This window comes from Mesorhizobium sp. WSM4848, assembly GCF_055811375.1.
In genome coordinates, this window is the sequence record NZ_JBVVPX010000018.1 from 57,672 (window position 1) to 114,535 (window position 56,864).

The following is a 56,864-nucleotide window of genomic DNA, read 5'->3' on the forward strand; positions in this document are numbered from 1 at the left end:
GCCGGTGGCGGCGAACGGATCGTCCTCGGCCCTCCTGTCCCGGCCTTCGATGGCTTCGACGCGCTCGGCGCCCGGATCGAGCTGCTGCCTGTCGGCGGAATCGATGGTCACGGCACGGGAATTGATTGGGTCCTGGTCCGTCTCGGCCGTATCCGTGTCATCCGTCGTGGCCGTCATCGCGGTGGCGGCTTGCGTCTCGGCGGCCTCTTCTTGATCGGCTGCGCCCTGCGTTACGCTTGATGGCCGGGGCGGCGGGACGGGAGCGGGGGATTCCGCAAACGGATCGTCGGTTGCTTCCGGCGGATCAAAAATGCTGCCGATCGTTGGCGCCGTGTCGTCCTGTACGGCGCCCTGGCTGGCCGGCTGATAGGCGGGCGTCGGCGCAGTGCTCTGGCTGGTTGCGCCAGCCTGCGCCGTCTGTTCCTGGGCGATGCTCAATTGCCTGGTTTTGCGCTGCTGGTCGTCCAGAATCGCCGATTCCGAAACCTCGCCGCGCAGCTCGGTTACCTGGGCATAGGGCTGCGCAGGCCGCAGCAAGGCGAAGACGCTGGTCGCCAGCAGCAAGGCGCAGACCGCCTTGCCGTTTCGTCTTTTTTTCTTTTCAGGCTGGGCCCCGGACATCGCTACCACTGCTTGCGCGGCGCAGGCACGCCATACTTACCGAACCGTAAACGGGGATGGTTAACGCAGGGTTGAGGCGGCGGTCGATCGAAGCCCATGGATGGCTACCGGATGGCAATTCCGTTGGACAGGCGCGCGGCAAAGCGCTAATCGCATCAGCCATGCATGCGGGATCCCCAGACAAGAAGCGGCTCGATGGGCAAGCTTCGATCGCCTCGGCGCTTAGAACGGTAGCGACCGAGCAGGCCGGTGTCGCGGCGCTGGCGGCCGCGCTCGAAAACGGATTGACCGAACCGTTCGCGCGCGCCGTCGATATGGTGTCGCATATCGCCGGCCGCGTCATCGTCACCGGCGTCGGCAAGAGCGGCCATATCGGCTCAAAGATCGCGGCGACGCTCGCCTCGACCGGCACGCCGGCTTTCTTCGTCCATTCTGCCGAAGCCAATCATGGCGACCTCGGCATGATCGCCAGGGACGACGCCATCATCGCCATATCGTGGTCGGGCGAGAGCCGCGAGCTCAAGGGCATCATCGCCTATTCCAGGCGCTTCTCGATTCCGCTGATCGCTGTCACCGCCGGGGAGCGATCAGCGCTGGCGCGGGCGGCCGATGTGGTGCTTTTGCTGCCGCGTGCCCCGGAAGCCTGCCCGCACGGCCTGGCGCCGACGACATCGACGCTGCTGCAACTGGTGATCGGCGATGCACTGGCGATCGCGCTGCTCGAAGCGCGCGGCTTCACGCCGGATCATTTCCGCACCTTCCATCCCGGTGGGCAGCTTGGCGCCAATCTGACGCAGATCCGCGACATCATGCATGTCGGCGACAGGCTGCCGCTGGTGCCTTCCGGCACTGGAATGCACGAAGCGATCCTCGAATTGTCGCGCAAGGGGTTTGGCTGCGTGGCGATAACCGCTGCGGATGGTGCGCTGATCGGCATTATCACCGACGGCGACATCAGGCGCCACATCGGCAGCAACCTTCTGGCGATGAGCGTCGATCAGGTCATGACCAAGGAGCCGAAGACGGCCGGACCGGATACACTGGTGGCGACGGCGCTGCAGACGATCAACAGTTCGACCATCTCCAGCCTGATGGTTGTCGAAGGCAGACGGCCGGTCGGACTTGTCCATCTGCATGATCTGCTGCGCATCGGCGCGGCCTGACAGACCTCAGGCCCGTTTGAAGTCGCCCGCCGAGATGGTCGGATCAGTCCAGGACCGCCTCGACCGTCAGTTCCAGATCGGTGTCGGCCGCGCCCGTCACGCGCACCTGCGTGCCGGCCGGCAGGTCGGGGCCGGAGACGCGCCATAGCGTGTCACCCAGCTTTATGCGGCCGCGGCCGTCCTTGATCGGCTCGGCCAGCGTGGCCATCCTGCCGATCATTTGTTCGCCGCGGCGGTTGAGCAGCGGCTGGTCTGTCGGGTCATGGCGTCCGCCCGCCAGTCTCTTGCCGACATAGGTTGAAACCAGCGACATCGCCAGAAAGGCGAGAACCTGGATCTGCCAGGTCCAGAAGTCCGCGTCCCAGATGAGCAGGGACACCACGCCGATCAGCAGCGCGGCGATGCCGATCCACAGCATGAATATGCCCGGTGCGATGACCTCCATCACCAGGAGGACGAAGCCGAGAACCATCCAAACCCAGGGGCCGAGTTCGGAAATGATGCGTTCGAACATGGCCTCAGGTCTCGCTGGGACGAACCACGGACGGGCGTGCAGCTTGCCGCGTGGCGCCGGCAGTGCCCTCTGCGCCGAAGACTTCCTTGGCGATCGCGCCGATGCCGCCGAGCGTGCCGATCAATGATGAAGCTTCCATCGGCATCAGCACGACCTTGCTGTTTGTGGCAGAGCCGATCCTGGTCAGTGCTTCGGTGTATTTCAGCGCAACGAAGTAGTTGAGCGCCTGCACGTCGCCCTTGGCGATCGCTTCCGACACCACTTGGGTGGCGCGGGCCTCGGCCTCGGCCGAGCGTTCGCGCGCCTCGGCGTCGCGGAAGGCGGCTTCCTTGCGGCCCTCGGCTTCGAGGATCTGCGACTGCTTGAGGCCTTCGGCGTCGAGGATCTGCGCGCGCTTGTTGCGCTCGGCCATCATCTGGCGACCCATCGATTCGACGAGATTGGCCGGTGGATTGATGTCCTTGATCTCGACGCGGGTGATCTTGATGCCCCAGGGATGTGCCGCCTCGTCGACGACGCGCAGCAGGCGTTCGTTGATGGCGTCGCGGTTCGACAAAAGCTCGTCGAGGTCCATCGAGCCCATCACGGTACGGATGTTGGTCATCGTCAGGTTGAGGATGGCGTTCTCCAGCCCGGCGACCTGGTAGGCGGCCTGGGCGGCGTTGAGCACCTGGTAGAAGGCGACGCCGTCGACGGCGACGGTGGCGTTGTCGCGAGTGATGATCTCCTGGGTCGGGACATCGAGCACCTGCTCCATCATGTTCAACTTGGCGCCGATACGGTCGACGAACGGCACGATGAGGTTGAGGCCGGGGCTCAATGTCCTGGTATAACGGCCAAAGCGTTCGACGGTATAATTGTAGCCTTGCGGGATTGTCCGGATGCCTTTGAAAAGCACGAGCACGACAAGAGCGACAAGAACAAGAAGCGCGATATCGAAACCACTGAAATCCATTTGGCTCTCCCTCAGATGCCGGCCACGGAAATTTTTCAACGCGACCGACTTCACCAAACACTTAATTGTGTTTCAGGAACGTTACAATCAGGTGATAGTGGACTACCGGTGCATAGAAAGCCGGCTCGCGGCGTTCGATTGTATTTCCGCTTCAGATCCAGCCAGACAGTTCGCGCCGCACCATCGCCTCGATCACCGCCATGCCCTCGGCACTGTCGTTGAGGCAGGGAATATGCGCGAACTTTTCGCCGCCGGCATGATGGAAGGTCTCGGCCGCCTCCCTGCCGATCTCGTCCAGCGTCTCGATGCAGTCGACAGAAAAGCCCGGATTGACGATGGCGATCGATCTCACGCCTTCTCCGGCTAATTTCTCGACCGTCTTGTCGGTGTAGGGCTGTAGCCATTCCTGAGCACCGAAGCGCGACTGGAACGTGGTGATCAGCCTCTTCTCATCCCAGCCGAGCTTTTCACGCAGTAGCCGGGTCGTCTCCAGGCAATGGGCCTGATAGGGATCGCCCTTGTCGGAATAGGATTTCGGAATGCCGTGATAGGAGGCGATGACCACTTCCGGCTCGAAATCGAGCATCGCCAGATGGCGCTCGATCGAACGGGCAAGCGCCTCGATATAAACCGATTCGGCATAGTAGGGCGGGACGCTGCGGATCGCCGGGGCGCGGCGCATCTTCATCAGCGCGCGAAATAACTGGTCGTTGGCGGTGGCGGTCGTGGTCGCGGAATATTGCGGATAAAGCGGAAAAGTCAGAATGCGATCGCAGCCCTGCGCGACCAGCCGTTTGGCGACGCACTCGGTCGAAGGATTGCCGTAACGCATTGCCCAGTCGACGGTGACGCCGGGCAGGTCGCGCAGCGCCTCGGTCAGCTTTTCGCTCTGAGCGCCGGTGTAGGTGCGCAGCGGCGACTCGTTACGCTGCCGATTCCAGATCCTGGCATAGTTGGCGCCCGACTTCTTCGGCCGTGTGGTGAGAACCAGCCCGTAGAGGATCGGGTACCAGATCGCCTTGTTGAGCTCGATGACGCGCGGATCGGACAGGAATTCCCTGAGATAGCGCCACATCGGCTTGAATTCCGTGCCGTCGGGCGTGCCGAGATTGACCAGCATGACGCCGATCCTGCCCGCCCCGACCGGCGGCTGTCCTGCCGGCAGCCGGCCGAGGGCCGTTGCGGCCTTGGGATCGGCAGGGTTCGAAAGCGTCATAAGGGATCTCCGGACACCGTGCGAAACTAGCGATGCCGCGCCGGGTTTCAATGCAGCGTCTGGCCGCACCTTATCTGAACCTGAGAGGTGAAAGCAGAAAAATCCGCCCGGTTTGCCGGACGGGTTTTCCAACAATGACAGAAGAATTCAGTTTGCGGCCGGGATGGTCAAGGTTGCGCCGACGGGAAGGAAGCGCGGCTCGTAGTCCTTGTTGGCGTCGGAGATCGTTTTCCACTTGGCGCCATCGCCATAGGCCTTTTCCGCCAAATCCCAATAGGTGTCGCCGGCAACGATCACATGGCTGCTTTCGGCCGGTGTTGCCTCGGCTGGTTTGGCCGGTTCCGCCTCAGGCGCCGGTGCCGCCTCGGCTGGCTTCGCCGGCTCGGCAGGTGCCGGCGTTGCCGGGGCGGGTTCCGTCGGCACGGCTGGCGGTGTCGTGGCAATATCGTCCGAACCGGCCGGCGGTTCGGGCATCGCCGGCTCCGCCTGTGCGGCTGGAGCCGTTTCTGCTGGTTTTGCCGGCTCGGCCGGAGCGGGAGCCTCGGCCGGCTTACTCGGCTCCTGGGCCGATTCCTGGGCCGGTTCCGCCGCCGCGGCGGCGGTGATTTCGGTGATGCGGCCATCGAGCTTAGGGGTATAAGGGCGATGCGCGCCGAGATAATCGGCGACCACCTGTTCGAGGCCCGGACCGTAATCATAGGCGTTTTTGGCCTTGTCGGCGAAGACCTTGTAGCCGTCGCCGCCCTGGCGCACATAGTTGTTGGTCGCGACCAGGTAATCCTTGTCCGGATTGATCGGCGTCCACCCGCCGCCTTGCATGACCTCGACCGACTTGACGCGCCCGGCATTCGCGGCGGCCGATTTGTCGAATGAATACTTCAGGCCGGCAACCTGCGGGAAGCGGCCGGCGCCGTCCTCGATCTGGCTGAGACCGTTCTCGAGCCCGGCAACCAGATCCTTGCCGGAAATCTGGAAGGTCGCCACTGTGTTCTGGAACGGCAGCACGGTCAGCACCTCGCCCATGGTGACGGTGCCCTGGTCGATCGAAGCGCGCAGACCGCCGCCATTCGTGATGACGATCTCGACACCCTGGTCCTTGACGCGGTCGAGGACGGCATCGGAGACGAGATTGCCCATCTCGCACTCGCGGGTGCGGCAGTTCTCACGGCTGCCGTCGATCGCCTTGGTGGTTTCGGCGACCTCCTGGTTCTTCAACGCCTCGATCGGCGCGCCGAGCTCCTTGATGCGGGCAAGCACGGCCGGATCTGGCGTGATCGACTTGTCGAGGTGGATCGGGTCGCCGCTGGCTTGCTTGACGACACCGTTGTCGTCGAACACGACCTTGAACTTGCCGAGATATTTCGAATAGGACGCCGCCTGGACGACCGGCACTTTGTAGCCGTCCGGATTGTCGACCATCGTTGGGTAGGGGCCCTCAGCCTTGGGGTCGGTGTTGGACAGCAGCGAATGGCTGTGGCCGCCAACCACCACGTCGACACCCGGGATCTTGGCGATGACGTCACGCTCGCGCTTGTAACCGATATGGGTGACCGCGATGATCTTGTTGACGCCTTCTCCCTTCAGCCTCTCGACCTCTGACGTGATCGACTTGACGTCGTCCTCGATCGTGACGTTAGGGCCCGGCGAAGCGAGCTCGGGCGTGTCGTTGGTGACCGCGCCGACGACGCCGATCTTCTGGCCGCCGACCTCGATCACAACAGACGGTTTCACGCGGTCACCGAGCTTGGATTGCGCGTTGGCCTTCACATTGGCGCCGAGCACCGGAAACTTGATCATATCCAGGAACGGCGCCAGTGCCGCCTCGCCGTCGTCGAACTCGTGATTGCCGACCGCCATGGCGTCGAATTCCATCTGGTTGAGGAATTCGCCTTCGGTCTTGCCCTTGTAGGTCGTGTAGAAGAGCGATCCCTGGAAATTGTCGCCGGCGCTGAGCAGCAGCACGTTCTGGGCTTCCAGCTTCTTGCGCTCCTGGGCGATCGCCGTGATCAGCCGCGCCGCGCCGCCGGTGCACTCGCCCTTGGTCTCCTCTTCGGCCGAGCAGGTCGATTCATATTTGTTGTTGCTTTCGATGCGGCTGTGCCAGTCGTTGATGTGCAGGATGTTCAGCGTGTAGTCGGCAAAGGACATGCCGGTCGACAGGCCAAGCGTCGACGCCGACAGGGCGGCGATGGCGGCGATCTTCTTCATCTTCGTCTCCCGGATGACCTGTTTATGCCGCTGCTCTACTGGAACTTAAGAGCCAGCTTTTCGCCCATGTTCACATCGCGTTTTAGCCGATGCAAGCGGAATCGGGCCCAGCTTTGCCGGCGCAAAAAGAACGGCGGCCTCAAGCCGCCGTCCTTTGCAAAAGCAGTTCAGTATGGGCTCAGAGACTGTTTGGAAACTCACTCTGGCGGCCATCTGATGGCGTTTTCTGTGCTTCCGGTGCTCACGGACCGAAATGTCCGCTGCGCGCCGGTTCTCGAAACCACCACCATATGACTCGCCAGAGCGAATTTCGAAACAGTCTCTCAGGTGCGTCGCGTCAGCACAAAGTTCTGCCCGCTTACGCTGGTGCAATTAAGCTGCGAGGTGGAGATCAACAAGCAGTTGAAGCTGATCGGCGTCTGGCGGATCAGCGAAGTGCCCTGGATTTCGACCGAGGTGCCGCCGGTCATGGTGTAGCTGCCGTCGGCAAGCTTCTGGCCGGTGTCGGTGGCGACGGTCTTGAAGCTGCCGCCGGTGAAGGTCGACAGGCCGGTGCCCTGCGCGTCGATCCATGAGCCTTCGACCGGACTCCGCGTGGCCAATGGCGGCCCGCCCGGGCCGGCGGTGGTGCACGCCGCCAAGGCGGCAGCGGCCGCGACAATGCCGGCCGAAAGCAATTTGCGCGCAATCGTCATCATCAAGATCCTCTCCTCTCGCATTGGCCCGAAAATCGATGCGATTTTTCGGAAAGCACGGTGCGTACACTCGAACCGCCAGAGCGTACTTTTGCGTCCAAATGGATGCACGTCGCTCCAGGCCGCCTTCCTTCAATCGCCCGATTTCCAAGCGATTGCAAGGCAGAGAGACATCGCTATCGAACGAGGATGCTGCACTATCGAACGAGGATGTTGCGGAATTGCCATGGGTCGTTTTTGTCAAGGTCTTCCGGGAACAGCCCAGGGCGGTTGTCGAGCGGCGTCCAGTCGGTGTAGTAGCCCTTGATCGGCCCGAGATAGGGCGACTGCACTTCCAGGCAGCGCCTGTAATTCATCTCGTCCGCCTCGACGATGCCGGCCTCGGGATTTTCGAGCCCCCAGACCATGCCCGCCAGCACTGCCGACGTGACCTGCATGCCCGTGGCGTTCTGATAAGGCGCCAGCTTGCGCGCCTCTGCCAGCGACAGCTGCGAGCCGTACCAATAGGCGTTCTTATCGTGGCCGTAGAGCAGCACGCCGAGCTCGTCGACACCGTCGACCAGTTCGTTTTCATCGAGCACGTGATGCACCGGCTGGGCCTTGCCGGCGGCGCCGAACATCTCGTGCAGCGACAGCACGGCGTCGTTGCAGGGATGGTAGGCGTAGTGACAGGTCGGGCGATATTGGACCTTGCCCTTCTTGCCGCGCAGGGTGAAGAAGTCGGCGATCGAGATCGACTCGTTGTGCGTTACCAGGAACCCATATTGCGGGCCCGGCGTCGGGCACCAGCTGCGCACGCGCGTGTTGGCGCCCGGCTGCTCCAGATAGATCGCGGCCTTCGAGCCATGCTTGTGCTCCCTGCCGTTCTTCGGCATCCATTTCTCATGCGTGCCCCAGCCAAGCTCGGCCGGTTGCAGCCCTTCCGAGATGAAGCCCTCGACCGACCAGGTGTTCCAGAACACGTTCATCGGCTTCGGCTTCTTGGTGCGCTGTGTGTCGCGCTCGGCGATGTGGATACCCTTGACGCCAGCCTTCTTCATCAGCCTGGCCCAAGCTTCGCGATCGTGCTGCGCGGGCTCCGAGAACTCGAGGCCAAGATCGGTGGCGAGGTTGACCAGCGCCTGCTTGACGAACCACGAGACCATGCCTGGATTGGCGCCGCAGGTGGAAATTGCGGTCGCCCCGCCGGGGTGCGCGCGCTTTTCTTCGATCATGGACTCGCGCAGCGCATAATTGCTGCGGCTGGCATTGTCGGCATTGGTGTCGAAATAGAAGCCGAGCCATGGCTCGACGACGGTGTCGATGTAGAGCACACCAAGCTTGCGACAGAGCCGCATCAAATCCACCGAGCCGGTGTCGACCGACAAGTTGACGCAAAAGCCCTGGCCGCCGCCTTTGGTCAGCAGCGGCGTCAGCAGCTTCTTGTAGTTCTTGCTGGTCACCGCGTCCTGGATGAAGGTGATATCGCGCTCGTCGAGCAGCTTGCGGTCGGTATCGCGTGGGTCGATGACCGTCATGCGCGACTTGTCGAACTTGAAATGGCGCTCGATCAGCGGCAGCGTTCCCCGTCCGATCGAGCCGAAGCCGATCATCACGACAGGGCCGGTGATCTCACCGTAAACGGGCCAGTTTTCATTCGCCATTTTATCGATTACTCCCTCAGATAGGCTGAAAAGCCGGGCAAACAGACGCAAAGCGGAGCATTTTTTTGCCCGACCGCCACGCGCTACAACCACAGATCATTGTCATAAACCAGCGAAAAGCCGCGAGCTACGCTGCATTCACCAAGTGGTTAAGGAGACGACCAGCCGATCATGGCCGTCACGACCTTGTCGCGTTGGGTAAAGTCGAGAGCCAGCAGTTGCGCGGCCAAGGATGCGGCGAGCGTTGCCCGCCGGGGTGATGCGCCAACCCCTTCAGCAGGATTTTTCCCGCCCTCGGTGCAGCTGTGGACGCCTGCCCCACGAGTTCCCCAGAACGATTTGGCGGGCCTCGTGGCGATGCTCTCACGACCGATCTTTACCGCGATGCCCGCGATCCTGCTGCCGGGCCTTGCCTCGATTGTAGACGCGAGCGCCCGAGTCGCGCGGTTCCAGACAGTTTGAGCATAACGTCGTTATAGTATAACGCTTTCGATTGACGGGCGTGATAACATAACATAACGGATCGCCAAGAGCGGGGCCGACTTGATGGCTCCCGCGGAGAACCGCTTGATCAAAGGAGTCGATCGAATGTCCAGGGCGCTGAAGCTCGCCGCCGTGATAGGCGCTATAACATCGTTGCCACTCGCTCCGTCGGTGGCCGCTGCCGAGAACCTTAGGGTTGTCGCCAGCTTCTCGATCATCGCCGATTTCGCGAAGAATGTCGGCGGCGATCGCGTCGACATCGTCACGCTGGTCGGCCCGAATGGTGACGCCCATGTCTACGAACCGAAACCGGCCGACGCGGCAACCGTCGGTTCGGCCGACGTGGTGCTGGTCAACGGCCTCCAGTTCGAGGGTTTCCTCCAGCGTCTCGTCGAGGCGAGCGCCACGAAGGCGCCGATCGTCGAATTGACCAAAGGCGGCGAGGTGTTGCGCAACACCGAGGAAGAAGCTCACCACGATCAGGATAAAGCCGCCGAGGGCGGGGGAGGGCACGCCGCGGCGGAAGAGGGCCATGAGGAAGGGCACCATCATCACGGCGAGTCCGATCCCCATGCATGGCAGTCCGTGCACAATGCCGAACGCTATGTGAAGAACATCGCCGACGCCTTCTGTGCCGCCGATGCGGCCGGCTGCGACACTTATCGGGCCAATGCCGCATCATACGGCCAGCAGCTCGAGGCACTGGAAGCGGAGATCAAAGCTGCCGTCGCTGAGATCCCCGAGGACAAGCGCCGATCATCACCTCCCACGACACCTATGGCTATTTCGAACACGAATACGGCATAAAATTCCTGGCACCGGAGGGCGTCTCCACTGAATCCGAGGCGTCAGCCTCCGACGTCGCGGCCCTGATCAAACAGATCAGGCAAGACAAGGCTTCGGCAATCTTCGTGGAGAACGTCACCAATCCGCGCCTGATCGAGCAGATCGCCAGCGAGACGGGCCTGAAGGTCGGCGGTGAACTCTACTCCGACGCCCTGTCGGATAAGAACGGTCCGGCTGCGACCTATCTCGAGATGATGCGGCACAACATCACGACGATCAAAGGCGCGATCCTCGGAAGCTGACCGCCACGACGAAAAGGCGGAGCAATCCGCCTCTTCGTCGATCATAATACGTTATGTAATAACATTTAAGGAGAATGCCATGAGGACAAATTGGGCGTCAGCCACGGCCATCGCGCTGCTTCTGTCCCTGTCGACAAGTGCTGCCCATGGCGGGGAGGTGACCGCATGGCGCCTCTTCATCTCGGATCACGCGGACCCGAAGGTAACCGTGATCGATGCGATCGATGGCGAAAAGCTCGACACGTTCGAGATCAAAGGGCCAGCGTCGCTCCATCGCAGCGAAAGCGGCAGGATCGTGTTTGCCGTGCAGGGCTCGGCAGGCGTCGTTGCCGGGATCGCGAGCGGCATTTCCTTCGAGGACCACGGCGAGCACGGCGACATCGACGTCGAAGCGCCAAAACTTGCCGGCGTCGAGATCACAGGCAAGAAGCCGTCGCATTTCGTCGCGCATGACGGAGACTTCGCCGTTTTTTTCGACGGCGAGGGTGTCGCCCGCATCATCTCCGAAAAGGCGGTCCTGGAAGGCAAGCCGGATTTCAGGGAAGTTAAGACCGTCGCGCCGCAGCACGGCGTCGCAGTCGCCTATGGCTCCCATGTCCTGCTGTCGGAGCCGAACCGGGAGAAGCCGGACGAACTCCCGGTCGGCATCAGGGTCGCTGACAAGGCTGGCGCGCCGATCGGCGGCATCCACGCCTGCCCAGACCTCCACGGCGAGGCGTCTTCCGGCAATATCCTGGCTTTCGCCTGCGCGACCGGCCTGCTTGTCGTCAGCCATGGCGACGGCAGCCCGGCGGTCCGTCATCTGCCCTATGCCGAAAACCTGCCGGATGGCAAAACGACGACGCTGATCGGCGGCAGAGGCCTGCAATATCTCCTCGGCAACTACGGCGCCGACAAGGTGGTGCTGATCGATCCGACGATCGAGAGCGACGCATTCCGGCTGATCAGCCTGCCGACACGCCGCGTGCATTTCGCGGTCGACCCTGTTCGTGCCAAGTTCGCCTACGTCTTCACCGAGGACGGCCAGCTTCACCAGCTCGACGTGGTCAAGGGGGAGATCGCAAACTCGCTCAAGCTGACCGACCCCTATTCGATGGACGGTCACTGGAGCGATCCGAGGCCGCGTGTCGCGGTCGCCGGCGACAAGATCGTGGTCACTGATCCCCTGCAAGGCGTGCTGCATCTCGTTGACGCGACGTCGTTCGAGAAAACCGGCGACATTGCCGTCGAAGGCAAGCCCTTCAACATCGTTTCCGTCGGCGGCTCCGGTCAGACCCACGCAGGCGAATAGTCGCTCCTCCCAAGCGGCTGCCACGCGTCCGGCCCATTCGTTCTCGGGCCGGACGCATCTTTTACAACTCAAGGGAGCACAACCAAAGGTAGTGCCGTCCGGTGCCTTCGATTGCGTTTCAGCCAAGCCGTGCCGGGATCAGTCCGCGCAGTGAATTGCCGACGAACAGCGCTTTGGCCGACTTCAGATCGTCCAGGCTGTAGATTGCTTCGCGGGCGCGGCCTTCGTCCAGCAATTCGCCGCGTAAGACGCCAGGCAGCAGGCCGCAATCGAGCCGCGGTGTTGCCAGCGCGCCGTCGCCGAAGTCGGCAAACAGGTTGGTGATCGTGCCCTCACAGATTTCGCCACGCTCGTTGGCCAAGAGAACCTCGTCGGCCCGGCTGATCAGATATTCGGCGCGCGCCCGCTGATAGATGTCCCGGCGGCTCGTCTTGTGGCGCAGCAGCGTGTCGCTTGATTGAAGCCGCACCCGCGCCAGTTGCAGCCTCCACACCTTGTCGGCAGAGTGCGGCTCATAAGGCAGCGCCGAGACGGTCACCTTGCCGCTGCGCGACAGGACGAGGCGTGTGCGCAAGGCGATGTCCGGCCGGTCGACGGCGTTCCTGAGCATCTCGCCGACCTTCTGCGGATCGCAGGCAAAACCCAGTTCGGCCGCCGAGCCATAAAGGCGTGCCAAATGGCGGTCGAAACGGAGGAAGCCCTGGCCCGGCTGCCAGCGCATGGTTTCGATCAGCTCGAAATCGGCAGTGTTCCCGTCGCGTAGCGCGCTTTCAGCAGGCACTCCTGATACTCCTCCTCGGCCGTCGAATCGAAGACGACGCCGCCGCCGACATTGTAGACGGCCTCGCCGCTGGAAAAGAGCGATATGGTGCGGATCGCCACCGAAAAGCGCATCGTGCCGCCGGGCGCGATCCAGCCGATGGCGCCGCAATAGACGTCGCGCGGCGTGGCTTCCAGATCGTGCAGGATTTCCATGGCACGGATTTTCGGGGCGCCGGTGATCGATCCGCATGGAAACAGCGCCGCGAATATCCGGCGGATGGTGAGGTCCGGCAACAGCTTGGCCCGCACGCGGCTCACCATCTGGTGGACGGTCGGGTAGCTCTCGATGCGAAAAAGCTCCGGCACCTCCAGCGTGCCGACTTCGCTGATCAGCGAAATGTCGTTGCGCAGCAGATCGACGATCATCCGGTTCTCAGCCTGGTTCTTCTCGTCATTGAGCAAGAACGCCTTCAGCCGCTTGTCCTCCGCCTTGGTCGCGCCGCGCGGGGCGGTGCCCTTCATCGGATGCGTCTCGATCATGCCTGCGGCGTTGATCTCGAAGAACAGTTCCGGCGAACGCGACAAGACGACCGGATCGCCGAGCGCGATCAGCGCGCCGTATTTCACCGGCTGGCGCTCCGTCAGCGCATCGAAGGCGGCCAGCGGATCGCCCGACCACTGCGCATGAACCGGAAAGGTCAGATTGCCCTGATAGCAATCACCCTTGCGAATGTGATTGTGGAGCCGGGCAAAGCGTTTTGCGTAGTCTTCTGAGGACCAGGCGGCCCTTGCATTGAAGATCGGGGCGTCGAAGATTGGGCCGTTGGTCGACGGCGCGTTGCCGGGCACGACCGGCTGTTCGACAGGCGCGTCGAAAATCCCCAGGCAGACAAGCGGGGCGCGGCGTCCGCCCGGCAGCAGCGGAACGAGCTTCGGCTCGAGCAGGTAGCCGGCCTCGTAGGAGAAATAGCCGGCCAGCCATTTGCCGGCGTCATGCGCGGCCTGCGCAATTTCCAGCGCCGGCAGGAACTCCTCAGCCTCATGCGCCACGATGATATCGGCCGGCCGGTCGAAGACGAGCTGATGTGCGCGCTCGTCATTGCGAAAAATTGCAGAGGGCAGGGGCATGGGACTCGGATGCTGCGATCGATGACGCCAGCTATCGCTCTATATGGCGGCTCGATCGCGCGCAATCGAGACACCGGCGTCTCAAGACGCAAACGCAGCTTGATGCAAAAGCAAACCGGCGGCACCTCGCGGGCGCCGCCGGTCTCTTATGTGCTCGATGCCGGCAGGCAATTCAGGTGTTGCTCCCGGTCCCGGCGGTAGGGAAGCGGCGCGCGAATTCCTCCTCATCGCCGGCGGCAAGCAGTTTCGCCTGCTCAATCCAGCGCTCACGCTCGATGCGGCCGTCGAAGTTCAACGTCTCCTCGATCCGCTTGACGTCGGCGGCCGTCCAGGCGGCGATTTGCGCATAGGTCGTGACTCCGAGCCCGTGGAGCAGTCGCTCGTTGGCCGGGCCGATGCCGATCAGGCGGCGCAGATTGCTGGCTTTGCCCACCGCCGCCTTTGTTGTCGCGGCTTTCTTTGCCGCTGGCGCAGCGCTCTTCGGTGCAGCACTCGATGCGGGAGGTTTTGGCGCACTTGCCGGCGTCGCGCTCGCTTTCGCCGCACTCGCTTTCGACGCGTTCGACGCACTGGCCTTCGGCGCGGCTGCCGCCTTCGCGGCCGCCGGCTTCTTGGACGTGGTCTTTGCTGGCCCGGACTGTGCTGGCGCGGTCTTGGCTGGCGCGGTCTTGGCCGGCGTCGTCTTGGCCGACGCCGCCATCAATGCCGACGGTGCCGGGATTGCTGCCTTTGTCGCACCGGTCTTGGTGCCTTGTGCCTCGCCCAACTGGCGCTCCAGGTCGGCGCGGGCGCCACGGCATGCTTCCAGCTCACGGGTCAGGCGGTCGGCGTCGGCGCGCAGCCTGTCGCGCTCGCTGCGGGTGCGGTCCATGTCACCGCGCAGGCTGTCGAGATCGCCACGCGGGCGTCCCCAGATGAACCAGCCAGCCAACACACCTACTAGGAACGCCAGGAGCATGTAGAAAAAAGTGCCCATTGTCTCTCTCCAGTCCGATCCATCTGCCGTGGCCTGGGACCTTGGCACAAGGACCATTCAATGGTGGCTCCGCTGCTCGCGGAACAGCCGGCTTAAATCGCGCTGTCGGCGACTGGCTTTCCCTGCCATGGCCAACGGCGCTCGTCGAAGCGCCGTGACCGGCCGAAGATTTGGCCTAAGCCCCGCGCCCGACTGCGGTTGAGGCGGGACGCTATCATACAGCTTCCGGAAAGCTAACGGAAAAATTCCACGGAGAGTTATTTAAGAACAGATATTTAGCGCAAGAATAGAATGGCCGCAATATGCATTGCGGCTAAACTGTTCTGTCGAACCTGGATATTCAGCGCAGTGCGTCAATTGTCCAAAGCTTCGAGCTCGTCGATCAGCCCGCCGATCACGCCAAGTCCGATCTGCCAGAAGGCAGGATCGGTGGCATCAAGACCGAAGGGTGCCAGGAGCTCGGAATGATGCTTGGTGCCGCCGGCGCGCAGCATGGCAAAATATTTGTCCTGAAAGCCACGCTCTGCATTCTGATAGACCGCATAAAGCGAATTCACCAGGCAGTCGCCGAACGCATAGGCGTAGACGTAGAAAGGCGAATGGATGAAGTGTGGAATATAGCTCCAGAAGACCTCGTAACCCTCGCGCAGCTTGATCGCCGGCCCGAGGCTTTCCGCCTGCACCTCCAGCCAGAACTGGCCGAGCCTGTCCGATGTCAACTCGCCGTTTTTGCGCTCGGCATGCACCTTGCGCTCGAACTCGTAGAAAGCGATCTGGCGCACGACCGTGTTGATCATGTCCTCGACCTTCTGGGCAAGCATGGCCTTGCGCTCGCGCTTGTCGGTGGTCTGGTCCAGCAGCGAGCGGAAGGTCAGCATCTCGCCGAAGACGGACGCCGTCTCGGCCAGTGTCAGCGGCGTCGAGGCCATCAGCGCGCCCTGGCCTGCGGCGAGCACCTGATGCACGCCGTGGCCAAGCTCATGCGCCAGCGTCATCACGTCGCGCGGCTTGCCCATGTAGTTGAGCAGGACATAGGGATGCGCCGACGGTACGGTCGGATGCGCGAAGGCGCCCGGCGACTTGCCAGGCCTTACCGGCGCGTCGATCCAGTTGCGGTCGAAGAAAATCCGGGCAATCTCCGCCATATCAGGTGAAAAGCGCTGATAGGCGGAAAGCACCGTGTTCTTGGCATCGTCCCAGCCGATGATCGCTTGCGGGGTCTCCGGCAACGGCGCGTTGCGGTCCCAGTGGTTCATCACTTCCATGCCGAGCCAGCGCGCCTTCATCGCGTAGTAGCGGTGTGACAGGCGCGGATAAGCGTCACGAACGGCTGAGGCCAGCGCATCCACAACGCTGCGCTCGACGCGGTTGGCGAGATGACGCGAATCGGCGATGTCCTCGAAGCCGCGCCAGCGGTCGGAAATCTCCTTGTCCTTGGCCAGCGTGTTGGTGATCAGCGTGAACGTGCGCAGATTCTTGCGGAAGGTTGCGGCCAGCGCTTCAGAAGCCCGGCGGCGCACCTCGCCATCGGCGTGCTGGAGGCGGTTCAGCGCCGGCTCCAGGGTCAGCTCTTCGCCATCGATGTCGAAGCGCAGATCGGTCATCGTCTCGTCGAACAAGCGGTTCCAGGCGCCGCGTCCGGTAATCGACTTCTCATGGAGAAGCTGCTCGACCCGGTCTTCGAGCTGGTAGGGTTTGTCCATGCGCAGATCAAGCACCCACGGCCGGTAGTGAGCGAAGGCGGGATCGGCAGCAAGCGCGGTTTCGATCGCGGCATCGTCGACAAGATTCAGTTCGAGCGCGAAAAACAGAAGATGCGCGCTGGCGTCGGTCATCTTCTCCTGAATGTCGCCATAGAGCTTGGCGCGCTGCGGATCCGCGGTGTTGCCGGCATAGATCAGCCCGGCATAGGAGACGATCCGGCCGATCAGTTCCTCCAGCGCCTCATAGGCGGCAAGCGCCTCGCCCAGCCTGCCGCTGTCGGCACGCTCCGCCTCGGCGGCGAGCGTGCCTTTCCAGCGGCTCTCGAAGCTGATGGCATCGGCGATCGCCTTGGCGATGTCGCGTTTCAGCTCGGGGGCGTCCATGCCGGAATAGAGATCGGCGAGATCCCATTCCGGCAGATCACCAAGCTCCGCCGCGCCCTGACCGGACGCCGCCGCACCCTGCCGACCAAAAACCATGCTCATTGCCGATACTTTCCAGATTGCAAGACCTAAGCGGTCAGACCCAAAGATTCAAAGGGCCAAAGATTCAAGGGGATGAGAAAAGCCGGTCAAATCCTAAGGAATTCGTTCACCGGGTTTTTTGAAAGGTTATTTAGAACCCTGTGCCAGGATGATCCATAGGGTTGGATTCCCATTGGGTCGGCACAGTGGGGTGGGCATATTGGGCGAGCATCGTTGAACCAGTCATGACAGGTTCCATACTCATAGTCGATGACGATCCCGTGCAGCGCAGGCTGCTCGAGGCGGCGGTGACGAAATTCGGCCACAGCGCGATCATCACGGATGGCGGCGAGGCCGGTCTCGACGCGCTCGACGGGCCCAATGCGCGCAGCGTCTCGGTGGTCATCCTCGACCTTGTCATGCCGGGCCTCGACGGCATCGGCGTGCTGAAGGCGATGCGTGAGCGCGGCATCCAGGTTCCGGTCATCGTGCAAACCGCCCAGGGTGGCATCGAAACCGTCGTTTCGGCCATGCGTCACGGCGCTTTCGATTTCGTCGTCAAGCCGGCATCTCCCGACAGGCTGCAGGCATCGATCGGCAACGCGCTCAAAGTCGAGGCGGTCGAGGGGGAAGTGAAGCGCACGTCGCGACGGCGCGGCGGCCATCTGACCTTCAAGGACATGATCACGCACAGCCCGGCGATGGACCGGGTGATTCGTCTCGGCCAGAAGGCGGCCGCGTCCAACATCCCGATTCTTATCGAAGGCGAATCCGGTGTCGGCAAGGAGCTGGTGGCGCGCGCCATCCAGGGCAGCGGCGATCGCCGCTCAAAACCGTTCGTTACCGTCAATTGCGGCGCCATCCCCGACAATCTGGTCGAATCGATCCTGTTCGGCCATGAGAAGGGCTCGTTCACCGGCGCCACCGAAAAGCACACCGGCAAGTTCGTCGAGGCGCATTCGGGCACGCTCTTCCTCGACGAAATCGGCGACCTGCCGCTCGACGTGCAGGTCAAGCTGCTGCGCGCCGTGCAGGACGGTGAGGTCGATCCGGTCGGCGGGCGTTCGACCGTCAGGGTCGACATCAGGCTGATCTCGGCGACACACCGCAATCTTCTCCAGCAGGTCAAGGACGGCAAGTTCCGCGAGGATCTGTTCTACCGCCTGAACGTCTATCCGATCTTCGTGCCGCCGCTGCGCGATCGTCGCGACGACATTCCGTATTTGGTCGAGCATTTTCTGGACAAGGTCGCGCCCACCGGTCCACGTCATCGCCTGCACGGCATTTCGGCGGCGGCGCTCGCCATGCTGCAGGCCTACGACTGGCCGGGAAACATCCGCCAGCTGGAAAACGCCGTCTTTCGGGCCTCGGTGCTTTGTGAAGGCGATGTGCTGACCGAAGAGGAGTTTCCGCAGATCCGGGCGCAGGTCGAGGGCACCGTCAACCTCGATGCGCATGGCGCGCTGCACGCGTTGCCTCTGGTCAACGAGCCGTTTGGCGAGGATAACGGCATCGCTGCAACCGAGCTCGATCCGCCAGCCAGGCCGCAGCCGCGCTTCGGCACGCTGCGGGCGCTGGACGAACGCGGCAATGTGCGGGCGCTGGCCGATGTCGAACTCGAAATGATCAAGCTCGCCATCGACCATTATAACGGCCAGATGAGTGAAGTTGCCCGCCGCCTCGGCATCGGCCGCTCGACGCTTTACAGGAAACTCAAGGAATACGGCATCGATCCGGAAACAGGCCGTATCGACCGGCTTGCTTCCTGACAACGCAAGTCTGCTTCCTGACATGGCAAGTCTGGACCAGCTTGCCAGCTTGGCATCAGAACAGTTGACAGTCGTCGATCGGGCGTGACGTGCGGCACGAGTGACGCGCTTGCCGGCAGTGTTCACGCATTGGGGCGGCTGGTAACAGATCGTGTTCAGGCAAAGCCCGAAACATGATCTAAACCAGCAGTTTACCAAGAAACCCCGTGCAATATTTTTGACGGGATATCGCCACGGTGTTACCGCATTTCGGCTTCAATAAGCGATGATTAACCATTAGGATCGATATTCGGATACGAACACCACCGCATCCGTTGGTCAAATCCGGGGACAAACGGCAGCCTGCAAGGCCTTTTGATTTGAACAAAGTCGAACGACACACAAACGGGCGGCACTATCACATGAGCGCCTGGCCGAGATGGCTGGCAGCGGTGATTCTCGCCTTAGGGTTCCTTATAGCGGCTGCGACCGGCGCCAGCGCCCAGACACGTTCGCTGAAACTCTACAACCTGCACACCAAAGAGAAGGCGGAGATCGTCTTCAAGCGCGGCGGCCGCTACGATCAGGCGGGTCTGAAAAAGATCAACGTCATCCTGCGCGACTGGCGCCGCAACGAGCCGACCAAGATGGATCCGCGCCTGCTCGACCTGGTCTGGGAGGCTTATCGGCAGAGCGGCGCCCGCGACTACATCCAGGTCGTGTGTGGTTATCGCTCGTCATCGACGAACTCGATGCTGCGCAGTCGCAGCAGGGGCGTCGCCAAGAAAAGCCAGCATACGCTCGGCAAGGCCATGGACTTCTACATTCCTGGCGTGCCGCTGAAGAAACTGCGCGACATCGGTCTGCGGATGCAGGGCGGCGGCGTCGGCTATTATCCGAGGTCCGGCTCGCCCTTTGTCCACATGGATGTCGGCAATGTGCGGCACTGGCCTGGCATCAGCCGCCAGGAACTGGCGCGCGTGTTCCCCAACGGCAAGACGCTGCATGTGCCGAGCGACGGCAAGCCGCTGCCCGGCTATTCACAGGCGCTCGCCTCCTACAAGGCGCGCAAGGGCGCCGGCGCTCCCGCCATCGAAATGGCCAGCGCAGGTGGCGGTGCCAAAAGATCCGGCGGTCTGCTGGCGGCTTTCTTCGGCGGTGGTGAAGACGAGGCCGATGACAGCGCCGATGTGGCAGTCGCGCCAACGCCGAAGTCAACCGTGAAGCCGGCGAACGTGAAGCTGGCGACCGCGAAGCCGGCGCCGGCCGCCACGAACAGCAAGCTTCCGGGCATTGCCATCGTGTCACCTGAGAATGCGAAGCGCGCCGAGATTCCGCAAATCGCCGATGCGCCTGCTCCGGAACCGGAGGAGGACACGCCGGAAACGATCATCGCGGCGCTGCCGGCGCGCAGCGTGCCGCTGCCTGATTTCGCCCCGCGTCCGAAGGCCGATGTTGCTCAGCCGCCCGAAAACGTTCCGTTCGGCGTGGCGGATGCCACCGCCACCACCGAACAGGCGGTGACGACCGCGCAAGCGCCGGCAAACGCTCCCTTCGGCATGGCCGAACCGTCCGTTGTCGCCGATGCGCCGGCTGCGGCCAACAACATTCCGTTGCCGACCTGGCGTCCCAATCACTCGCTGCCGGCTGATCTTGCCGCGGCCGACCTTGCGCCGCAGGACAAGGCTGTGCTTCTGGCGCTGGCGGATACGGCAGGCCACGGCAAGACCGCTACCGATGTGTTCTCGGTGCTGCCGTCGGCTCGGCCCGATCTGGCCCAGCCTGACTTGGCCCGGGCTGACTTGGCCCAGCCCGAGTTGGTCCAGCCTGCCGCGGTCCAGTCTGACGCGGTCAAAGCCGTCCTCGAGCGGGTCAGCGCAACCGACGAATACCAGGTCGCTTCGCTCTCCCAGCCAAGCTCGGTCTTCGGTGAGCCGGCCAAGGGCAATGCAGCATCGCCGCGCGATGCTGTCTTTACCCGCCCGGCTGGCTCCGATCCGGCCGCAGCGATCGGCACCGGTGTGAAGACCACCCGCAAGGCAGCCAGGGCGACCGCCCGTGACCTGAAGCCTGGTCCCAAGTCCGTGGTGGTCGCCGCCGAGCCGAAGGCGGCGCGCTGGGCGTTGAACAGCGGCGAGAATGTCGCCACCGTCTCCAGCGCAACGATGGAGCCGCGCTACGCCTATAATATCGTGCACACGCCGCCAACCGAAGTCTATACCGTGGGCTTCCAGGCGGACGATCAACTGGCCGACGCCAACCGGTTCACCGGCAATGCCGTCAAGTTCCTGTCGGTCGCCCGCTTCAGGACCGAGTAGCGGATCGACCAACCAACAAAAAGCCGCGCCGATAACCCGCGCGGCTTTTTTATGCATGTCGTTATCGCAAAGCTGCACGCCTTCGGGTCAGGCCCGAGGGCAGGCTTTTGCGCGGGCATGCATTGGTCCGCTTGGGGTGAGAGTTGTCTCTATCGCCCGAGCTTGCTTGCGGCGCGCGCCAGGGCTTCGATTTCGTCCCATTTGCCGGCCCTGACCAGATCGTCCGGCGCCACCCAGGAGCCGCCGACGCAGATGACGTTGGGCAGGCTCAGATAGTCGCCGGCGTTCTTGTCGGTGATGCCGCCGGTCGGGCAGAATTGGACATCGGCGAGCGGCGAGGCGAATGCCTTGAGCGAGGCGATGCCGCCCGACTGTTCTGCCGGGAAGAATTTCAGGAAACGCAGGCCTGCCTCGCGAGCGGCCATGATCTCACCGGGCGTGATGGCGCCGGGCAGCAACGGAACGTCGCTGTCCTTCGCCGCCGCCAGAAGCTCGCGGGTGATGCCGGGGCTGACGATGAACTTCGATCCGGCGGCCGCCGCCTCGCCGAACTGGCGGGCGTCCAGAATTGTGCCGGCGCCGACGATGGCGTCCTCGACCTCGCTTGCCACGCGCCGTATCGCCTCCAGCGCATCAGCGGTCCGCAGCGTGATCTCGATCGCCGGCAGGCCGCCGCGCGCCAGCGCGCGCGCCAGCGGCACGGCATCGGCGAGATTGGCGATCTTCAGCACCGGGATAACCGGTTGGCCGTTGAGGAGCGACAGGAGCTTTTCGGTCTTGCTGGGCATTTGTCGTCTCTCCGGTATTGATCCGTTCAATCGGTTAGCAGAAGGCCGGTTTTCTGTCCACGAAGCGAAGCGTGTCGCGATGTCACGCGCTGCCGGCAAGTCCTTCAGACCGGCCGTCAAAGCCGCCAGGGAGAAGCTGCTTCGCGCGTCAGCCTTGAATCGGCCGTCACGAGCGTTTAGTGGCTTCGGCGATGACACTGCCCAATCAACCCCTGCGCGTTGCTGCTCTCTACAGGTTTGCCCGACTCGACGACTTTGAGGCGTTGCGCGCGCCGCTCGCCGCCTTTTGCTGCGGACGCGGTATCAAGGGCACGCTGCTGCTGGCGCATGAGGGCATCAACGGCACGGTGGCCGGCACCGAAGCTGACATCGCCGCGCTCATCGATCATCTCGAATCCATCGACGGTCTCGCCGGTTTCGAGGTCAAGTACAGCAGCGCCGCGCAGATGCCGTTTCACCGCATGAAGGTGCGGCTGAAGCGCGAGATCGTCACCATGGGCGTTAGGCATCTCGATCCGGCGGCAAGCGCCGGCACCTATGTCGCACCGGCCGACTGGAACGCGCTGATATCGGATGCGGAGACGATCGTCATCGACACGCGCAACGCCTACGAGGTATCGATCGGCACTTTCAAGGGAGCGGTCGATCCCGCGACAACGAGCTTTCGCGAATTCCCGGCCTGGGTCGAGCAGCATCGGGCCGAGCTCGTCGGCCGGAAGGTGGCCATGTTCTGCACCGGCGGCATACGCTGCGAGAAGGCAACGGCCTATGTGAAGTCGCTCGGCTTCGAGGATGTGTTCCATCTCAAGGGCGGTATCCTGAAATATCTCGAAGAGGTGCCTGCCGAGCAAAGCCTCTGGCAGGGCGAGTGCTTCGTCTTCGACGAACGCGTCTCGGTGTCGCACGGCTTGGTCGAGGGTGAGGCCGAACTTTGCCGCGCCTGCCGGCATCCGCTGACCGGGCAGGACCTGCTGTCGTCGAAATACGCCGCCGGTATCTCATGCCCGCATTGCTACGATGCCCGTTCCGACGAGGATCGCGCCCGCTACGCCGAGCGTCAGCGCCAGGTCGAGCTTGCAGAAGCGCAAGGCAGGGCTCCGCATATCGGATAAAGCGACGTGCGTCCGCTTGGACGCACAAAGTACGCTCTAACCCTTTGAATCCATAAATCGTGCTTTCCGAAAAGCGATTTTCGGCCCAACGCGCTGGACAAGGCGGATCCTGCCATCTCGTTTGTGCCATCACCGGCAAAGCGCCCATCCGTCATTGTAATGTCCATATGTGGGGCCTACCTGTTCAACGTCCGAAAACCTGCCCGGCGCTTTCGGCCGGCCAATTCTGGAGGCATTGATGTTCGATCCCAAAAAGCTCATCAACGACCTGCTCGGCTCGCAAATTCCCGGAACCGGGTCGACCGTGCGCGACAAAGGGGGTCAGGCGATGCAGATGGCCAAGGACAATCCGCTGGCCGCCGGCGCGCTGGCCGCGGTGCTGCTGGGAACCGGCGCCGGCCGTCAGGTCACCGGCACTGCGGTGAAGCTCGGCGGCCTGGCCGTTGTCGGCGGCCTCGCCTACAAGGCCTACCAGAACTACAAGAACGGCAAAGCGCCGGCGGAGGCCACAGCCGGCCAACCGGAATTGCTGCCGCCGCCCGCCGACACCAGCTTTCATCCCTCACAAGCGCCGCAAGGCGAGGACGAATTCACGCTAACGCTGGTGCGCGCGATGATTTCGGCGGCGAAGGCCGACGGCCATATCGATGACGACGAACGGCAAAAGATCGCCGGCAAGCTCAGCCTCGCGGGCATCGACTCCGACGCGGAGAAATTCCTGTTGTCGGAACTGGAAAGGCCGCTCGACCTGGATACGCTGGTCGCCGGCGCCAAAACCGACGCCCAGAAGCTCGAGCTCTACACCGCCTCGCGCCTCGCCATCGATCCGAATACACGTGCCGAACGCGGCTATCTCGATCTGCTCGCCGGCCGCCTCAGCCTGCCCGATGCACTGCTCGACCATGTCGAGGCGACGGTATCGGCGGCAAAAGTGCCGGCCTCAGGGGAGCAGGCGTCGGGGGTGCCGGAGTCAGGGGTGCCGGGATCGGGCAAGGCAACCGCCAATTCGCGCTGGTAGGCTTCGGGGCCGCGGAGAGCAGGAATCCGGCGTCCTTTCGCGTTAATGTCTCGTTTACCCAGGAAGCGCATGATTTTAAGCAGTCGGATCGGCTTTCCTCCTCCCAAGCCGGTTCAGATCAGGGCGGCCGCCAATGGCCGCCCTTTTTGACGAAGCCGGTTAGCGCATCACCCGAAATCGGAATCGATTTTTGGGAGCGATCATGCGCAAGATCAAATTTCTCGAAATCAAGGTGCTATGGCGTCCTTTGCGGACACGCGGCGCTGTAGGAGGACAGTTATGACAGACTACAAAACGGCCATCGTCACCGGCGCCGGCACTGGCATCGGCAAAGCCGTCGCCACGGCGCTGCTCAGGGCCGGCTGGAATACGGTGTTCTGCGGACGTCGCAAGCCGGTGCTGAACAAGGCGATCGCCGAGGCCGGATCGGCACAAGCCAAGGCGCTGGCGGTCGCCTGCGACATCAGCAAGGCCGACCAGGTCGACGATCTGTTCGAGACGGTGGCGGCGGCTTTCGGTCGTGTTGACCTGCTCTTCAACAATGCCGGCATGGGCTACAAGTCGACATTGATTGACGAGATCCCCGTCGAGGTGTGGAACGACATCGTCGGGGTCAATCTCACCGGCTCGTTCCTGTGCGCCCGCGCCGCCTTTGGTGCCATGCGCAGGCAACAGCCGATGGGCGGCCGCATCATCAACAACGGCTCGGTGTCTGCCTATGCGCCGCGTCCGGGCTCAGTGCCCTATACGGCGACCAAGCACGCCATTACCGGGCTGACCAAGACGCTGGCGCTGGACGGCCGGCCCTACGATATCGCCTGCGGCCAGATCGACATCGGCAACGCCCTGACCGACATGGCGCAGGCGATGACGGTCGGCGTGCCGCAAGCCAATGGCTCCATAGCCGCCGAAGCGGTGATGGATGTTCAGCAGGTCGCCGATGCCGTCGTCCATATGGCCAGCCTGCCGCTCGACGCCAATGTGCTGTTCATGACCGTGATGGCGACGAAGATGCCGTATGTCGGGCGAGGGTAGTCGCTCGACGAGCGGCCCTAGGACTGCGTCACCGAAAGCGGCACCCCAGGGAGATATAGCGAAATAGGGCGGATTTCGTAGACGGCGGTCGGATTGACGCGGCGGAGGTCGCGCGCAATCGCGATCGCTGCATCGCGGTTGGCGCAGTCGACGACGTACAGTCCCAACAATTGCTCCTTGGTCTCGGCGAAGGGCCCGTCAATGACCATTCCGGCGCCCGGCCCGCGCAAGGTGCACGCGTCTTGCGTCGCCCCGAGCCGCGCCGCCGGGCCGAGGCTGCCTTCCCGATATAGAAGTTCGTGGATCTGGAGCAGGTCGGTCATCAGCGCCGCGTCCTCCTCCGGCGTCAGCGCCGTGATCACCTCTTCCACGTGATAGGCAAGGATGGCATAGAACATCTGACGTCTCCTTTCGTCGGTCGTGTACCCGCCCTCACTTGCCCAGAAACGTCTTGATCCGCTCCAGCGCGCGCAGGATGTTCTCCTCGGAATTGGCGTAGGACAGCCTGATATAGCCCTCGCCGAGAATGCCGAAATCAGGTCCGCCGATCAGCGCTACGCCGGCGTCCTCAAGCAAAGCCGGGGCAAGTTTCTTGGCCTTCCAGCCGGTTTTTGAGACATTGGGGAAGGCATAGAAAGCGCCCTTCGGCGTGACGCAGGAAACCCCGGGCAAGGCGTTCAAGCCTTCGACCACGACTTTCCGGCGGCGGTCGAAGGCGCGCATCATCTTGTCGACGTCGTCCTGCGGGCCGTCGATGGCGGCGATGCCGGCATACTGGCTCGGCGCATTGACGCAGGACCAGCAATTGACCGCCAGCTTGCGCACCTTGTCGTAGAGGTGGGCGCCCTTGTCGCCATTCGGCCAGATCGACCAGCCCATGCGCCAGCCGGTCATCGCCCAGGTCTTCGACCAGCCGTTGAGCACGATCAGCCGGTCGCGGATCTCGGGGAAATTGAGCAGCGAGCAGTGCGTCTCGCCGTCATAGGTCATCACGTCGTAGATCTCGTCGGAGAGGATGGCGACGTCCGGGTGCGCTTCCAGCCCCTTGACCAGCTTCTCGATCTCGGCGCGGGGGGTGACCCCGCCGGTCGGGTTGGCCGGCGAGTTAAGGATGAGCAGCCTGGTCTTCGGCGTGATCAGCGCCAGCGTCTCCTGCGCCGAGAAGGCAAAGCCGTTCTCCTCGCGCATCGGGACCGGCACCGGAGCAGCGCCGGTGAACTCGATCATCGAGCGATAAATGGGAAAGCCGGGATCGGGATAGAGGATTTCAGTGCCCGGTTCGCCGAACATCAGGATCGCTGCGAACATGGTCGGCTTGCCGCCGGGCAGGATCATCACCGCCTCGGGCGACACCTCGACGCCGGTTGTGGTCAGCGTGCGGCGCGCCACCGCTTCGCGTGTCGCCAGCAGGCCGTTAGCCGGCGTATAGCCGTGGTGGCCGTCACGCAGCGCCTTGATTGCCGCCTCGACGATGTGCTGCGGCGTCTTGAAGTCGGGCTGGCCGATGCCGAGATTGACGATATCGCGGCCCTGATGGGCGAGCGCGGTGGCACGAGCCAGCACCGCGAAGGCATTTTCCTCGCCGAGGCGGTCGAAGGCCGAAATCGTGTGGAGCATTTTTCCCGTCCCTGTGGTTCTTTCACCGAGCGAGCGTTTTTGTGAGCGTCCTTTCGCAAAGTCAAACGGATTGGAGCTTTGGGTGTCGGAAAATCTCAAGAATTGGCAACCGCGCCCGCGGCCGAAGCGCAAGGTGCTGGAGGGACGCACTGTCAGGCTTGAGCCGCTGAACTCCGAAAAGCACGGCGACGGCCTGTTCGAGGCGTCGTCGGTGCCTGATGTCGACGGCCGCTTCGCTTGGCTGCCCGATTACCCGCCGCAGACCCGCGCCGCCTTCCAGCCGTGGCTAGAGAAGGCCGAAGCCAGCGAGGACCCGCTGTTCTTCACCGTCATCGACAAGGCCAGCGGCAAGGTCGCCGGACGCCAGACGCTGATGCGCATCGACCCTGCCTATGGCGTTATCGAGATCGGCAACATCTATTGGGGTCCGCTGATCTCGCGCAAGCCGCCGGCGACGGAAGCGCAATTCCTGTTCATGAAATACATCTTCGACGAGCTTGGCTATCGCCGCTACGAATGGAAATGCAACAACCGCAACGAGCCGTCGAAGCGCGCGGCGGACCGTTTCGGCTTCAAGTTCGAGGGCATTTTCCGCCAGCATCTTGTGGTCAAGGGCGAAAACCGCGATACCGCTTGGTACTCGATCATCGACAAGGAGTGGCCGGCACTGCGCAGCGCCTATGAGGCATGGCTCGATCCGGCCAACTTCGATGGCGACGGCCGGCAGAGGCGACGGCTCGAGGATTTCCGCGCCGAGTTCGGCGCCTGACCATGATCAAGGACCACGACCCCGAAAAGTGAAGGCCGAGTTTTCGGGCAAGATCGTGGTCAAACAGGAAGGACCATGATCCCGAAAAGTGGAAGCCGGTTTTCGGGCAAGATCATGGGCAAACAGGAAGACTGGGCCTCCCTCCGGATTCTGCCGGGATGGATCAGCTCTGACAGGAGTTCGCAGATGGTGCATGGTTCGCAAGGGCATGACCGCAGCCACGGCGCCGGTCATGTGCACGGCTCGACCGACAAGAAACGGGTGCTGATCGCCGCCTGCCTGACCGCCGGATTCATGATCGTGGAAGCGTTTGGCGGTCTCTTGACGGGATCGCTGGCGCTGCTGGCGGATGCCGGCCACATGCTCGCCGACTGTGTCGCGCTCGGCCTTGCCTGGTATGCTTTTCATCTGGCCGGCCGGCCGGCCACGGTTCGCCTCACCTATGGTTTCGGCCGGGTCAAAACGCTGGTCGCCTATACCAACGGCATCGCCATCTTCGCCATTGCGCTGTGGATCATCTATGAGGCCTGGGAACGCCTGCTGACGCCTGCGCCCGTGCTCGGCGGGCCGATGCTCATTGTTGCGATCGCTGGTCTGCTGGTCAATATCGGCTGCTTCTTCGTGCTGCATGGCGGCGACCGCGACAGCCTGAACATGCGCGGTGCCATCCTGCACGTGCTCGGCGATCTGCTAGGCTCGGCGGCGGCGATCATCGCTGCGCTGATCATCCTGGCAACGGGCTGGACGCCTATCGATCCGATCCTGTCCGTCCTTGTCTCGCTGCTGATTCTGTCCACCGCCTGGTCGCTGATGCGCGAAGCAGCCCATGTCCTGCTCGAAGGCGTGCCGGCGAGCCTCGATCGCGATCTGATCGCCAGGGACATAGAGCGGACGGTGAACGGCGTGCGCGAGGTGCATCACATGCATGTCTGGTCGCTTGACGGGTCAAGCAACATGGCGACCTTGCATGCTTGCCTCAATGATGGTGTCGATGCCCACAAAGCGGTCAGCGCCATCAAGAAGCGGCTTGCCGCGCATGGCATTGCCCACGCCACCGTCGAACCGGAATTCGGCCATTGCGCCGATGATAAGCTCGATGGCGAGCACGACCATGCGCATGATGCGGCTCCGCATCATCGCCACTATCACTGACTCCAGGAGTTCCAAGGCATTGGTAACGAAGTTGATGAATTCCCGCCGTGTCCGGGCCGCGTAATGGATCGTGACACGCGCAATGCGGCGATAGGCGCACTCTGGGTGCTGCTGCTGTTCGGCATCGCCGCCTACTATCTGCCAACCGTGATGCTGGCGGTTGGCCGCGTCTCGACCATTCTTGCCGCTATTATTGCCGCTGTCTTCATGGTGGCCATTTTCGTCGTGTTTTGGCTGCGTGGCCGCAGTCAGCGCAAAAAGGATCATTGATATGCGTGTTTTGATTACCGGCGCGGCAGGCATGGTCGGCCGCAAGCTCATCGCCCGGCTGGCGAAGGATGGAACGCTCAGCGGCCGCAAGATCGCCGCGCTCGACCTTCACGATATCGTGCCGCCGCAGGCGCCGACGCTGGATGGCGTCGACGTCACCATCCATACAGGCGATCTCGCCGTGGCGAGCGCGATGGAACGGCTGGTCGCGGCGCGCCCAGGCGTGATCTTCCATCTCGCCGGCGTCGTGTCGGGCGAGGCGGAGGCCAATTTCGATCTCGGCTATCGCGTCAATCTCGACGGCACAAGGGCGCTGTTCGATGCCGTAAGACTGGCGGGGTTTGCGCCGCGCGTCGTCTTCACCTCGTCGATCGCCGTGTTCGGCGCACCGTTTCCGGACATTATATCAGACGAATTCCACCCGACGCCGTTGACCTCCTACGGCACGCAGAAGCTGATGGGCGAAGCATTGCTCGCCGATTATACACGGCGCGGCTTCTTTGACGGCATCGGCATCAGGCTGCCGACCATCTGCGTCAGGCCGGGCAAGCCCAACAAGGCCGCGTCGGGCTTCTTCTCCGGCATCATCCGCGAGCCGTTGAGCGGCCAGCAAGCAATATTGCCGGTGCCGCGCTCTGTCGTGCACACCCACGCCAGCCCGCGCTCGGCGGTGAATTTTTTGATCCACGCAGCAGGGATCGACGGCAGCGCCGTCGGGCCGCGCCGCAATCTGACGATGCCCGGGGTCGCCGTCACGGTCGGCGAGCAGATCGAGGCCTTGGAACGCATTGCCGGCGCCAAGGCGGTGAAACTGATCCGCGAGGAGCCCGACGACACGATCTGGGCGATCGTCAAGGGCTGGCCGACACGGTTCGAGGCGCGGCGGTCGAGGGAGCTTGGCTTTGCCGCCGAAACCAGCTTCGACGACATCATCCGCGCCCATATCGAGGACGAGCTTGGCGGGAAGATCTGACTTGCGTTGATATTCAGGTCACGGTGGGCTGCCGCCTTCCAGCACCCGCGCCAATTGTCGACCTCGGCGCTGCCCCTCACCTGCCTGCCGGCACCCTCTCCCCGTAAACGGGGCGAGGGGCGCTCTCATCGACGGTTTCGCCAATCACCAGCGCTGCAAAAACAGCGCCGGCGTTGCGGTCAGCTCCTTCTCCCCGTCACTATACGGGAGAAGTGCCCGGCAGGGCGATGAGGGGCGGCGCCTGCGCGTCCAATCGAGGCGCTATCCGCCAGTCAGGCTCGCCGACAACAACAGCAACCCGAACAAAAAGACGAAGGCTGCGCCGCCGATCTCGACGATTGAATGGATGCGGTTGCCCATGCGGCCGTCGCCAGCGAAATACACCGCCCAGTTCTTGGCCGTCACCGCCAGCGTCGCCAGGATCGAGACGGTGATGGCGGTGCCGAGCGCCATCGCCAGCACTGACAGGATGCCGCCGAACCACAGCCCGTTGAGCATGGCAAAGCTCAGCACGATCAGCGCGCCCGAGCACGGCCGGATACCGACCGCAGCCACCGCCGACCAGGCGGTGCGCCAGTCGAAGCGGTCGCCGGAAAGCAGCGCCGGGTCGGGCGCGTGTGAATGTCCGCACGTCTCGCAGACCTCGCCCGCTGCATGGTGATGGTGCCCGCCATGGTCATCGTGCCCGCCATGGTCATGGTGATGGTCGTGTGCGCCATGATCATGATTATCGTGGCCGTCATGGCCATGTGCGTGAAGCGCATGCACCGAATGCGCGTGCGCAGGATGGCCTGTTTGCGAATGGCCGGCATGGGCCGCCGAAAGGCTATAGGCAGGGTTCGCACCGAACAGGCGAAGGATGGCAGGGCCGGCCTTGCGCCACAAAAGCCAGGCGCCGAACAGGGTGACAAAGACAAAACTCGTAACTTCGAGGAACCATGCCGCGTCGGTCATCGATATGGTGGTGCCGCGCAGGACGAAGTAGGCGAGCATCATCACCAGGATCGCCGTTAGCGCCTGCAACAGGGCCGAGACGAAGGACAGCATGATGCCGCGCCTGAGCGCGACTTCGTTCGCGACCATGTAGGACGAGATCACCGCCTTGCCGTGACCGGGGCCGGCGGCATGGAAAATGCCGTAGGCGAAGGACAGGCCGATAAGCAGCCACAGCTTGCTGCCGTCCTCGCGCATCGCCTTCATCGCGCCGGCAAGCGCGCGGTAGAATTCCTGCTGACGCAGATTGATCCACATCAGGATTTGGGCGAACGGGCCGGTGCTGGGAGCTATTCCGTCGTTGGTGCCGATACCGAGCGAGCTCTGGGCGTGGGCTGAGCCGAGGACGTGCGTCATCACAAGGGCGGCGGCCAAAAGGCCGAAAGCCAAACGCAGGGACGGTTTCGTCACCGGATTATCCTTTTGGCTGACAGTTCAGTTCAAGCTTGGTCGCAAAGATCTTGCTCATATCGGTGCCTGTCGGATCATTGAAGAAGGCGTCCGTCAGGGTCTTCTGGTTCGCGGCGAGCGCCTCGTCGGGGTTCGGACGAACGACCTTGCTCGTGCAGGTCGACGGCAAGCCGGCGACCTGCAGATTGGCATCCTCGGTGAAGTCGATCGCCGTGTAGAAGGTCGGATCATAGACGCCGATATCGATCTTGCCGGCCAGCATGGTCGGCGCCTTAGGTTCGGATTCGAACAGGATAATGAGCTGGTCGTTGTCGAAATTCGCCATCAGCTGCGGCGGCGGGCTCATCGCCTCATCCTTGCCGTCGACGGTGACGAGCTGGAAGTAATTGAACTCCGCCAGTGAAGCATGAACGGTATCGGCGACTTCCTTCAGCTCCTTGTCATCGAGCTTCAGGTCGGAATTCTTGTCGAACTCCATCATCACCGTGCTCGAAAACAAATCGTCGAAGCGCCAGACATGGCGCAAGGCCTTCACACTTTGGTGATCCGGGCTGAGGATCACTTCGAGGCGAGCCTCGGCGAATACGTGGGGATGCACGTGGGCTGGCCCGACCGTGGCAAATGTCGCCGCCATGGCCGAAGCCATCATGATTGCTTGACGCTTGGGATGCATTCTGGGTCATTATTCCATCGACTTGGGTGACTGTCGAGAGTTACCAGAAAGCGGGCGAAAATGGGACCCCGCGGCGGCTAAAAGCTCATGCATTGTCGATCGTCTTGAACCACTGCACCAGGAAATCGACAAAGACGCGAACTTTCGCAGGCAAATAGCGTCGGTGCGGATAGACGGCGAAAATGCCGCCACCCGGCAGGATGCGGTCATCCAGCGCGGGCACCAGCCGGCCACTTTCGATATCGGGCGCGGCGATGAAATCCGGCAGGATGGAAAATCCCAATCCCGCCACGGCGGCGGCTCTTGCGGCCATCGGGCTGTTGACCTCGATTGGACCGGAGACCGAAACGGTTATCGTGTCGCCGCTGTCGCCCTTGAACGGCCAGTTGGTCAGCCAGCGGCCATTGGTGTCGATGATGCAGGGCATGCGGCCAAGGTCCTGCGGCCGCACCGGCATGCCGTGCTTGGCGATCAGTTCGGGAGATGCGCAGAGCCGCACCGAAAACGGCGCCAGGCGCCTGGCGATCAGCGAGGAGCTTTCCAGCCGCGAAATGCGCACGGCGAGATCGAAACCTTCCTCGACCAGATCGACGAAGCGGTCGTCGAGATGTATGTCGAGCACGATGTCGGGATGCTGCTTGGCGAAGTCGATCAGCGATAGGCCGATCGGCGCATCGGCAAAGGTGCGCGGCGCCGACAGCTTGATCCTGCCGCGCACGTCGCCGGAGGATTCGCGCACCGCATCGGCCAGGCTGTCGACCTCGCGGACGATTTCCGAGGCGCGGCGGTAATAGGTGTGGCCGGCCTCGGTGAGCGAGAACTGCCGGGTGGTGCGGTTAAGCAGCAGCGCGCCGAGCTCGTCCTCCAGCTCGCGGACATATTTCGACAGCAGCGCCTTGGAGCGGCCGATCTTTCGCGCCGCTGCCGAAAATCCTTCGGCCTCGACGACGTCGATGAAGGCGCGCATGCGGGTCAGCGTATCCATGTCATGCGCTCCTTTGGTCGGCTGAAAGAATGCGCGCGGCAAGCGCCATCATCTGCCGGTCGCTGTTTTTCGGTCCGAGCAGTGAGAGGCCGAACGGGGCGCCGTCAACCAGGCCTAGCGGCAGGCTGATCTGCGGAAAGCCGGACAGGCCGGAAAGACACAACAGTTTTAGCGCGCGTTCGCGATAGGTCTGCAAATCGTCGAACGAGGCGGCCTTGAGCGGGGCGGCACCTGGAGCGGTCGGCAGCACAAGAACACCGTCCTCGCCAAGCAGGCCGGCAAGCTCAAGGCGAAGTGAAACGCGACGTTCCGTTTCAAATTGCGCGGTTGCCGCGTCGATGGTTGCGCCATGCTCGAAGCGCTGCTTGGCGCCGGGGCCGAGCATCCGATCGCCGCCGGCGATCCAGGCACCATGATTTTGCCAGGCCTCGTACCCCTGCAGCTTGCGGAAGCACCAATAGAGGTCGACGGTGGAATGCGACAGCGGGGCAACGGTGCGCGGCGCGCCCAGCACCGATGCGACAGTGCGGACCATGGCGCGATACTCGTCGGCTTCCTGCGGGCCGAGCACGAGCCCGTCCAGCGCATCCAGGGCGAGGGGACGCTGCAATTCGTGGTTGTGCCGATCGTCGCCGAGCAGCACTGCGCCGACCTTTTCGTAGGTGGCCATGTCCCTGGCGAACCAGCCGAAAATGTCCAGTGAAGGGGCCAGCGGCATGGCGCCTTCGAGCGAGATGCGGCCATGCGTGGTCCTCAGGCCGATCAGCCCGCAAAAGCTTGCCGGGGCGCGGATCGAGCCGCCGGTGTCGGATCCGATAGCAGTGTCGGCCAGCCCGCCGGCGACCGCGGCGGCGGAACCGGAGGACGAGCCGCCGGTGACGCGATCAGGTGCTGCCGGATTGACCGGCGACGGGAAATGCGCGTTCAGCCCCATCAGCGAGAAGGCCAGTTCGTCGGTCTGCGTCTTGCCGACGAAGCGCGCGCCCGAATCAAGCAGCGCCTGGACGGCCGGCGCCGTCGCCGAGGCGGGTGAAGCCTCCTGGTATTTTTGCGGATTGCCGCAGCCGGTGCGGTAGCCGGCGACGTCGTAAATATCCTTGACGGCCAGCCGCAGGCCGGCAAGCGGGCCGGATTGAGCATTGGATACAGGGATACCGTCGAGGTCGAGAAAAGCGTTCAGAGGGCCGCGAGTGCCTGCCATGCGTTCGATATCCGGATACAGTTGTTGCAACATTGTTCGACGCCAGGATTTTTACAACCTGGCGTGCGATTTTTATTGATTGTGAAATCCATCGACCTTATATCGCGCTTGCCCAAAGTCGCACGTGCCTGTGGGTGTCCGCCGATCCTCAAAATGGTGAGGGATATCGGTAAGGTAACTGGAGCTAACCCCTCCAGTCGGTTTAGCGGCCAACCGCCAGACCGAGGACACCTTGAAGCAACGACGGTGCGGGCCTTTCTGGTGTTCTGCCGGTCGTCCAAAGACCGGGGTTACTGAAGAGGCACACCTTCATTGCCGGCAGTGCGGAACGGGTTCTCCCAATCCAAGCCAAGGCAGACAAAGCGAACCGAGGCCGGGCAAGGCCAAGGTTCACCGCCGCGAGACGGCGCTTCATGGTTCCGGGGTCTCCACCGGCTGGTTCCATGGATCGACGTCCCGCCTTTGTCCACCGCGTGTTCGCGAGGTCGATGACCCGCGTCCCGCAGCCTTTGTGCGCGCCGAAAGGCGCTGATGGAGAGACCCCGATGGCTACCCAGCGCATCCTTGACTTCCTCGCCACCCGACGTCCGAACGGTCCATGCCTCGTCGTCGATCTCGATGTCGTGCGCGACAATTTCCGCGCCTTCGAGAAGGCGCTTCCCGATTCGAAAATCTACTATGCGGTGAAAGCAAATCCGGCGCCGGAAATCCTGCGCCTGCTTGCTGCGATGGGCTCGTCCTTCGACACCGCTTCCGTTGCCGAAGTCGAGATGGCGATGGACGCCGGCGCGCCGGCGGACCGCCTCTCCTTCGGCAACACCATCAAGAAGGAGCGCGACATCCAGCGCGCCTATCAGCTCGGCATCCGGCTGTTCGCGGTGGACTGCGTCGAGGAGGTCGAGAAGATCGCCCGCGTTGCACCCGGCGCCCGTGTGTTCTGCCGCGTGCTGACCGACGGCGAAGGCGCCGAATGGCCGCTGTCGCGCAAGTTCGGCTGCGTGCCGGCGATGGCGGTCGACGTGCTGCGCCATGCGAGGGCGCTCGGGCTCGACGCCTATGGCGTGTCGTTCCATGTCGGCTCGCAGCAGACCGACCTGACTGCCTGGGACCGCGCGCTCGGCGATGCCAAAAAGGTGTTCGCTACGCTCGCCGAGGAAGGCATTTTGCTCAAGATGGTCAATATGGGCGGCGGTTTCCCGACCCGTTACCTCAGGGATGTGCCGGTGGCGCAGGCCTATGGCCAGGCGATCTTCTCGGCGCTGCGCAAGCATTTCGGCAACGCGATTCCCGAGACCATCATCGAACCGGGCCGCGGCATGGTCGGCAATGCCGGCGTCATCAAGTCGGAAGTCGTGCTGATCTCGAAGAAGGCCGACAACGACAATGTGCGCTGGGTGTTCCTCGACATCGGCAAGTTCGGCGGTCTCGCCGAGACGATGGACGAGGCGATCCGCTACCCGATCGTCACCGCGCATGACGGCACCGAGACCGCGCCGTGCGTGCTCGCCGGCCCGACCTGCGATTCGGCCGACGTGATGTACGAGAAGACGCCGTATCCGCTGCCCCTGTCGCTGACCATCGGCGACGAGGTGCTGATCGAGGGCACCGGCGCCTACACGACGACCTACGCCTCGGTCGCCTTCAACGGCTTCGAGCCTCTCCGATCCTACGTGATCTGACGGCTCGCAAGAGCCGGTCAGATCATCCGAGGTGGGCGCCTGTCGCCCCGCCCGGGCTCGCCTGTGGAACAATCCGCTCGTGAAGGATCGCGGAAATGGAAATTGTGGATTTCATCGTTGAGGGCGCTGCGCGCGGAATCTCCCCCCTTGAGGGGGAGATGGCCACGAAGCGGCCAGAGGGGGTCGTCTCGCGTGAAGCGCCGACGTCCTTCGCTCACGACAGGGTGTCGCGTCAGGACGTGCCGACCCCCTCTGTCGCCTTTGGCGACATCTCCCCCGCGAGGGGGGAGATTGCTGGCGCTTTCGTCATCACCGCCGAAACCGCTGCCGACGTCCCGGCGCGCGAAGCCTTGCTCGATCGCGCGATGGGGCCGAAGCGCCGGAAGAAATCATCGGAAAAGCTGCGGCGCGGCCGCCGGCCTTCGGAAGGGCTGGCCTTTGTCGCACGCGACGCGTCGGGCGCTGTCACCGGCACTGTGCGGCTCTGGGATGTCGTGCTGGACGAGGGCGGTAGGTCGGCGCTTCTGCTTGGCCCGCTCGCCGTCGATCCGACAATCAAGAATGCCGGCATCGGCTCGGCGCTGATGCGCCATGCAATCGCCGAAGCCGCGCGCCTCGGCCATGCTGCGATCCTGCTGGTCGGCGATGCGCCCTATTACGAGCGCTTTGGGTTTTCGGCCGAAAAAACCGGCTCGCTGGCCATGCCGGGCCCGTATGAGCGGCACCGCCTGCTGGCGCTGGAACTGGTGGAAGGCGTGCTCGCCGGCGCGCAGGGCACGCTGAAGGCGGCTGGGCGCAAGCTGAAGGCACAGCGGCTGCCGCTGGCAGCCTGACGGATCGGAAACAAGCCGCTGCCATCGGGCGGCGGCTTGTTCCATCCGGATTGGAGTGGATCAGCCGATCAGCTGGCTCAGCGCCATGGCGACGCTCATGTCGCCTTCGACCTTTATCTTGCCCGACATGAACGCCATGGTGGGGTTGAGATCGCCCGATATCAGCGATTCCAGATCGTCGAGCGAAAGCTTTATCGTGCAGTCGGCCGGCGCGTCGGTGGTCGATACAGCAGCGCCGTCGATGACGATGACGCCGTCGTCACCGGTATCGAATTTCACGGAACGATCGAACCCGGCACTCGCCACGCGCGCGCTGATCTTGTCGGCAATTTCCTGAACGCCCATGGCCGTTCTCCTCGTCTCGTTGCGTTTGTCGCACCCATTGGCACTTCGGTCTGGGGCACTTCGGCCTGGGGCACTTTGATCCGGCCGAAGTCGCCGTCTTGCGCATTTCGCGATCAAGGCCGCCGGCGCATATAGCTTCGGGTTGACGTTTACGTCAACGCGGTTCCCGATATGATGATGGGTTTTATCGCCGCAGTGAAGCTGCGCTGTCCACGCTGGCAGTTACACGGTCTGCATCATTCAAACAGACGAGGACAGTGGCCAGGCCTGTCCCTAGCGTGGGCTCGCCTCATGCGCCACCGCGCGATCAGGGGGAAGGGGATAACCCGTGTCCGGGAGGCGAGGATCGAGACCCCAGATGGCGTTACAGTAGGGGATGTTCAGTCATGAAAATCAGAAGTCTGATCAAGCGTGCCGAGACGGTGGACAGGGCATTCAAGGAACTCGAAGCCGATTTGGCGGTGGCGTTCGATGAGTGTCTCAACCTGGACGAGCAATCGCCGTTGGACGACGTTCCGGATGAGAATCTCGCGGCAAGGAATGACAACTCTCAGCCCGAGGACGATCCCGACACTCCCGAGATCGCATTACGGCTGACGTCCCATACACAAACCCGCCTGGCTGCGTTAAGTGCCGTTGATGGACTTTTTGACGATGCGCGCGAGTATCTGGAGGAGATCAACACGAAACTGTCGGAGGTCGCGACCTCGCATCATCTCACAAGCGAATTCCTGAAGCTGCTTCACGGGGACATTCTTCGCGCCAACGAATTGGAACTGGCAAATGTCAGTCTGATCACGCAGCAAAGAGTGCTGGCGGAGCAGCTCCACGATGCGACCAAAAAGCAGCGCGAGCGTGAAAGCGCTGTCGCGGCCCTGCAGCAGCGCGAGACAAGCCTGAGCGAGGACAAGGAGGCCCTTCGCGTTGAGTTGGCTGCAGCAAGGCTGGAACTCATCGTGGCAGGCAATGCGAACGCAGAGCGCGAAGCGGAGTTCGGCGACCTCGTCAGAACGCTTTCGGCCAGAACGGCCGAGGCCAACAGATGCGCGCGCGAGAACGAGCTCTTGCGGGAAAAACATGTTTGCCTGTCGATGGACTTCGACAAGGCGCTGAAACGAGAAGCAGAAGCGCGGCACAGGCTGGACGAAATCTCGACGATTCATGCCCATGACGCGGCGCGGCTTTCAGAATTGCTGGCTGCGCTTGGCAAGAGCGAGAAGGAGGAGTTGCGGCTGCAGAAATCGCTCGACATCGCGCAAGCGAAGCTGTCGGAAATGACGGAAGCGGCCCGTATCGTGGAAGGTGACAGGGAGGCCGAGCGTGCACGTGGTTTCACCGAGATCGGCGGCCTGCGTTCTGAAATTTGGAACCTCCAATCGCGGTTGGAGGCTGCCTCTAATGAGAACAGTCAAGCCGCCAGCGTGATCGCCAATCTCAAGGCTCAATGGAGCGACGCTATGGCCGAAAAGCAAATTGCGGAGGAAAGGTTGGCCGTTCTCAGAAAGGAGAACGAAAACGACAAGATGCACCTTTCGACGGTGAGTGCGAATCTTTCGCAGCTTTCCCTGCAGCAGGCATCCGAACAGATACAGCTCGATGTCCAGAGGCAGGAATGCGAGGATCTGCGAGCCGAAGTCGCGTTGCTCGATGCCCGGGTCAAGGAATTGTTGCCCTATGAGCGTCTCCACAAGGTCACAAACGCCAGACCACATGAGAACGGCGTGGTCGAGATCACCGGTGTCGTGGCGGAGAAATCCCGCGCCACGAGCAGGCGGCGCGTCCGTACGAGCCTGCGCGCTGCATCCTGACGCGCGGGTGTCACTTGGCAGTCTTGTTTGCTTGACGGGAACAGACTGAGGGTCCGTTGTCGACGCAACGCAGATTCGGCGAATTGGCTTGCGTGTGCTTACTTCTCAGGGCTTCCCCGATCTAGTGTACGGTGTTGCCCGTCAGGTTAGCGCATGCATCGAAGCGTCATTTGCTCACCAACTCGGCACACCGGCACCGCCTGATTAGGCATCGAGGAAGTCCAGAGCCTTTTCCACGAAGGCGCCGTGATACTGGAAAATGGCCGTATGCCCGCCGTCCTCGTACAGGACCAGCTCGGCATTGGGAAAGCGCCGTGCCAGGTCGACGGAATTGCTGGTGGGCACCATTCTGTCGTGATCGCCATTGACCACGAGGACCGGGTGCCGGATACGCGACAGGTCGGCAGGGCGCTCAAGGCCAAAGGCACGGACTGCCTTGAGCTGCTGTCTGAAAGCGCCGAGCGCGATGGGCTTGTCGCGGTTATAGGTCCGTTCCTTCAGGCGCTGCAGAAACGCTCGCGCCGCCTTCTTGCCGTTCGTGCTTTGGGTGAAGAAGAGGTAGTTCTTTGGGTCCCTGATGGTCAGCGCGGCGCGGATCATGTCGAAGATGGTGACGAACGTCACCTTGTCGATGCCGGTACCCCCGGCTGGGCCGGTTCCCGCGAGGATGATCTTGCGAACCAGATCAGGCTCCAGCTGAACAATCGCCTGGGCGATGAAGCCGCCAAGGGATAGGCCGAGCAGATCGACCTGCTCGAAGCCGAGGGCCTGGATGAAGGCGATCGCGTCGCGGGCCATCACCTCCACCGTGTTGGGAGTGGAGCCACCTGATGCACCAACACCACGGTTATCGAAGGTGATAACTCGCCGTTTTGCGGCAATACCATCGACGACCCGGGGATCCCAGTTGTCGAGAACCGCACTCAGATGGGTCAGAAAGATCACCGGTACCCCTGATGTGGGCCCGAGCTCACGGTAGGCGAATTTCGTACCGCCAACGTCGACCGTTTTCGTAGGCACGTCCCTGTGTTTGACGATTGCGGCAGGTCGCGACAGATGATGCACGTTCATGATGGTTTCCTTTCTTCCGGCTTGCCGTTCTCGTGGGGCTGGAGCAACGCCTTCGCCGCTACCGCGCCAGCCTCGAGAATGCGATCGGACAGTTCGGTTCCGTTCGCCGCGCGGGACAGCTCAAGCGTGCCGATCAGGGTCGCGAAGACGCCGAACGCGACAGCCTCGGGATCGCGGGCGTCGGGCGTCAGTTCGGTCGCCACTACGCGTACGAGCTTGAGCAGATGCTCGGCGTAAACCTGGCGGGTCTCGACCGGCTCACGCGCAATTTCGGGCAGCAGCGCGGCTGAAGCGCAACCTTTGCCTGGATTGTCTCGGTGTTCCGCCGACAGATACGTGTCGATGGCCGTTGACAAGCCACCGGCAGCCAGTGCCTCCTGAATCTGGGTCGCCTGAACCTCCAGGGCGGCCGCCACACTCTCACGCACGAGCGCCGCCTTGGACGGGAAATGGGGATAGAAAGCTCCATTGGTCAGTCCCGCCTCGCCCATGATGCCGGCGAGACCTGATGCAGCGATGCCGTCGGAGCGAAACCGTTCGGTCGCCACGTCCATGATCCGCTGCCGCGATGCTTCCCTCCTGCCTTTCTCGTAGCGCATGTCTTTCTCCTTCGATCAGCTATTGCATTATGATCATATTATCATTAAATGACCATAATGCAATAGGGCGACGCATCGGAGATGTCGATTGGGCGCTCCTGGTCTCCTCAATTTGGGAAAGCTATAATGAAGGCCTTCATCGTCGATCGATATGCAAAGAAAGCTCCCCTACGGCTTGGAGAGGTGCCAGAGCCGGAAGTCGGGCAGAATGACGTGCTGGTGCAGATCCATGCCGCCAGCGTCAATCTGCTGGACTCCAAGATCAGGGATGGAGAGTTCAGAATCATCCTGCCCTATCGCCGGCCCTTCGTTGCAGGCCATGACGTGGCCGGAACGGTCATTCGCGTCGGCTCGAAAGTCCGACAGTTCAAACCGGGCGACCAGGTCTATGCGCGAGCGCGCGACGGTCGGATCGGAGGGTTCGCTGAATACATCGCCATTAATGATGCGGACGTGGCCCTGAAGCCAAAAAACCTCAGCATGGAAGAGGCTGCGTCGGTTCCCCTGGTGGGGCTGACCGCCTGGCAGGCGCTGGTTGAAAGGGCGAAGCTGAAGAAAGGACAGAAGGTCTTCATCCAGGCCGGCTCCGGCGGAGTGGGGACATTCGCCATTCAATTGGCAAAGCACCTCGGCGCAACGGTCGCCACGACAACAAGCGCCTCGAACACGGATATGGTCAGGACGCTGGGCGCCGATGTCATTGTCGACTACAAAAAGGATGACTTCGAGAAAGTGCTTTCGGGCTACGATGTCGTCCTGAACAGTCGGGACAACAAGACCCTTGAAAAGTCCCTGCGTGTGTTGAAGCCAGGTGGCGTCGCCGTTTCGATCTCCGGTCCGCCCGATCCAGGGTTTGCCAGGGAGAAGGGGCTGAGCTGGGTGCTGAACCTGGTCATGCGCGTTTTGAGCTCCGGCATCAGGAGGCGGGCGAAACGCTCAGATGTCCGATATTCGTTCCTATTCATGGCGGCCAATGGCGGGCAGTTGACAAAAATCACGTCGCTCATCGAAACGGGCTTCATCCGCCCGGTCGTAGATCGCGTCTTTCCGCTTGAGCAGACCAATGAGGCGTTGGCCTACATTGAACAGGGCCGGGCCAAGGGCAAGGTTGTCATCAAGGTCAAATAGCTCTGCAATGCTTCAGGCGACCACGGCCGCTTCTAGGTGCAACGTTAGGTTGAGGTGAATTCTGCGCGACATGCATTAATGCTCGATTGGTCCTTTCGGCATGACGATCGCGGTGCCGGCGGTTGTCGGACGCTCGATCATGCGGCGGACGCGCGGCGGTTCGTCGCCGCTGTGCAGCGCCCGCAGGCGCTCGCCGACAACAGCGTCGGCGTGGGTGGCCCGCTTGTTGTGGCGGATGTATTCGAGCCATGTCGGCGTGTGATAGTGCTCGATCCATATTGCGGGATTTTCGAGATCGCGCGCCAGCGTCCAGTTGCGGGCGCCGTCGCGGCGGCGGATGCGGCCGCGCTCGGCCATGGTGGCCAGGAATTCCGGCACGTCCTCCTCGCGGATGATGTACTCGATCATGATGGCGATCGGCCCGCTGCGCAATTTTAGGTCGAGCGCAAGGTGCGGCTCCTTGAAACGGTTCAGCGGATCGAGGTTCAGCACCGCCTGCTGCGGCAAGGGCAGCAACAGGCCGATCGCGCCGCCCGCCAGCATCGTGACGGCGGCCGCGGTCAGCGCGAACTCGGCGCCTTGCGCATCAGCGACAACACCCCAGATCCAGCTGCCGAGCGCGATGCCGCCGAAGGTCGCCGTCTGATAGACCGAGAGCACCCGGCCGACCACCCAGCGCGGCGTCGACATCTGCACCGTGACGTTGAAATGCGCCAGCGCGACCACCCAGCAGGCGCCGCCGATGAGCAGCCCGAGCGACGTTTGCCAGGCCTGATCGCTGACGGCGGCATTGAAGGCGCAGAGCGCAAAGCCGGCGAATGCCATGCGCACCATCGTCTCGCTCGACAGGATCTGCCTCAGCCGGACGCTGATCAGCGCGCCGCCGACGGCGCCGATGCCGAAAGCACCGAGCATGATGCCGTAGGTCAAGGCATCGCCCTTGACGACGTCGCGCGCCACCAGCGGCAGCAGCGCCAGAACCGCGCCGGCGCTGAAGCCGAAGGCCGCACCCCTGACCAGCACCTTGCCGATATTGGGCGACATGGCGACGTAACGCAGGCCGGCACCCATCGCCGCGCCAAGCGTCTCGCGCGGCAGTGTCGAGGCCGGCAATTCCGGTTTCCAGCGGGCCAGCACGATGATCAGCCCGACATAGCTCAATGCATTGGCGGCAAAGGCCGCTGCGGTACCTGCGGCGGCAACGATGATGCCGCCGATCGCCGGGCCGACGCTGCGCGTCAGGTTGAAGCCCAACGAATTGAGCGCGACGGCAGCCGGCAGCTTGGCGCGCGGCACCATGTCGCCGACAGAAGCCTGCCATGACGGGTTGTAGAGCGCCGTGCCGCTGTTGATCAGGAAGGCGAAGGCAAGCAGCGTCCACGGCGTCATCAAGCCAAGATAGGTGAACACGGTCAGCAGAACCGAGACGACCAGCATGAAGATCTGGGCAATCAGCATGACCTTGCGCCGGTTGAAGCTGTCGGCGATGGCCCCGGCAACGAGCGCAAACAGCATGATCGGCAAGGTGGTCGAAGCCTGGACCAGCGCGACCTGATAGGACGAGGTGGCGATCGTGGTCATCATCCAGGCGGCGCCGACGCCCTGGATCAAGCCACCGAAATTCGAAACCAGGCTGGCGGACCATACGGCGCGGAAAATGCCGTGCCGGAACGGCGCCAGCGCCGAGACGCGTTCGCTGTCCGGCTCGTCGTCGATCATGGATGCTTCCCCGACTTCAAATGCTGCGTTTTTCCAGAATCGGTGCCCTCATGCCGTCCTTAGAAGTAGAGCATGACTTCGCAAAGGGCGAACGCCTTTTCAAAGAAGATCATGGTCCAACAATAAGATAGCGGTGGCTGGAACAGGTCAGCGGCCATTTCTGCAGGCCGCGTGAAGCGCTTCGGTGAGGTGTCCGACTTTCCGTCCGCCGCGCCCGCTGCTTTCTGCCGTGAATCCATAAAACGCGAACGGCTGAGATTGGTGGGATGCGGACTGGCGGCTTCAGGATTTTGTCTTCGATTGCAGGCATCGGCCTGTGCGACTTCTCAGCGGACTCGGCAACAGAAGCCGCCAGCTCCAAGAACTCGGCGCGTTGGGCAAAAAAAATACTTAGCGACTTGACGAAGTTTTCGCTTGCGCCGCCGGCAAGTTGGGCGATAGTTAGCGACATGGCTAAGCATGATCCTGCTCTCTCGCTGCTCTTCCGCGCGCTCGCCGATCCGACCCGCCGGTCGATCCTGACCCGGCTCGCCGAAACAGCTGCGCCGGTGACGGATCTGGCTGGGCCGACGGGGCTGCGGCTGCCCACGGTGATGCGGCACCTTTCCGTGCTGGAGGAGGCAGGGTTGATCACCACGTCCAAGGACGGGCGGATACGCACCTGCGCCATCGTGCCCGAGGCTCTGGATCCAGCGCGAACATGGCTCGATGAACAGCGGGCCATCTGGGAAGCCCGGCTCGACCGGTTGGACGCATTTGTGATGAATGTGATGAAGGAGCGCGCAGAATGACACAGAACCTCGCTGCAAACAGTGCGACCCGTACGATGCCCGATGACCGCAAAGGCCGTTTTGCGACGCTAACCTTCGAACGGGACGTGGCCGCGCCATTGGCCGTGCTGTGGGAGGCATGGACGGCCCCGGCCGCGCGGGCGATCTGGGCAGCGCCATCGCCCTCGGTCACTGTGGAGTTTTTGGAGGCCGACACCAGGGTGGGTGGTCGCGAGATCTCGCTCTGCAAGGCAGAGGGTCAGCCGGACATCCGCTGCGAGTGCGGCTGGCTGGCGTTGCAGCCGGGTGTCCACAGCGTGAACTACGAGGTGGTCTCCTCCGGTGGCGTGACGCAATCAGCGGCGCTGGTGACGGCTGAGTTGTCAGGCACGGACAAGCGCAGCCGGCTGGTCGTGACGGTACAGCTTTCGTCGCTGGCGCAGGACATGGAGGCAGGCTATCGAGAAGGCTTCGGTGCCGGCCTGGACAACCTCGCAGGCGCGGCCGAACGAACGATGGTGCTGCAACGGGTGATTCAGGCGCCGCGGTCCATCGTCTGGGGCGCGTGGGTGAACCCTGTAACGCTGCCGCAATGGTGGGGACCGGAAGGCTTCTCCTGTCGAACCAAGAGGATCGACTTGCGAGCGGGCGGCGAGTGGGTATTCGACATGATCGGGCCTGACGGCACGGTTTTCCCGAACCACCATCTCTATGACGAGGTCCGGCCCGAGGAGAGAATCGGCTATACGCTCCATTGGGGCGAGAACGGGCCGAAACATGCCGACGCCTGGGCCTCGTTCGAGGATCAGGACGGGGCAACGAAGGTAACGCTCGGCATGGTATTCAGCACGGCTGCCGAGTTCCAGGAGGCGAAGGGCTTCGGTGCCGTGGAACTGGGACTGCAAACTCTGGGCAAACTGGAACGCTTCGTCGCATCCCGCTGAAACGCTGCGATTTCCCGTCGGGCCGAATCAGGGCTTGTGGACGAGGTCCACATCCATGTCGCGCCCGTCCTCATCGGCGATGGCATCCGCCGATTCACTCAAGAACGGCATGGAGCCGGTCAGGCTGGAGAAGACCGAGGTCTCGGAAACGGGGCAGATCACCAACATGCGCTTCCGCTTCACGGGATAGGCCGAGAAATTCACAAAGGGATACACGAAGAGGAGGGTTCTATGAGAAAACTGATCATATGGGACATGGTGAGCGTCGACGGCTTCTTCGAAGGTCCTGACAGGGACATCAGCTGGTTCGTCTTCGAAGAAGAACTCGAGGACTACATTCGTAAGACCCAGGAAAAGGCCGACACGCTGATCTTCGGCCGGGTGACCTACGAGCTCATGGCGGCCTATTGGCCGTCCGAGCAAGGCTGGATCGCAGATTTCATGAACAAGATCGAGAAGGTGGTCTTTTCGCGCACGCTGAAAAGCGCCGACTGGAACAACACGAAGCTCTTCAACGGCAATGTCGCGGAAGAAGTCGCCAAGCTGAAGACCAGGGACGGCGGAGACATCTTCGTGTTCGGCAGTGCCGACCTCACGGCGACCCTGATGGAACACGGCCTGATCGACGAGTATCATCTCGGGATCAACCCCGTCGTTCTCGGGAGAGGCACGCCGCTCTTCAAGGGCTGCCCGAACCGGATACCCCTGAAGCATCTCAAGACGAAGACGCTCAAGTCAGGTGTTGTCATCCTCCATTACGCGCCGGAGAGCAGAGAATGACGATCGATCCGCTCTTTCCCGTCAACTAGGCTTGTCGAACGGGGAGGACCCGGGGGAAGCGGCGCGCTCCAGACGATCGGCGGCCAAGTGGCGTAGCTGCCATCACCGCTGCGCTCTCGGGTCGAACGCCCGGGGCAGCCCTTTGGGCGACATGCATTACCGATCCTCGAATCCGGTCAGCACGCCGACCGCATTGATGCCGATTTCCTCGACGGCGTAGCCGCCTTCCATGACGAACAGCGTCGGCAGGCCGAGCTTGGCGATGCGACGGCCAATCTTGGGATAGTCGGCGCTTTTCAACTTGAACCTGCTGATCGGGTCCTTCTCGAACGTGTCGACGCCGAGCGAGACGACAACGATCTCGGGGGCGTAAGCCGCAAGTTTTGCGCAGGCGTCCTCCAGCGAAGCATTCCAGGCATCCCATGCGGTGCCGAACGGCATGGGGTAGTTGACATTGAAGCCTTCGCCGGCGCCGGCGCCGCGCTCGTCGGCGTGGCCCAGGAAGAACGGATATTCGGTCATCGGGTCGCCATGCAGGTTCAGCACCTGCACGTCGTCGCGGCTGTAGAAGATCTCCTGCGTGCCGTTGCCGTGATGGTAATCGACATCGAGGATCGAGACGCGCCTGGCGCCCTGGTCGCGGAACCATTGCGCGGCAACCGCGGCGTTGTTGATGTAGCAATAGCCGCCCATGAACGCAGCGCCGGCATGATGGCCGGGCGGGCGGCAGAGCGCGAAGACTGATGTCTCGCCGCCCTTGACCAGGGCGGCTGCGGTCAGCGCCACGTCATAGGACGACTTGATCGCCTCCCAGGTGCCTTTGACGAAGCCGGCGCCGCCGTCGAAGGAGTAAAAGCCAAGCAGCGCATCGATGGTTTGCGGGCGCACATCGCCGCGCAGGCCGCGCGTCGGCCAGGTGAAGGGGAGGGCCGAGCCCGTCCGGCCCGACGCTTCCCAGAGCGGCCATACGGTCGGCAGGAAATCGATGTAGTCGCTGCTATGCACCTGCTTGGCGGCAGCGAGGTCGTGCGTGTGGGGCGGCAGCACCGGGCCGAGCTTTTCGCTCTCCACCCTCGCCTTGATGAACTCGGCGCGCGAGGGCTTCTCGAAGGCCGGCACGATGGCGCCGGCGATCAATTCGACATTGCCGGAATGGCCGGCATGGAGGGGCGAAAAAACAGTCTTCATGAAATTGTTCCGTGGTGAGATGCGGCGACCCTAGCCGTCTTGCACTGCCTTTCACAAGGCGCTGGGCCAACCAGCCATGGCTTGCTGGCACGGCAGCTACTCGTCTAGCCTGTCGGTAGCGCAACCGAACCGCGGGTAATCATGAGTTCAAATGCCGACCTGATCGTCATCAATGCCCGTGTGCTGACCATGGACGAAGGCAATCCGACGGCCGAGGCGGTGGCGATAAAGGACGGCAACATCCTCGCGGTTGGGGATCGCCGGACTATTGAGGCGCTGAAAGGGCCGGCCACGAAGATTATCGATGCGCAAGGCGGGTCGATGGTGCCGGGCTTTATCGAAGCGCATATGCATCTTTTCGGCGGCGCGGCCGAACTCGACAATCTGCACCTTCAGGGCGTGCATGGCTTCGATGCACTGAGCGACGCGATCCGCGCCTATGCGGCGGCACGGCCGAACGCCAAATTGCTGCTTGGGGCCGGCGTCGACTACACCATCCTTTCCAAGGAAGAGCCAGTCACCCGCCATCATCTCGACCGCATCATCGCCGACCGGCCGTTCGCCATGTCGGCTTCCGATCATCACACGATGTGGGCCAACACCAAGGCGCTGGAGCTGGCTGGCGTCCTGCACGGCAAGCAACTCGGTCCCGGCAACGAGATCGTCATGGGAGCGGATGGCCTGGCGGCGGGCGAATTGCGCGAGGGGGAGGCGTTCGGGCCAATCCTCGAGCTTTCGGGGCAGAACCGAGTGCGGCTCGGCATTGCGACAGGCGGAGAGCCCGAGCCGTACCCTTCCGCCGCCGAAGTCGCGGCCGATCGTGACCTGATGCATCGCGGGTTGGAATGGTGCGCCCGCCACGGCATCACCTCGATCCAGAACATGGACGGCAATCTTTACCAGCTCGAGCTGCTAGCCGGGCTGGAACAGGAAGGGCGACTGCTCTGCCGCACCAAGATACCTTTTCATTTCAAGAACTTCATGACGCTCGACAGGCTGGAAAAGGCATCGAGCATGGCCAACTCCTACCAATCGGAATGGCTGTCGTCCGGCATGGTCAAGATGTTTTACGACGGCGTGCTGGAAGGCTGGACCGCGGTGATGGTCGACGACTATGCCGACCGGCCGGGCTGGCGCGGTGAGCCGCTGTTTACGCCGGAGCATCTCGCCGAGGTGGCGGTGGAGGCCGACCGGCGCGGGCTGCAGGTCGCCGTGCATTCGATCGGCGACGGCGCGGTGCGCGCGGTCCTCGATGGTTATGAGGCGGCGCGGCGGAAAAACGGCAGGCGCGACAGCCGGCACCGGGTCGAGCATATCGAGGTGGTCACTGCCGCCGACATACCGCGCTTCGCAGAGCTTGGCGTCATCGCCTCGATGCAGCCGCCGCATCCGCCCGGCGCGATGGACTTCCCGCTGGAGCCGACGCTTTCGCGCATCGGCCGCGAAAGATGGCCGCTGAGCTATGCCTGGCGGACGCTGAAGAATGCCGGCGCGCGCATCGTCTTCGCCTCCGACTGGCCGGTGTCGCCGATCGATCCGATCCTGGGCATTCAGGCGGCTGTGCTGCGCAAACCATGGGCAGAAAGCGATCCCGACCAGAGCTTCTCGTTGCATGAATCGCTAGCGGGCTACACGGTGGAAGGCGCCTATGCCGAGTTCATGGAGCATCGCAAGGGCCGCCTGAAGCCAGGCTTTATGGCCGATCTCGTGGTGCTCTCAGCCGACATCGAGGCGACCGCGCCGGAAGCGCTGCATACGGTGCGGCCGGTGACGACGATCTGCGGCGGCAAGATCACCTACCAGGCCTGACGGTGGCATGGGAATTGCGTTCTGGATCGACATTCAGATGTGTGCTTGCCAAGCCATGCGCCGTGTGCTGACAATCGAGTGGGAACTGGATCCGCCAGAAGAGCGGACGCAAGAATGGGGTAATCGTGCCGGAACAACCGGGTAGAAGTGCAATTGAAGTTCGTGGCGTCCGCAAGGTCTTCGGAAGCGGGGAGTCACAGGTCGCCGCCCTCGACACGGTTTCGGTGTCGATCCGCGAAAATGAGTTCTTCACGCTGCTTGGTCCGTCCGGCTGCGGGAAGACGACGCTTTTGCGGCTGATCGCCGGCTTCGATTTCCCCAGCGCCGGCGAGATCCTGCTGCATGGCCAGGACATCGCGCCGCTGCCGCCGTTCAAGCGGCCGGTCAATACCGTGTTCCAGAACTATGCGCTGTTCCCGCATATGACGGTGGCCGAGAATATCGGCTTCGGCCTCGAAATGCTCGGCAAGCCCAAGGCCGAAGTGAAGGCGCGCGTCGACGAGATGCTGAAGCTGGTCAAGATGGAAGCGCTGAGCAACCGCCGCACCAGCCAGATTTCCGGCGGTCAGCAACAGCGTGTGGCGCTGGCGCGGGCACTGGCGCCGCAGCCGAAAGTGCTGCTGCTCGACGAGCCGCTGTCGGCGCTCGACTTCAAGCTGCGCAAGGAGATGCAGATCGAGTTGAAGCGGCTGCAGCACGAGACCGGCATCACCTTCATCTTCGTCACCCACGACCAGGAAGAAGCGCTGACCATGTCGGACCGCATCGCGGTGATGTCGTCGGGCAAGATCCTGCAGGTCGGCACGCCCTGGAATATCTACGACAAGCCGGCGGAGCGCTTCGTCGCCGACTTCATCGGCGAAACCAATTTCCTGACCGCGGCCATATCAGGCATGGGCAACGGCAAGGCACGGGCAACGCTCAAATCCGGCGCGACGATCGACGCGACCGTGGCTGAGGGCTTCCAGCCGAAGGACAATGCCACCGTGGTGGTCAGGCCCGAACATGCCAAGCTGACCAGCGGCAAGGGCGACCTGTCGGGCACGGTCGAAAACATCGTCTATTTCGGCACCGACACGCACATCCATGTTCGCCTGGATAGCAGCGAGAGCTTCACCGTGCGCCAGCAGAACACGCGCAGCGCCGGCTGCGGTTTCGAGCGGGGCGACAAGGTCGGCATTTCGATCGGCAACGACGCCGCGCAAGTGCTGAGGGACTGATGGCGAGCGCGGAACAAGTCGCTGAGCAAGCCGAGCGCCGAGAGATCCGCGATCGCTGGCTGCTGTCGGCGCCGGCGCTGGTCATCATCTTTCTCGCCGCGACCGGACCGCTGCTGATCGTCGTGATCTATTCCTTCCTGACGCCGGGGCCGTATGGCGACGTGGTGTGGAAATTCTCCACGGACGGCTGGCTGTCGGTGTTGATGCAGCGCGATATCTTCGACGACACGCTGGCCTTCGCCGACGCGCATCTGTCGATCTTCTGGCGTTCGATAAGCCTGTCGTTCTACACCACCGTGCTGACGTTGTTCTTCGGCTTCCCCACAGCCTATTTCATCGCCACGCGACCGCCGAAGACGCGCGAGGTCTGGATTTTCCTCGTCACCATTCCGTTCTGGACGAATCTCCTGATCCGCACCTTCGCCATGCAGCAGGTGATCCGCAACGAAGGGCTGGTCAACACGGCGCTGATGGCGCTCGGCATCATCAAGCAACCGCTGCAGATCATGAATACCGACGCCGCCATCTTGCTCGGCATGATCTATATCTACCTGCCTCTGATGGTGCTGCCGATCTACGCCTCGATGGAGAAGCTCGACTTCCGGCTGGTCGAGGCCGGATATGACCTCTACGCCGGTCGCTGGCAGGTTCTGCGCCGCATCATCTTCCCGTTGATCAAGCCCGGCGTCATAGCCGGCTCGATACTGGTCTTCATTCCCTCGCTTGGCGCCTATGTCATTCCGCGGGTACTGGGCGGCGGCAAGAACATGATGCTCGGCAACCTGATCGAACTGCAGTTCGGCGCGGGCCGTAACTGGCCGCTTGGCGCGGCCATCTCAATTACGCTCATGGTGCTGGTGATGATCGCGCTCCTGTTCTACGTGCGCAACGCATCCGGGTCGGAGGGCGCCCATGGCTAAGCGTCCGTTCGACATCCAGGCGCAACCCGGCTTCGGGTTCATGGCGCTTCTGACCTTCTTCGCGCTCTATCTGCCGATCGCGGCGCTCGTCACCTATTCGTTCAACACGGCGGATTCGCTTTCGCGCTGGGATGGCGTCTCACTGCGCTGGTTTATTTCGGCCTGGCACAATTCGGCCGTGCAGGACGCCTCCGTCCGCTCGCTCGTGCTGGCGGTCTCGGCCGCCGCCCTGTCGACAATCGCCGCCACCATGGCTGGGCTGGCCACGACCCGCACGCGGCCCTATCCCGGCCTTACCTTCAAATACGCCTTCATCAACCAGCCGCTGATGGTGCCGGAGATAGTCACCGGCGTCGCGCTCCTGATCGTGTTCTCGCGCATCAAGGTCTGGACCGGTTACTCAGGACTCGGTTACCTGATCGCCGCGCACACCGCCTTCTGCATCCCGTTCGCTTACCTGCCGATCCGGGCGCGGCTGGAGAGCATGGACCTGACGCTGGAGCGCGCAGCCGCTGACCTATACGCCACGCCCTGGAAAGCCTTCCGTTTCGTGACGCTGCCGCTCTTGAGGCCGGCCATCATCGCGGGCTTCATGCTCGCCTTCGTCATTTCGCTCGACGATGTGGTCATCACCGAATTCGTCAAGTCCGGCGGCCAGGATACGCTGCCCACCTACATGCTCGGCCAGTTGCGGCGCGAAACGAGCCCGGAAATCAATGCGATCGCCACGGTATTCCTGGCGCTGTCGGTGGTGCTCGTAACCGCGTTCTACTTCGTCAATCGGCGCAAGCCATGACCAACGATTGCCAAACGGGAGAATAGCAATGAAATGGAAGACCACGGCTGCCACGGCGGTATTCGCAATGTTTGCCTTTGCGGGCAGCGCGTATGCGGAAGGCGAACTCAACATCTTTAATTGGGGCGACTACACCAGCCCCGAGATGATCAAGAAGTTCGAGGATACCTATAAGGTCAAGGTGACGATCACCGACTACGACTCCAACGACACCGCGCTAGCAAAGGTACGCGCCGGTGGTCATGGCTTCGACATTGTGGTGCCGTCGGCCAACTACGTGCCGATCTGGGTGAAGGAAGGGCTTCTGCTTGAGGCCCGGCCCGACCAGATGGAGAACTTCAAGAATGTCGACGAGCGCTGGGTGAACGTTCCCTGGGATCCGGGCCGTCATTATACGGTTCCGTGGCAGTGGGGCCTGACCGGTATCGGCGTCAACACAAAGGTCTATGACGGCGACATCAACACCTCGGCCATCTTCCTCGATCCGCCGAAGGAACTGGTTGGCAAGATCAATGTCGCGCCGGAAATGAACGACGTGCTGTTCGCCACCATCAAGTATCTGGGCGGCGACTGGTGCACGGACGACAAGGAACTGCTCAAGAAAGTGCGCGACAAGCTGGTGGAGGCCAAGCCGAAATGGCTGGCCATGGATTATAGCGTGACCGAGAAGCTACCGGCCGGCGACTATTCGGCCGTCTACTACTGGAACGGCGCCATCATGCGCTCGCGCATCAAGAACCCCGACATCAAGTTCGGCTACCCGAAGGAGGGCTTCCCCTTTTTCATGGACAGTGTTGCCATCCTCAAGGATGCCAAGAATGTCGACAACGCCAAGCTGTTCATGAACTTCATCATGGATCCCGAGAACGCCGCCATGATCTCCGCCTTCGCCAAATATGCCAATGGCATCAAGGGCTCGAAGGCATTCATGCCAGCCGACATGAAGGATGCGCCCGAACTGGTGGTACCGCCAGAACTGGAGAAAGCGGGCGAGTTCCTCACCCCTTGCTCGCCCGAGGTGCAGCAACTCTACACGCGCATCTGGACGGACGTTCAGAAATAGCGGCACTCCGCCTTCTTCCGCGCGAGCGGGAAGAAGGCGGGTCAAGGGCCGGATGAGGGTAGCGCTGAATTCGCAGCGTTCGCGCCCCTCACCTGGCCTGCCGGCACTGCCCTTCGCCATGGCGTCGGGCGTTCTTCACTCGAAAGGCCCATTCGGGGGCTTTTTCGTCCGCTGTGCAGACCGCTCCTCATCCAAGTGAACGGAAGAGCGGCATGCGGCGGCAGGGAAATTCTCATGCAGTCTTACCGCAACTCCGATCCGCGGCCGCCGATCATGCAGGGCTCACCGCCCAAGATGGTGCCGCCGAAGCTCGACTGGGACAGGGGACCTTGGAATCGCTGGGCATTCCAGCACATCCGCGAAATTCTGCCGACCGTCGAAGTCTGGCGCGGCAATGGCCATCGCCGCCGGTTCGAGCGCGCCGAGGTCGATCTCGACGCGCTGCCGGTGAGCGACAGCATGGGTCAGCCGACGACGCTGGCCGGACTGCTGGACGAAACCTATACGGACGGGTTCCTCGTGCTCAAGGACGGCAAGATCGCCTATGAGCGCTATTGCAACGGCATGACCGAGCGCACGCTGCATTTGTCGCAGTCGATGGCGAAGTCAGTCACCGCTTCGGTGTTCGGTATACTGGTCGGGCGCCGCCTGATCGATCCGGCCATGCCGGTGACGACCTATCTGCCGGAGCTGGAAACGACCGGCTGGGCCGGCGCCAGCGTGCAGCATGTGCTCGACATGACGACCGGCGTGCGTTTTTCCGAGGAATACACCGACCGCTATTCCGACATCGGTCAGGTCGACGTCGCCAGCGGCTGGAAACCGGTGCCGCCGGGCAGCGACCCGGCCTTCGAGTGGCCGTCGCATATGTTCGAATTGATCCTGCGGCTCAAGGAGACAAGCCGGCCGCATGGCGCCGCCTTCGAGTATCGTTCGATCGAGACCGACGTGCTCGCCTTCATCATGGAGCGGGTGACCGGCAAGCGGCTGGCGCAACTGGTCTCGGACGAACTCTGGCAAAAGCTCGGCGCGGATGAAAGCGCCTGCTTCACCGTCGACAGCGCCGGCTACGCCATCGCCGATGGCGGCTTCAACGCCACGCTGCGCGACTATGGCCGTTTCGGCCAGCTGATCCTCGACAATGGCGGCGGCGTCGTGCCGGCCGACTGGATCGAGGCGACGCGCACCGGCAGGCATGGACCGGATTTCAATCCCAGCCTGCCGGAAGGCAGCTACCGCCACCAGTTCTGGATCGAGGACCCGCATTCACGGGCGCTGATGTGCCGGGGGGTGTTCGGGCAGCTGATCCATATCGACGGGAACACGAGAATGGTTGTGGTGAAGCTTTCGAGCTACCCGGATTTCACCGACATCGCCCTTTCGGTGGCGACGCTGAAAGCCGTGCACGCGATCGCCGCCGCGTTGAGGAACACACCATGACCGGCAAGACCGCGTTCGAGACCAGACATGGCTTTGCCCGCAACCAGGTGCTGCTCGGCAACTGGCGCGAAAGCCCGTTCAGCCGGTGGTCGTTCCAGAATGTCGGCGAGTTGGTGCCGAGCGCAACTATCACTGCAGCGTCAAGCGGCAGTGACGCGCCAGCACAGGATCTTGACGGGCTGCTTGGCGAAAAAATCGCGCTGGCCGGCGGACCAGAGACCGTGGCCGCCTTTCTCACGCGTTCCGACACCGACGCGCTGACGATCATGAAAGGCGGCAAATTCGTCGGCGACTGGTTCGCACCGCATATGCAGTTCGGCGCCCGCCACATCATCTTCTCGATCAGCAAGTCGCTGACCGCGATTCTGGCCGGCATATTGGAAGGCGAGGGAGTTTTCGATCCGCAGGCGCCGGTGACCCGCTATCTGCCGGAGGCTGCCGGCTCGGCCTATGGCGATGCCAGCGTTCGGCATGTGCTCGACATGAGCGTCAGCCTCGACTTCGAAGAAGCCTATCTCGATCCGGAAAGCGCCTTTGCCCGCTATCGTCGTGCGACGCTGTGGAATCCGGGTGGCGGCACGGAAAGCCTGGCCGACTTCATCCTGACGCTGCAGCGCCTTGCCGAGCCGCATGGCCGGACGTTCCGCTACCGCTCGCCCAATTCCGACCTGCTCGGCATCCTGCTTGAACGCGCGTCCGGCCAGCGCTTCGCCGAACTGATGCGCGAGAAATTGTGGCTGCCGCTTGGTGCAATGAGCGAAGCCACGGTGACAGTCGACATGGCCGGCACTGCGCGCACGGCCGGCGGCATTTCGGTGACGCCGCGCGACCTGGCGCGGGTCGGCGAGATGATGCGGCAGGGCGGCATCGCCAATGGCCGCCGCATCGTGCCGGAAGCCTGGGTGCGCGACACTGTCAGCACAGGCGGAGACAGCGAGGCCTGGCAGCGTGGCGCGATGGCGTTCCTCTTTCCACAAGGCCGCTACCGCAACAAATGGTACCAGACCGGCGCGGCAAGCGGCGCCTTCTGCGGCATCGGCATCCACGGCCAGTGGCTCTACGTCAATCCCACGGCGGAGGTGGTCATCGCCAAGATGTCATCGCAGCCGGAACCGGTCGACGAGCCGCTCGATGTCGATATGGTCACCTTCTTCGAAGCGCTGAGCCGGATGATCTGAGCAGGGCAATCGTATCCGACTGGCAATGTCGGCGCTGCTCCTCATCCGCCTGCCGGCACCTTCTCCCCGTATACGGGGAGAAGAGGCTGAACGCAAAAGTCGGCGCCAGGCGTGGGCGCATTCTGCGATGCTTTCCTGTGGACCTCTTGACCGGTCGAAAAGAGCGAGGTTGGCGGAGCGACGCTCTGCGCCTATGGTCGCCGCTCTTTTCGACAGGACAGCAGGAACGACATGGCATCCGAGCGCATCGCAGCAATCATCGCAGCCGAGATCGCGACCCGGCCCGAACAGGCCGCAGCGGCAATCGGACTGCTGGACGAAGGCGCGACGGTGCCGTTCGTGGCGCGCTACCGCAAGGAGGTCACCGGCGGTCTCGACGACACGCAGCTGCGCCTGCTGGCCGAGCGGCTCGCCTATCTGCGTGAGCTCGACGCGCGCCGCGACACCATTCTCGGTTCCATCCGCGACCAGGGCAAGCTGACCGAAGAGCTTGAGACCAAGATCGCTGCGGCCGCCACCAAGGCGGAACTCGAAGACATCTATCTGCCCTACAAGCCGAAGCGCCGGACCAAGGCCGAGATCGCGCGCGAGCGTGGGCTGGGACCGCTGGCCGAGGCCATCCTTGCCGACCGCGCCGCGGTGCCCGCAGAACTGGCGCTGGCCTACATCAGTGAAGAGGTAGCCGATGCCAAGGCGGCGCTCGAGGGCGCGCGTGACATTCTGTCCGAACAGTTCGCCGAGAATGCCGATCTGGTCGGCAGACTGCGGAGCTACATGAAGGAACGCGCCTTCATGCGGTCGCGCGTCGTCGACGGCAAGCAGGAAGCCGGCGCGAAATTCTCCGACTATTTCGACCATGTCGAGCGCTGGGCCAACGTGCCGAGCCATCGCGCCCTGGCGATGCTGCGCGGCCGCAACGAAGAGGTGCTGTCGCTCGACATCGAGGTCGATGCCGACGACGCGTCGCCGGTGAAGCCGGTCGAGCGGATGATCGCCGATGCCTATGCGATCGGCCGCCAGTTGCCGGGCGACCGCTGGCTGATGGAGGTGGCCGGTTGGACCTGGCGCATAAAGCTGTCGCTGCATCTGACGCTCGATTTGATGCGCGATCTGCGCGAGCGGGCCGAGGAGGAGGCGATCCATGTCTTTGCCCGCAATCTGAAGGATTTGCTGCTCGCCGCCCCGGCCGGCTCGCGCCCCACGATGGGGCTCGACCCCGGCATCCGCACCGGCGTCAAGGTGGCGGTGGTGGACGGCACCGGCAAGCTGCTGGCGACGACGACGGTCTATCCGTTTCCGCCTCGGAATGACGTGCGCGGCACGCAGGCCGAACTGGCAAGGCTCATCCGCTTGCACAAGGTCGAGCTGATTTCAATCGGCAACGGCACCGGCAGCCGCGAGACGGAAAGGCTGGTGGCCGACATGCTGTCCGACATGCCTGCCGAGTCCGGGCCGAAGCCGCTCAAGGTGATCGTCAGCGAGGCGGGCGCCTCGGTCTATTCAGCCTCGGCGACGGCCGCGGCGGAATTTCCCGGCCTCGAGGTGTCGCTGCGCGGCGCGGTGTCGATTGCGCGGCGGCTGCAGGATCCGCTCGCCGAAC

General features: G+C 62.9%; 50 protein-coding genes and 1 pseudogene (2 of these 51 cut by a window edge). 28 read left to right on the forward strand and 23 right to left on the reverse strand.

Going from position 1 to position 56,864, the window contains the following annotated elements; genetic code table 11:
• Window positions 1–621, reverse strand: the start of a protein-coding gene (locus AC0L16_RS17850; RefSeq protein WP_473622265.1) for an outer membrane beta-barrel protein. It extends 1,113 nt beyond the left edge of the window; 621 of the gene's 1,734 nt are visible here — the first part of the coding sequence; the start codon lies at window positions 619–621; its stop codon lies off the left edge, out of view.
• 161 nt (window positions 622–782) lie between these two features.
• Here AC0L16_RS17850 and AC0L16_RS17855 point away from each other — a divergent pair, with 161 nt between their 5' ends.
• The gene (locus AC0L16_RS17855) at window positions 783–1,784 is read left to right on the forward strand and encodes a KpsF/GutQ family sugar-phosphate isomerase (RefSeq protein WP_473622266.1); all 1,002 of its coding nucleotides are present in this window, start codon (window positions 783–785) and stop codon (window positions 1,782–1,784) included.
• A 43-nt stretch (window positions 1,785–1,827) separates the two neighbouring features.
• Here the strand turns inward: AC0L16_RS17855 and AC0L16_RS17860 are convergent, their stop codons facing one another.
• The 6 genes from AC0L16_RS17860 to AC0L16_RS17885 form a co-directional block, all read right to left on the reverse strand.
• The gene (locus AC0L16_RS17860; protein WP_202366075.1) at window positions 1,828–2,298 is read right to left on the reverse strand and encodes an NfeD family protein; all 471 of its coding nucleotides are present in this window, start codon (window positions 2,296–2,298) and stop codon (window positions 1,828–1,830) included.
• 4 nt (window positions 2,299–2,302) lie between these two features.
• Window positions 2,303–3,253, reverse strand: coding sequence for an SPFH domain-containing protein (locus AC0L16_RS17865; protein WP_473622267.1), 951 nt, complete (start codon window positions 3,251–3,253; stop codon window positions 2,303–2,305).
• Between the two features lie 151 nt (window positions 3,254–3,404).
• On the reverse strand, window positions 3,405–4,469 hold the full coding sequence (gene hemH / locus AC0L16_RS17870) for a ferrochelatase (RefSeq protein ID WP_473622268.1): 1,065 nt from the start codon (window positions 4,467–4,469) through the stop codon (window positions 3,405–3,407).
• Between the two features lie 147 nt (window positions 4,470–4,616).
• Window positions 4,617–6,677, reverse strand: a complete 2,061-nt coding sequence (locus tag AC0L16_RS17875) for a 5'-nucleotidase C-terminal domain-containing protein (RefSeq protein WP_473622269.1) — start codon at window positions 6,675–6,677, stop codon at window positions 4,617–4,619.
• 323 nt (window positions 6,678–7,000) lie between these two features.
• Window positions 7,001–7,372, reverse strand: coding sequence for an outer membrane lipoprotein Omp10 (gene omp10, locus AC0L16_RS17880; RefSeq protein ID WP_473622325.1), 372 nt, complete (start codon window positions 7,370–7,372; stop codon window positions 7,001–7,003).
• A gap of 197 nt (window positions 7,373–7,569) precedes the next feature.
• On the reverse strand, window positions 7,570–9,015 hold the full coding sequence (locus tag AC0L16_RS17885; RefSeq protein ID WP_473622270.1) for a homospermidine synthase: 1,446 nt from the start codon (window positions 9,013–9,015) through the stop codon (window positions 7,570–7,572).
• Window positions 9,016–9,603: 588 nt separating this feature from the next.
• Between AC0L16_RS17885 and aztC the strand changes: the two are divergent.
• Both aztC and aztD read left to right on the forward strand, forming a co-directional pair.
• A pseudogene (gene aztC / locus AC0L16_RS17890) lies at window positions 9,604–10,586 on the forward strand (zinc ABC transporter substrate-binding protein AztC).
• Window positions 10,587–10,665: 79 nt separating this feature from the next.
• The gene (gene aztD, locus AC0L16_RS17895) at window positions 10,666–11,877 is read left to right on the forward strand and encodes a zinc metallochaperone AztD (protein WP_473622271.1); all 1,212 of its coding nucleotides are present in this window, start codon (window positions 10,666–10,668) and stop codon (window positions 11,875–11,877) included.
• A 118-nt stretch (window positions 11,878–11,995) separates the two neighbouring features.
• On the opposite strand, the gene AC0L16_RS17900 is transcribed toward aztD, so the two are convergent.
• The 4 genes from AC0L16_RS17900 to AC0L16_RS17915 form a co-directional block, all read right to left on the reverse strand.
• Window positions 11,996–12,658, reverse strand: coding sequence for an aminotransferase class IV family protein (locus AC0L16_RS17900; RefSeq protein WP_473622272.1), 663 nt, complete (start codon window positions 12,656–12,658; stop codon window positions 11,996–11,998).
• On the reverse strand, window positions 12,607–13,767 hold the full coding sequence (locus tag AC0L16_RS17905; RefSeq protein WP_473622273.1) for an aminodeoxychorismate synthase component I: 1,161 nt from the start codon (window positions 13,765–13,767) through the stop codon (window positions 12,607–12,609). The genes AC0L16_RS17900 and AC0L16_RS17905 overlap by 52 nt, the downstream gene beginning before the upstream one ends.
• 172 nt (window positions 13,768–13,939) lie before the next feature.
• Window positions 13,940–14,743, reverse strand: coding sequence for a proton-conducting membrane transporter (locus AC0L16_RS17910; RefSeq protein ID WP_473622274.1), 804 nt, complete (start codon window positions 14,741–14,743; stop codon window positions 13,940–13,942).
• 353 nt (window positions 14,744–15,096) lie between these two features.
• Window positions 15,097–16,932 (reverse strand): M3 family oligoendopeptidase, encoded by a 1,836-nt coding sequence (locus AC0L16_RS17915; protein WP_473622276.1) that lies wholly within the window; start codon window positions 16,930–16,932, stop codon window positions 15,097–15,099.
• A 224-nt stretch (window positions 16,933–17,156) separates the two neighbouring features.
• Here AC0L16_RS17915 and AC0L16_RS17920 point away from each other — a divergent pair, with 224 nt between their 5' ends.
• Window positions 17,157–18,680 carry a sigma-54-dependent transcriptional regulator gene (locus tag AC0L16_RS17920; RefSeq protein WP_473622277.1) on the forward strand — a complete coding sequence of 508 codons (1,524 nt, stop codon included), beginning with the start codon at window positions 17,157–17,159 and terminating at the stop codon, window positions 18,678–18,680.
• Between the two features lie 401 nt (window positions 18,681–19,081).
• Entirely contained in the window at window positions 19,082–20,977 is a 1,896-nt protein-coding gene (mepK, locus tag AC0L16_RS17925; protein ID WP_473622278.1) for a peptidoglycan L,D-endopeptidase MepK, read from the forward strand.
• A 149-nt stretch (window positions 20,978–21,126) separates the two neighbouring features.
• Here mepK and AC0L16_RS17930 read toward each other — a convergent pair whose 3' ends face one another.
• A complete protein-coding gene (locus AC0L16_RS17930; RefSeq protein ID WP_473622280.1) occupies window positions 21,127–21,765 on the reverse strand; it encodes a 2-dehydro-3-deoxy-phosphogluconate aldolase in 639 nt (212 codons plus the stop codon).
• A gap of 191 nt (window positions 21,766–21,956) precedes the next feature.
• Between AC0L16_RS17930 and trhO the strand changes: the two genes are divergently transcribed.
• The 3 genes from trhO (at window position 21,957) to AC0L16_RS17945 (ending at window position 24,930) form a co-directional block, all read left to right on the forward strand.
• Complete coding sequence (trhO, locus tag AC0L16_RS17935) at window positions 21,957–22,877, forward strand: oxygen-dependent tRNA uridine(34) hydroxylase TrhO (RefSeq protein ID WP_473622281.1); 921 nt, start codon at window positions 21,957–21,959, stop codon at window positions 22,875–22,877.
• 238 nt (window positions 22,878–23,115) lie between these two features.
• On the forward strand, window positions 23,116–23,895 hold the full coding sequence (locus AC0L16_RS17940; RefSeq protein ID WP_473622282.1) for a tellurite resistance TerB family protein: 780 nt from the start codon (window positions 23,116–23,118) through the stop codon (window positions 23,893–23,895).
• A 279-nt stretch (window positions 23,896–24,174) separates the two neighbouring features.
• Window positions 24,175–24,930, forward strand: a complete 756-nt coding sequence (locus tag AC0L16_RS17945; protein WP_473622283.1) for an SDR family oxidoreductase — start codon at window positions 24,175–24,177, stop codon at window positions 24,928–24,930.
• A gap of 17 nt (window positions 24,931–24,947) precedes the next feature.
• On the opposite strand, the gene AC0L16_RS17950 is transcribed toward AC0L16_RS17945, so the two are convergent.
• Window positions 24,948–25,328 (reverse strand): YciI family protein, encoded by a 381-nt coding sequence (locus tag AC0L16_RS17950; protein WP_473622284.1) that lies wholly within the window; start codon window positions 25,326–25,328, stop codon window positions 24,948–24,950.
• Window positions 25,329–25,362: 34 nt separating this feature from the next.
• On the reverse strand, window positions 25,363–26,547 hold the full coding sequence (locus AC0L16_RS17955) for a pyridoxal phosphate-dependent aminotransferase (protein WP_473622285.1): 1,185 nt from the start codon (window positions 26,545–26,547) through the stop codon (window positions 25,363–25,365).
• Window positions 26,548–26,629: 82 nt separating this feature from the next.
• Between AC0L16_RS17955 and AC0L16_RS17960 the strand changes: the two genes are divergently transcribed.
• From AC0L16_RS17960 to denD, 4 genes are all read left to right on the forward strand, one after another.
• On the forward strand, window positions 26,630–27,316 hold the full coding sequence (locus AC0L16_RS17960; RefSeq protein ID WP_473622286.1) for a GNAT family N-acetyltransferase: 687 nt from the start codon (window positions 26,630–26,632) through the stop codon (window positions 27,314–27,316).
• A 186-nt stretch (window positions 27,317–27,502) separates the two neighbouring features.
• Window positions 27,503–28,468 carry a cation diffusion facilitator family transporter gene (locus AC0L16_RS17965; RefSeq protein WP_473622326.1) on the forward strand — a complete coding sequence of 322 codons (966 nt, stop codon included), beginning with the start codon at window positions 27,503–27,505 and terminating at the stop codon, window positions 28,466–28,468.
• A 63-nt stretch (window positions 28,469–28,531) separates the two neighbouring features.
• Window positions 28,532–28,738 (forward strand): hypothetical protein, encoded by a 207-nt coding sequence (locus tag AC0L16_RS17970; protein WP_027153224.1) that lies wholly within the window; start codon window positions 28,532–28,534, stop codon window positions 28,736–28,738.
• 1 nt (window position 28,739) lies between these two features.
• Window positions 28,740–29,711 carry a D-erythronate dehydrogenase gene (denD, locus tag AC0L16_RS17975; protein WP_473622288.1) on the forward strand — a complete coding sequence of 324 codons (972 nt, stop codon included), beginning with the start codon at window positions 28,740–28,742 and terminating at the stop codon, window positions 29,709–29,711.
• A gap of 261 nt (window positions 29,712–29,972) precedes the next feature.
• Here denD and AC0L16_RS17980 read toward each other — a convergent pair whose 3' ends face one another.
• The 4 genes from AC0L16_RS17980 to AC0L16_RS17995 form a co-directional block, all read right to left on the reverse strand.
• Window positions 29,973–31,115 (reverse strand): nickel/cobalt transporter, encoded by a 1,143-nt coding sequence (locus AC0L16_RS17980; protein WP_473622289.1) that lies wholly within the window; start codon window positions 31,113–31,115, stop codon window positions 29,973–29,975.
• Between the two features lie 4 nt (window positions 31,116–31,119).
• Window positions 31,120–31,788, reverse strand: a complete 669-nt coding sequence (locus tag AC0L16_RS17985; RefSeq protein WP_473622290.1) for a DUF1007 family protein — start codon at window positions 31,786–31,788, stop codon at window positions 31,120–31,122.
• Between the two features lie 85 nt (window positions 31,789–31,873).
• Complete coding sequence (locus tag AC0L16_RS17990; protein WP_473622292.1) at window positions 31,874–32,773, reverse strand: LysR family transcriptional regulator; 900 nt, start codon at window positions 32,771–32,773, stop codon at window positions 31,874–31,876.
• 1 nt (window position 32,774) lies between these two features.
• Window positions 32,775–33,974, reverse strand: a complete 1,200-nt coding sequence (locus AC0L16_RS17995; protein WP_473622293.1) for an amidase — start codon at window positions 33,972–33,974, stop codon at window positions 32,775–32,777.
• Window positions 33,975–34,519: 545 nt separating this feature from the next.
• On the opposite strand from AC0L16_RS17995, the gene odc2 reads away from it, so the two are divergent.
• Window positions 34,520–35,653, forward strand: a complete 1,134-nt coding sequence (gene odc2, locus AC0L16_RS18000) for an ornithine/lysine decarboxylase (protein ID WP_473622294.1) — start codon at window positions 34,520–34,522, stop codon at window positions 35,651–35,653.
• A 269-nt stretch (window positions 35,654–35,922) separates the two neighbouring features.
• Window positions 35,923–36,486: a GNAT family N-acetyltransferase gene (locus tag AC0L16_RS18005; RefSeq protein ID WP_473622327.1), complete on the forward strand. Its 564-nt coding sequence runs from the start codon at window positions 35,923–35,925 to the stop codon at window positions 36,484–36,486.
• Between the two features lie 60 nt (window positions 36,487–36,546).
• Here AC0L16_RS18005 and AC0L16_RS18010 read toward each other — a convergent pair whose 3' ends face one another.
• Entirely contained in the window at window positions 36,547–36,831 is a 285-nt protein-coding gene (locus AC0L16_RS18010; RefSeq protein WP_091594836.1) for an SCP2 sterol-binding domain-containing protein, read from the reverse strand.
• Window positions 36,832–37,217: 386 nt separating this feature from the next.
• On the opposite strand from AC0L16_RS18010, the gene AC0L16_RS18015 reads away from it, so the two are divergent.
• Window positions 37,218–38,639, forward strand: coding sequence for a coiled-coil domain-containing protein (locus tag AC0L16_RS18015; protein WP_473622328.1), 1,422 nt, complete (start codon window positions 37,218–37,220; stop codon window positions 38,637–38,639).
• A 204-nt stretch (window positions 38,640–38,843) separates the two neighbouring features.
• Here AC0L16_RS18015 and AC0L16_RS18020 read toward each other — a convergent pair whose 3' ends face one another.
• Entirely contained in the window at window positions 38,844–39,710 is an 867-nt protein-coding gene (locus AC0L16_RS18020) for an alpha/beta fold hydrolase (protein WP_473622295.1), read from the reverse strand.
• Window positions 39,707–40,309, reverse strand: a complete 603-nt coding sequence (locus AC0L16_RS18025) for a TetR/AcrR family transcriptional regulator (RefSeq protein ID WP_473622296.1) — start codon at window positions 40,307–40,309, stop codon at window positions 39,707–39,709. The genes AC0L16_RS18020 and AC0L16_RS18025 overlap by 4 nt, the downstream gene beginning before the upstream one ends.
• 126 nt (window positions 40,310–40,435) lie before the next feature.
• Here AC0L16_RS18025 and AC0L16_RS18030 point away from each other — a divergent pair, with 126 nt between their 5' ends.
• Window positions 40,436–41,437, forward strand: coding sequence for an NADP-dependent oxidoreductase (locus AC0L16_RS18030; protein WP_473622297.1), 1,002 nt, complete (start codon window positions 40,436–40,438; stop codon window positions 41,435–41,437).
• A gap of 75 nt (window positions 41,438–41,512) precedes the next feature.
• Here the strand turns inward: AC0L16_RS18030 and AC0L16_RS18035 are convergent, their stop codons facing one another.
• Entirely contained in the window at window positions 41,513–43,156 is a 1,644-nt protein-coding gene (locus AC0L16_RS18035; RefSeq protein WP_473622298.1) for an MFS transporter, read from the reverse strand.
• Window positions 43,157–43,605: 449 nt separating this feature from the next.
• Between AC0L16_RS18035 and AC0L16_RS18040 the strand changes: the two genes are divergently transcribed.
• Genes AC0L16_RS18040 through AC0L16_RS18055 form a run of 4 tightly spaced genes read left to right on the forward strand, consistent with a single transcriptional unit; the run spans window position 43,606 to window position 45,650 of the window.
• Window positions 43,606–43,947 (forward strand): ArsR/SmtB family transcription factor, encoded by a 342-nt coding sequence (locus tag AC0L16_RS18040; protein ID WP_473622329.1) that lies wholly within the window; start codon window positions 43,606–43,608, stop codon window positions 43,945–43,947.
• Entirely contained in the window at window positions 43,944–44,870 is a 927-nt protein-coding gene (locus AC0L16_RS18045; protein ID WP_473622300.1) for an SRPBCC family protein, read from the forward strand. The genes AC0L16_RS18040 and AC0L16_RS18045 overlap by 4 nt, the downstream gene beginning before the upstream one ends.
• Window positions 44,871–44,925: 55 nt before the next feature.
• Complete coding sequence (locus AC0L16_RS18050; protein ID WP_473622301.1) at window positions 44,926–45,060, forward strand: hypothetical protein; 135 nt, start codon at window positions 44,926–44,928, stop codon at window positions 45,058–45,060.
• A gap of 41 nt (window positions 45,061–45,101) precedes the next feature.
• Window positions 45,102–45,650, forward strand: a complete 549-nt coding sequence (locus tag AC0L16_RS18055) for a dihydrofolate reductase family protein (protein WP_473622302.1) — start codon at window positions 45,102–45,104, stop codon at window positions 45,648–45,650.
• 156 nt (window positions 45,651–45,806) lie between these two features.
• On the opposite strand, the gene AC0L16_RS18060 is transcribed toward AC0L16_RS18055, so the two are convergent.
• Complete coding sequence (locus AC0L16_RS18060) at window positions 45,807–46,838, reverse strand: histone deacetylase family protein (protein ID WP_473622304.1); 1,032 nt, start codon at window positions 46,836–46,838, stop codon at window positions 45,807–45,809.
• Between the two features lie 141 nt (window positions 46,839–46,979).
• Here AC0L16_RS18060 and AC0L16_RS18065 point away from each other — a divergent pair, with 141 nt between their 5' ends.
• The 8 genes from AC0L16_RS18065 to AC0L16_RS18100 form a co-directional block, all read left to right on the forward strand.
• Window positions 46,980–48,647, forward strand: coding sequence for an amidohydrolase (locus tag AC0L16_RS18065; RefSeq protein WP_473622305.1), 1,668 nt, complete (start codon window positions 46,980–46,982; stop codon window positions 48,645–48,647).
• A gap of 125 nt (window positions 48,648–48,772) precedes the next feature.
• On the forward strand, window positions 48,773–49,867 hold the full coding sequence (locus AC0L16_RS18070; RefSeq protein WP_473622306.1) for an ABC transporter ATP-binding protein: 1,095 nt from the start codon (window positions 48,773–48,775) through the stop codon (window positions 49,865–49,867).
• Complete coding sequence (locus AC0L16_RS18075; RefSeq protein WP_473622307.1) at window positions 49,867–50,787, forward strand: ABC transporter permease; 921 nt, start codon at window positions 49,867–49,869, stop codon at window positions 50,785–50,787. Before AC0L16_RS18070 ends, AC0L16_RS18075 begins: the two co-directional genes overlap by 1 nt.
• Window positions 50,780–51,583: an ABC transporter permease gene (locus AC0L16_RS18080; protein ID WP_473622308.1), complete on the forward strand. Its 804-nt coding sequence runs from the start codon at window positions 50,780–50,782 to the stop codon at window positions 51,581–51,583. Before AC0L16_RS18075 ends, AC0L16_RS18080 begins: the two co-directional genes overlap by 8 nt.
• Before the next feature lie 28 nt (window positions 51,584–51,611).
• The gene (locus tag AC0L16_RS18085) at window positions 51,612–52,646 is read left to right on the forward strand and encodes an ABC transporter substrate-binding protein (protein ID WP_473622309.1); all 1,035 of its coding nucleotides are present in this window, start codon (window positions 51,612–51,614) and stop codon (window positions 52,644–52,646) included.
• Between the two features lie 234 nt (window positions 52,647–52,880).
• Entirely contained in the window at window positions 52,881–54,086 is a 1,206-nt protein-coding gene (locus AC0L16_RS18090; protein WP_473622311.1) for a serine hydrolase domain-containing protein, read from the forward strand.
• Window positions 54,083–55,264 (forward strand): serine hydrolase domain-containing protein, encoded by a 1,182-nt coding sequence (locus AC0L16_RS18095; protein WP_473622312.1) that lies wholly within the window; start codon window positions 54,083–54,085, stop codon window positions 55,262–55,264. The genes AC0L16_RS18090 and AC0L16_RS18095 overlap by 4 nt, the downstream gene beginning before the upstream one ends.
• A 231-nt stretch (window positions 55,265–55,495) precedes the next feature.
• Window positions 55,496–56,864, forward strand: partial view of a Tex family protein gene (locus AC0L16_RS18100; RefSeq protein WP_473622314.1) — the 5' portion only. 938 nt of this gene lie beyond the right edge of the window; 1,369 of the gene's 2,307 nt are visible here — the first part of the coding sequence; it begins with the start codon at window positions 55,496–55,498; its stop codon lies beyond the right edge, outside the window.

Bases quoted from the DNA above. Each gene is read 5' to 3' on its own strand.
- AC0L16_RS17855 (WP_473622266.1), top strand. From the start codon at position 783: ATGCATGCGGGATCCCCAGACAAGAAGCGGCTCGATGGGCAAGCTTCG.
- AC0L16_RS17860 (WP_202366075.1), bottom strand. From the start codon at position 2,298: ATGTTCGAACGCATCATTTCCGAACTCGGCCCCTGGGTTTGGATGGTT.
- AC0L16_RS17865 (WP_473622267.1), bottom strand. From the start codon at position 3,253: ATGGATTTCAGTGGTTTCGATATCGCGCTTCTTGTTCTTGTCGCTCTT.
- hemH (WP_473622268.1), bottom strand. From the start codon at position 4,469: ATGACGCTTTCGAACCCTGCCGATCCCAAGGCCGCAACGGCCCTCGGC.
- AC0L16_RS17875 (WP_473622269.1), bottom strand. From the start codon at position 6,677: ATGAAGAAGATCGCCGCCATCGCCGCCCTGTCGGCGTCGACGCTTGGC.
- omp10 (WP_473622325.1), bottom strand. From the start codon at position 7,372: ATGACGATTGCGCGCAAATTGCTTTCGGCCGGCATTGTCGCGGCCGCT.
- AC0L16_RS17885 (WP_473622270.1), bottom strand. From the start codon at position 9,015: ATGGCGAATGAAAACTGGCCCGTTTACGGTGAGATCACCGGCCCTGTC.
- aztD (WP_473622271.1), top strand. From the start codon at position 10,666: ATGAGGACAAATTGGGCGTCAGCCACGGCCATCGCGCTGCTTCTGTCC.
- AC0L16_RS17905 (WP_473622273.1), bottom strand. From the start codon at position 13,767: ATGCCCCTGCCCTCTGCAATTTTTCGCAATGACGAGCGCGCACATCAG.
- AC0L16_RS17910 (WP_473622274.1), bottom strand. From the start codon at position 14,743: ATGGGCACTTTTTTCTACATGCTCCTGGCGTTCCTAGTAGGTGTGTTG.
- AC0L16_RS17915 (WP_473622276.1), bottom strand. From the start codon at position 16,932: ATGAGCATGGTTTTTGGTCGGCAGGGTGCGGCGGCGTCCGGTCAGGGC.
- AC0L16_RS17920 (WP_473622277.1), top strand. From the start codon at position 17,157: ATGACAGGTTCCATACTCATAGTCGATGACGATCCCGTGCAGCGCAGG.
- mepK (WP_473622278.1), top strand. From the start codon at position 19,082: ATGAGCGCCTGGCCGAGATGGCTGGCAGCGGTGATTCTCGCCTTAGGG.
- AC0L16_RS17930 (WP_473622280.1), bottom strand. From the start codon at position 21,765: ATGCCCAGCAAGACCGAAAAGCTCCTGTCGCTCCTCAACGGCCAACCG.
- trhO (WP_473622281.1), top strand. From the start codon at position 21,957: ATGACACTGCCCAATCAACCCCTGCGCGTTGCTGCTCTCTACAGGTTT.
- AC0L16_RS17940 (WP_473622282.1), top strand. From the start codon at position 23,116: ATGTTCGATCCCAAAAAGCTCATCAACGACCTGCTCGGCTCGCAAATT.
- AC0L16_RS17945 (WP_473622283.1), top strand. From the start codon at position 24,175: ATGACAGACTACAAAACGGCCATCGTCACCGGCGCCGGCACTGGCATC.
- AC0L16_RS17950 (WP_473622284.1), bottom strand. From the start codon at position 25,328: ATGTTCTATGCCATCCTTGCCTATCACGTGGAAGAGGTGATCACGGCG.
- AC0L16_RS17955 (WP_473622285.1), bottom strand. From the start codon at position 26,547: ATGCTCCACACGATTTCGGCCTTCGACCGCCTCGGCGAGGAAAATGCC.
- AC0L16_RS17965 (WP_473622326.1), top strand. From the start codon at position 27,503: ATGGTGCATGGTTCGCAAGGGCATGACCGCAGCCACGGCGCCGGTCAT.
- AC0L16_RS17970 (WP_027153224.1), top strand. From the start codon at position 28,532: ATGGATCGTGACACGCGCAATGCGGCGATAGGCGCACTCTGGGTGCTG.
- denD (WP_473622288.1), top strand. From the start codon at position 28,740: ATGCGTGTTTTGATTACCGGCGCGGCAGGCATGGTCGGCCGCAAGCTC.
- AC0L16_RS17985 (WP_473622290.1), bottom strand. From the start codon at position 31,788: ATGCATCCCAAGCGTCAAGCAATCATGATGGCTTCGGCCATGGCGGCG.
- AC0L16_RS17990 (WP_473622292.1), bottom strand. From the start codon at position 32,773: ATGGATACGCTGACCCGCATGCGCGCCTTCATCGACGTCGTCGAGGCC.
- AC0L16_RS17995 (WP_473622293.1), bottom strand. From the start codon at position 33,974: ATGGCAGGCACTCGCGGCCCTCTGAACGCTTTTCTCGACCTCGACGGT.
- odc2 (WP_473622294.1), top strand. From the start codon at position 34,520: ATGGCTACCCAGCGCATCCTTGACTTCCTCGCCACCCGACGTCCGAAC.
- AC0L16_RS18010 (WP_091594836.1), bottom strand. From the start codon at position 36,831: ATGGGCGTTCAGGAAATTGCCGACAAGATCAGCGCGCGCGTGGCGAGT.
- AC0L16_RS18015 (WP_473622328.1), top strand. From the start codon at position 37,218: ATGAAAATCAGAAGTCTGATCAAGCGTGCCGAGACGGTGGACAGGGCA.
- AC0L16_RS18020 (WP_473622295.1), bottom strand. From the start codon at position 39,710: ATGAACGTGCATCATCTGTCGCGACCTGCCGCAATCGTCAAACACAGG.
- AC0L16_RS18025 (WP_473622296.1), bottom strand. From the start codon at position 40,309: ATGCGCTACGAGAAAGGCAGGAGGGAAGCATCGCGGCAGCGGATCATG.
- AC0L16_RS18030 (WP_473622297.1), top strand. From the start codon at position 40,436: ATGAAGGCCTTCATCGTCGATCGATATGCAAAGAAAGCTCCCCTACGG.
- AC0L16_RS18035 (WP_473622298.1), bottom strand. From the start codon at position 43,156: ATGATCGACGACGAGCCGGACAGCGAACGCGTCTCGGCGCTGGCGCCG.
- AC0L16_RS18040 (WP_473622329.1), top strand. From the start codon at position 43,606: ATGGCTAAGCATGATCCTGCTCTCTCGCTGCTCTTCCGCGCGCTCGCC.
- AC0L16_RS18045 (WP_473622300.1), top strand. From the start codon at position 43,944: ATGACACAGAACCTCGCTGCAAACAGTGCGACCCGTACGATGCCCGAT.
- AC0L16_RS18050 (WP_473622301.1), top strand. From the start codon at position 44,926: ATGTCGCGCCCGTCCTCATCGGCGATGGCATCCGCCGATTCACTCAAG.
- AC0L16_RS18055 (WP_473622302.1), top strand. From the start codon at position 45,102: ATGAGAAAACTGATCATATGGGACATGGTGAGCGTCGACGGCTTCTTC.
- AC0L16_RS18060 (WP_473622304.1), bottom strand. From the start codon at position 46,838: ATGAAGACTGTTTTTTCGCCCCTCCATGCCGGCCATTCCGGCAATGTC.
- AC0L16_RS18065 (WP_473622305.1), top strand. From the start codon at position 46,980: ATGAGTTCAAATGCCGACCTGATCGTCATCAATGCCCGTGTGCTGACC.
- AC0L16_RS18075 (WP_473622307.1), top strand. From the start codon at position 49,867: ATGGCGAGCGCGGAACAAGTCGCTGAGCAAGCCGAGCGCCGAGAGATC.
- AC0L16_RS18080 (WP_473622308.1), top strand. From the start codon at position 50,780: ATGGCTAAGCGTCCGTTCGACATCCAGGCGCAACCCGGCTTCGGGTTC.
- AC0L16_RS18085 (WP_473622309.1), top strand. From the start codon at position 51,612: ATGAAATGGAAGACCACGGCTGCCACGGCGGTATTCGCAATGTTTGCC.
- AC0L16_RS18090 (WP_473622311.1), top strand. From the start codon at position 52,881: ATGCAGTCTTACCGCAACTCCGATCCGCGGCCGCCGATCATGCAGGGC.
- AC0L16_RS18095 (WP_473622312.1), top strand. From the start codon at position 54,083: ATGACCGGCAAGACCGCGTTCGAGACCAGACATGGCTTTGCCCGCAAC.